We start from the raw sequence: 54,256 nt of genomic DNA on the forward strand, positions 1-54,256 counted from the left end.
CGCATTTCGGCGATCAGCTTTTCGGTGAACAGGTGCGGGAACTGCGCGATGAACAGGAAGCGGCTCTTGGACAGCAGCTTGCCGTTGTTGCCGGTGCGGTAGTCCGGATGCAGGAACAGCGAGCACAGTTCGGTGCTGCCGGTCAGGTCGTTCGACAGGTACAGCGTGTCCATGCGGGTGAACACATTCAGCTCGCGGCTGGAGTGCACCAGCGTGCCGATACGGTAGTTGTAGAACGGCTCGGTCAAACCCACCGAGCCTTTGATGGCGCACACGCCGGCCAGGCGGCCTGTGTCGGTGTCCTCCATCACGAACATGTAGTCGCGTTCTTCGGGCGGGATGGTTTCGGCGAACGAGGCGACGGCGATGTTCAGGCGGTCGCCCATCATCTTCATGTCCGGCTTGAGCGTGGTCATGCCGCTGCCCACTTGCGTGGCCATGACATACAGGGCGTCGAGATCGCCGGCTTGGATTGCGCGTACAACTAGCATAGGTGGTCTCTTATATTCTTACGCAGATGACGGTATCGCCTTCGGCGACGTTGAGCGCTTCCTGCACCTCTGCAGACAGCGCCACGCTGAGTTGCGATTCCAGCGACGGGCAGTGCGTGATCACGGCGCGGAAGTTGTGCTCCGAACCGGACGACACGGCGTAGCGCAGCTGCGGTTCGCGGCCACGGTCCGGCGTTTCCACCGAGGTGGAAACGCGGCGTTGCAGCGCGCCGGTGAAGGTGCGCAGCGAATTTTTATGGGCCTGCAGAATCGGACCGCCGTCGAAGATGTCGATGTAGTCGTCGGCTTCGAAGCCTTCGGCGGTCAGCAGGTTGAAGGCCAGTTCGCCCGATGGATGGATCTGGCCCATCGCCGCCTGCGCATCGCCCGGCAGCAGCGGCACGTAGACCGGATAATGCGGCATCAGCTCGACGATCAGGGTGCGGTTACGCGCGCCGCCGATGGTGCGCTCGGCGTCGAGGAAATCCATCTTGAAGAATTTGCGGCCCAGCGCATCCCAGAACGGCGAACCGCCTGCGCTGTCGGACACGCCGGCCAGCGGCACGAAGAAGCGGTCGGCGAAGCGGTGCGGCGCCAGTACGGCGAACATCAGGCGGGCACGGGACAGCAACGCCGCTTCCGGCGTACCGTGTTCGCGCTCGCCGACGTAGAACGACGACAGTTGCGAGTAGCCGGTCAGCTCGGAGCACAGGGTCAGCGCGTGCACGCTGTGGCTGATGTTGAGGTCACGCGAGACCTGCTGGATCACGTCGTTGCGGAACGAGAAGTAGGTGCCGTTGGAGCCGGCGGCGGCAAACATGGCGGCGGTGCCGACGATTTGCTTGTCCTGCGATTCCAGCACCAGCAGGTAGCCCTCTTCGCTCGGGATATCGACATGCGCGGCAAAGGACGCGATCGACAGTTCGATCATGGCGAGGATTTTCTCGCGCGTCTTGGGCAAGGTATGCACTCCCGGCATGGGCACTGCGGCCAGCGCTTCAAGGGCTGCAATATCCGCAAGTTCAACCGGACGGACTACATACATAAAAACTCCTTAGTGAACGCAGAAACGTCATTCCGGCGAAGGCCGGAATCTAATGCGGCATGCCCGAAGCCGGACACTCCGATTGGATTCCGGCCTGCGCCGGAATGACGGGGTGGTGTGCTTAGGCTGCTTTCAGCAGGCCATCCAGCGAGACGCGCAGGATGCGGTCGGCTTCGGCGATTTGCTCGTCCGAGACGATCAGCGCAGGCGCCAGGCGCACCACGTCCATGCCGGCGATCAGCACCATCATGCCGTTGGCTTCAGCGGCTTTCTGGATATCCTTCGAGCGGCCTTTCCATGCATCGGTGACCACCACGCCCAGCAGCAGGCCGGCGCCGCGCACTTGCGAGAACACTTGCGGATAATCGGCCACCACTTTTTCCAGCGTCGCGCGCAGCTTGTTGCCGGCTTCTTTCACACGCGCCAGGAAGGCTGGCTGGTTGATGGTTTCCAGCACGGTCAGCGCCACGGTGGCGGCCATCGGGTTGCCGCCGTAGGTGGTGCCGTGCGAGCCGACGTTCAGGGTCGCGGCCAGTTCGTGGGTGGTCAGCATGGCGGCGACCGGGAAGCCGTTGCCCAGCGCCTTGGCCGAGGTCAGGATGTCCGGGATGATGCCGTAGCTCATGTAGTGGAACAGCTCGCCGGTGCGGCCCATGCCGGACTGCACTTCGTCGAAGATCAGCAGGGCGCCGGTCTTGGTGCACAGGTCGCGCAGCTCTTGCAGGAAGGCCTTGTCGCCCGGCACCACGCCACCTTCGCCTTGCAGCGGCTCAACGATCACGGCGCAGACGTCGTCGCCGATGGCGGCACGGGCCGACTCGATATCGTTGTAGGTGATGTGGTCGATCGACGGTGGCAGCGGCTCGAAGCCTTCGGTGTATTTCGACTGGCCGCCCACCGACACGGTGAACAGGGTGCGGCCGTGGAACGACTGGTAGCACGAGATGATGCGCGATTTGTGCGCGCCGAACTTGGTGTGGGCGTGCTTGCGGGCCAGCTTCAGGGCCGCTTCGTTGGCTTCGGCGCCGGAGTTGCAGAAGAAGGCGCGGTCGGCGAAGGTGGCTTCGGTCAGTGCCAGCGCCAGGCGCAGCACCGGCTCGTTGGTGTAGCCGTTGCCCAGGTGCCACAGGGTGTTGGCCTGGCGGGTCAGCGCTTCAACCACGATCGGGTTGCAGTGGCCCAGTGCGGCCACGGCGATGCCGGAGGTGAAGTCCAGGTAGTGTTTGCCGTTCTGGTCCCACAGGTCCAGGCCGGAACCGCGCACCGGAACCATCGCTGCCGGCGCGTAGGTCGGCACCAGCACTTCGTCGAAAGTCTGACGAGTCACAGGACGGTTGAGAGCGGTCGTATCTACTTTGGCGTTCATGGCATTCCCTATCAATGGTGGGTACGGTGCGGCACAGCGCCGCGAGGACCCATTATAAAAAGCGGGATGCTAAAGTTCTTTTCAAATGGCGACAAGAATTTTTACTTTTGGCCGCAAAGTAAACTTGCCAGAACAGTCATACCTATTAGCAACAGACGGCTTGGACGGCTTGTCTTAGGCAAGCCGAGTCTTTATGCTGGATGAACGCGGCATAACCCCCAGGTGCTCTATGCAACAGGCTGTCAGGTCCCGGATTGTTCGATTGACATGCATGCTGTGGCTGGCGATGCTGGGCGGCCCCTTGCTGGCGGCGCCGGCGCCAGAGCCGCTGGCGCTGATGCTGACGGCACCGCAACGGGCCTGGCTGGCGGCGCATCCGGTGCTGCGGGTCGGCGTCGACACCGGGCGTGCGCCGATCGAATCGGTGGGCGAGGATGGCCAGCCGCGCGGCATTTCGCAGGAATTCCTGCAGCGCGTGGGCGCCATGCTGGGCGTGCGCTTCGAGCTGGTGCCGATCGCCGGCACGGCCAATATCCTGGGCCAGCTGGAGCAGCGGCAGGTCGACATGCTGTCGGCCATCTCCCAAACCGAGCGGCGGCGCCAGTTCATGCTGCTGAGCGAGCCCTTTCTCACCTCCCCGATCGTGATCTACACCGTGGTCGGCGCCCCGCCGATGCCGAGCATGAGCCAGCTGGCCGGCAAGCGGGTGGCGGCCAGCAGCCGCGCCGGCGTCACCGAGGCGCTGCCGCGCGACTGGCCGACCATCATCCCGGTGAAGTCGGAAAACTTCAAGATCGCCATCGACCAGCTGCGCCATGACGAGGTCAGCGCCGTGATCGCGCCGCTGCTGACCGGCACCCACCAGCTGGCCGCGCTGGACGCCAACGATATCCGCGTCACCGGCGAGACCGAGTACAGCTACCAGGTCGGCTTCGGCGTGCGCAGCGACTGGCCGGAGCTGGCGGCCATCCTCAACCAGGCGCTGGACGCCATTCCCAAGGCCGAGCGCGACAGCTTCCGGCAGAAATGGACCGTGGTGAGGCTCGAGCGCGAAATCGACTACCGCCCGGTGGTCGGGCTCATGGCGGGGATCGCGATCGCCATCATCTTCATCGTGCAGCTGCGGGTGATGGTCAAGCGCCGTACCGCCGAGCTGCAGCAGGAGGTACAGGTGCGGCGTGCGCGCGAGGCCGAGATCCAGCAGCTGAACGCGGCGCTGGAATTGCGCGTCGAGCAGCGCACCGCCCAACTGCGCCAGGCCAACGACGAGTTGCGCATGGCGGCCGACCAGCTGGTGCAGACCGAGAAAGTGGCCTCGCTGGGACGGCTGGTGGCCGGCATCGCGCACGAGCTCAACACGCCGCTGGGCAGCACCCTGACCGCCTCCAGCGCGCTGAAAGCGCATCTGACTAGCTTCGGCCAGGCGGCGCTCGAAGGCCGGCTGAAACGCTCGTCGGTGGACGACTTTGTGACCCAGAGCGAACTGGCGTGCGAGATCATCGAACGCAACGCCCACCGCGCGGCCGGGCTGATCGACAATTTCAAGGAGCTGGCGGTGGACCAGGCCAGCGCGCGGCGGCGCGTGTTCTGCCTGCGGCGCACGGTGGAGGAAGTCATCGCCAGCCACCACAACGCGTGGAAATCGACCGGGCACCGCATCGAGATCGAGATCGACGAAGCGCTGCAAATGGACAGCTTCCCCGGCCCGCTGGCCCAAGTGCTGTGCAACCTGCTGGAAAACACCCTGATCCACGGCTTCGCCAACAAGCGGAACGGATTGGTGCGGATCAGCGCGCAGCGGCAGGGAGAACAGGTCGAGATCCGCTACACCGACGACGGCGGCGGCATTCCAGCCGAGTATCGGAGCAAGATCTACGATCCCTTCTTCACCACCCGCATGGGCCAGGGCGGCTCCGGGCTGGGCCTGTACATCGTGCAGACGATGGTGACCGGCGTGCTGGGCGGGCAGATCGCGGTGGACAGCCGGCCGGGGCACGGCGTGACCTTCCACATCACGCTGCCGCAATCTGCGCCGCACCTGACCGATACCACGGTGGCCGGCGCCCACGGCCTGGCGCCGCTGCCGGCCGACTGATCAGGCAGGCGGCATCAGCTTGCGCTGGCGCTCTTCGCGCGGGGTGTTGCCGAACAGCGCGCCGAAGGCGGTGGAAAAGTGCGAGCCGGACGAGAAGCCGCACATCAGCCCTACCTGCACGATCGAGTGGTTGGTTTCCAGCAGCAGCTGGCGCGCCCTTTGCAGGCGCAGCTCGAGGTAGTAGCGCGACGGCAGGCTGCCCAGGTATTGCTTGAACAAACGCTCCAGCTGGCGCCGCGACAGGCCGACCAGATTGGCGATGTCGTCGGTGGACAGCGGCTCCTCGATATTGGTTTCCATCAGCGTCACCGCCTCCGACAGGCGCGGCTGCAGCGCGCCGAAGCGGGCCTGCAGCGCCACCCGCTGGCGCTCCTCGGGGCCGCGCACGCGCTCCACGCACAGGCTTTCCTTGATGCTGGCCTGCACGTTGGCGCCGAACAGGTGTTCGATCAGCGTCAGGGAAAAATCGATGGAGGCGGCGCCGCCGCAGCAGCTCAGGTGGCGGCCGTCGACTTCAAACAGGTGGGGCGTCAGGATGGCGCGGTCGGTGATGTCTTCGGTGTCGGCATACAGCGCCCACGGCAGGGCGATGCGCACGCCGGCCATCAAGCCGGCCTTGGCCAGCCACAGCACGCCGGCGCCGACCCCGCCCCAGTAGTCGGCCGAGCGGCAGCGCTCGATCACGGCGCGCGCCTGCTCCGGCGGCAGCGGATGCTGCTGCTCGTCGGCCACCAGCAGCGCCATATGCCAGCCCGGCTGGGCCAGCACCACTTGCGACGGGGTCATGGTTTCCAGTTGCAGCACGTCGCGCCCGAGCACGGCGGCGGCCAGCCGCAGCGGCTGCACCAGCCCGGCCCAGGTGATGGCGTCCGCCTCGCCGGCGTTGACCAGCAACAGGCGCAAGGGCCGCTGCTGGGCGAGGCTGGACAGGGTATCGAAAGACATGCAGGCTACTCCGGCGCCAGGGCGGTGGCGGGACGCTCAGTGCTCCATTGGCTCACTATCATACCGGAGATCAACAGTCCGGCGCCGAGCAAGCCGTTCCAGGCCAGCGTTTCACCCAGCCAGAAGTAGGCGAAGATGGCGGCGCAGCCGGGCTCGAAGGCGTAGATCACGGCCGCCTCGTTGGCGCTGCTGTGGCTCTGGCCCCAGGTTTGCAGCGAGATGATGGCGGCGGTGGCGATCACGCCCAGGTAGATCAGGTTGAGGCTGTACATCTGCAAGCCCTTGCTGACGTAGGCGATGTAGTCCGGCAGGTCCTGCGCGCGCTCGGCCCAGCCCAGCGGCACTTCGGTGATGAGCAGCCACAGCGCGGCGCACACGGCCACGGTAAGGATTTGCGAGGCGGTCAGCGCCATCAGCTTTTCCACCTTGCGGGTGGTGGTTTCCATCAGCTTGACGTAGATGCCGAAGAACAGCGCGCACAGCAGCGCCAGCGTATCGCCGCGTCCCCAGCTGAAGCTGCCTTCCCAGCACAGCGCGAACAGGCCGGCCAGCGACAGCAGCAGCGCCAGCAGGATGCGCCGTTCCAGCTTCGCACCCAGCGCCACGCCGAGCAGCGGCGGCACCAGCACGTTGAGGCCGGTGATGAAGGCGTTGCGGTTGGAGCTGGTCAGCGCCAGCCCCTCGATCTGGAACACGTAGCACAGGAACAACACCACGCCGGCCAGGATGCCCCAGCGCAGGTCGCGCCAGCGCACGCCCCACAGGAAAGGCAGCAGCAGCGCGCTGGCCAGCGCAAAGCGGCACAGCACGATCCAGCTGGCCGACAGGTAGCCGGTCATGTCTTTCATTGCAGGGAAGGTGGTGCCCCAGACCAGGGTGACGAGCAACAAGGCGGCAATACCGCGCAGATGTACAGGCATGGTTGTTTTTATGGTTAGTGTCCGCATAGTGTACCCGCCGGAAAGCGGGATGCGAAGCGGCTATAATCTCGTCCTATGGGTGAACGCTACTTGAAAAGCATCCGGCTGCTGGCCGAATGCATGCAAGGCTATGAACGGATCTCCGGCGAATACGTGCGCCGGAGCGGTTTGACGCACGCGCAGTTCGATATCATCGCCACGCTGGGCAACACGCCCGGCATGTCCTATAAAGAACTGGGCGACAAGACGCTGATCACCAAGGGCACATTGACCGGGGTGATTGAGCGGCTCGAGCAAAAAGGCCTGGTGGAACGCCAGCGCAACGATTGCGACAAGCGCTCGTTTTTCGTGAAATTGACGCCGGCCGGCGAACAGGTGTTCTGCACCGTGTTCCCGGAAGTCATCGCGCAAAGCGGCAAAATGTTCGCCGGTTACAGCGACGACGACTTCGCGCAGCTTGAAAAAACCCTGTCGGCGCTTAAAACTGTCATCATGGCCGGGCAAACGGCAACACCGTCCACCCAGGACTGCGATTAAAAAACCAAGGAAACAGATTTGAAAACCTCTCTGCTGGACGGCAAAAAGCCGGCCAAATTCGACAAACACATTATCGGCAACCTGCTGCTGGACGTAGCGCCGCCTGACGAAGTACGCGCGGAAGCGCTGATCGTCGGCGTGCGCAATGAAGACGGCGAAATCTACCGCCTGATCGGCGCCAGCACCCACCGCAGCTTCATGAACGCGGTGGAAGAACTGTTCGACCTCGACCTGGTCGACGAACTGGAAGACGTGGACGATCCGGTCGAGGGTTGCGACGCCATCTTCCGCGAAGAGTAAGCACTCGCTAACAAGGCGTTGTTGGGTTTTACCTACGCCGCAAAAAGTATTTTCAGAAAAAGTGCCGCATGGCAATCTTTTGAGTATAATTTTTTGCAATGGACAGACTCGACGCCTTCAAGACTATTGCTGCTCAAGCGAGCCGGGGCGAACTCACGTTCCCGGCCAACGTCAACGCCGCGCTGCGCCTGCAGCAGGCGCTGAACGATCCCGACTGTCACATTGAACAAGCCGCCAGGCTGATCCAGGCAGACCCGTTGCTGGCCGCGCGTAGCGTGGCCATCGCCAACTCAGTGGCCTACAACCGTTCCGGTACTGAAATCTCCAGCGTGCGCGCGGCCGTGCAGCGCCTCGGCATCCGCACCCTGCAATCGCTGGTGGCGGCAGTGATCGTGCGCCAGATCGGCAGCGAGGTCACCGAGCCTTCGCTGGCGGCCAAAATCAACCAGCTGTGGGAGCATACCGCCCACGTGGCCGCGCTGGCGCAGGTGATCGCGCGCCGCGTCACCCATGTCGATCCCGATACCGCGCTGTTTGCCGGCATCATGCACGAGGTGGCCGGCTTCTACATGCTGGCCAGCGCCGGCGAGTTCCCACGAGTGATGGACGGCGAGCCGGAGGACTGGGTCGAGCACGGCGAGCTGGAAATCGGCCGTGGCGTGATGACCCACCTGGGCGTGCCGGAAGCCGTGTTCAAGGCGATCGAATCGATGTGGGTGGGCTTGCGCGCGCTGCCGCCGGAAACCTTGGGCGACACGCTGCTGCTGGCCAATGATCTGGCGCCGGTGCACTCGCCGCTGCACCAGCGGCCGGGCGCCACCACGCTGCAAGGCGCGCGCACCATCGACTTCGTGGTGGGCGACGGCACGCTGCACGCCATCATGACCGAATCGGCGCTGGAGGTGCAGTCGCTGTACGCGGTGCTGATGCTGTAAAAAAAAGCCCGCTGGGCAGCGGGCTAAGTCCAAAACTAGGGATCTCCTCCAGAGGAGACAAGTCCAGAATACTGCTTCCTCCTCTGCCGCTCTGTGCGCCAGTTAACATATACGATGCAATTACCACACGGGCGTGGTCTGCTTCCATGCATCGAGTTGCGACACCCGTGCCAGCCATGCCATCAGCTTAGGATATTGGGTGACCGGAAGCTTGGCTTGCTCGATGTAGGTCAGCGCCGGGGCGATGGCGAGGTCGGCCAGCGTCAGGCTGTCGCCGACGATCCAGTCGCGGCCGGCCAGGTGCTGCTCCAACACACTGGCGAACTGCGCCACCAGCCGGCTGGCCCGGTCGATTTCGACCGGGTCCGGGCCGCCGTTGCCGCTCAGGCCTTTCCAGATGTGCTCGTAGACGATAGCTCCCACCGGCGGCGCGAAATGCTGCGCGGCCCACAGCATCCAGCGGTTGATGTCGGCACGCACGATGATGTTATCGGGATACAGCGTTTGCCCGTGGGTACGGTCAGCCAGGTACTGCATGATGGCGCAGGATTCCCACAGCGTGAACTCACCGTCCTGCAGCACCGGCACTTTGCTGTTGGGATTGAGCGTGACCAGGCGCCGACGGTCTTCCGGGCTCATCAGGTTGACTTCGGTCAGTTCCAGCGGCGTGCCCATGTGGACGGCGGCCAGCATCACGCGGCGCGAGCTGGAAGAGGCGGGATGGTAGTACAGGCGCATGGCAATCTCCGATGAATGAGTTGAGGTCTTCATCGTAGGCGCACACCGCGACAGTTTTTGTCAGGAGTCGTCGCGGATGTTGTGCTCCATGCGCCAGGTCTTGAGCAAGTCGTGGCGGCGCGCCGGGTAGCGCTGCTGCAGCGACTCCACCGCCGCAATGCGGTCGACGCGGAAGTGGCGGAACGCCATGCGCATCTCGCACCATGCGGCCAGCAGGCGCTTGCCGTCAAAGAATGCCAGCGCGAACGGCCACACGATGCGGTCCGACGGCGCGCCGTGCTCGTCGCGGTAGGACATGCGCAGGCGGTGCTGGTAGCGGATCGCCTCGCGCACCGGGCGCACGTGGATGTCGCTGGCGTCCTGCTGATCCTGGCCGATCGGCACCCACAAACTGGTTTCGGCCATGTCGTCGCGCAGGTCTTTCGGCGTGGCGGCGGCGATCTTGGCGAGCGCGTTGTTGGCGGCGGCCGCCAGCGCTTCATCGCCCTGCCGGCGCACCCAGCGCGCGCCCAGCACCAGCGCTTCCAGTTCGTCGGCGCCGAACATCAGCGGCGGCAGGAAGAAGCCGGCCTTCAGCATATAGCCGACACCGGCCTCGCCTTCCAGCGGCGCACCGAGGCCGGACAAGGTTTGAATGTCGCGGTAAATAGTGCGTTCGGACACGCCCAGCTGCTCGGCCAGCCGCGCCGCAGTAACGGGACGGCGGTAGCCGCGCATAGCGTCCATCAACATGAAAAGGCGGCCGGTACGGCTCATGGTGCGTATTTCACTCCAATAAGAAATTGCGCTGCGGCGCCTCCGGGATGGCGCCCTCGTTTGCGGTTTCGTCCTTCAGCGCGACGCCGGACAATCGGCGGCGCCGCGATTCGGACAACAAGTAGTGAAGCTTGAACGCTGCCGCCTCGTAGGTCAAGCCTGCCGTGCGAACGTTGGAGATGCAATTGCGGCAGGCGTCGGTGAGGCCGGGACGCGGTGCAAAGGTGAGGTAGAGTCCCATGCTGTCCGGCGAACTGAGGCCGGGGCGCTCGCCGATCAGCACCACCACGATTTGCGCGTGCAGCAGGTCGCCGATGTCGTCGCCAATGGCCACCCGGCCTTGCTCGACGATGGTGATGGGCGCGATGCGCCAGCCGTCCAGATGTGCCATCAGGGAGCGCAGGAACGGCGCGGCATGCTGTTCAATCGCCAGCGCCGACAAGCCGTCCGCAATCACGACGGCCAGATCGTAGCCGGCTTCCTTCGGCAGCGCGGCCAGCTTGGCGCGCGAGGCTTCATCTAGACGGCGGCCGAGGTCCGGACGCTGAAGATAGACATGGCGGTCCCGCGCCGCACTGTGCACGCTCACGCACGGCAGGCCGGCCGCTGCATTTAACGCCGTCTGCAACGCCTCATGGTCAAGCGCGAGGTGCACCGCATCGCGCGCCTGTGCGTGCGCCAGCTGAAACGCCTGTTGTTGATCCGTCGGCTGGCTCACGCCGCTGCGGCCGAGCGCAATCCGCGCCGCCGTAAAGCGCCGCAGCGATTGCCACGGATTGAGCGTCACCAGCTTATCCATGCAGCACCTTCTGGAAAGCGGCAGGCAAAGCATCCTGCAAGGTAAAGCGCGCATCGCCGCTGACAATGCCCATGCCCTGCAGCCACGCCTCGAATTCCGGCGCCGGCTTCAGGCCCAAGGCACGCCGCACATACAACGCATCGTGGAACGAGGTGGTCTGATAATTGAGCATGATATCGTCCGCGCCCGGCACGCCCATCACAAAAGTGCAGCCGGCCGTGCCGAGCATCGTCAGCAGCACATCCATATCGTCCTGGTCCGCCTCCGCGTGATTGGTGTAGCAGACGTCGCAGCCCATCGGCAAGCCAAGCAGCTTGGCGCAGAAATGATCCTCCAATCCCGCGCGCAAAATCTGCTTGCCATCGTAAAGGTACTCCGGCCCGATAAAGCCGACCACCGAATTCACCAGCAGCGGCTCGAAGCGCCGCGCCACAGCGTAGGCGCGCGCCTCGCAGGTCTGCTGATCGACACCGTGGTGCGCATTGGCCGACAGCGCGCTGCCCTGCCCCGTTTCGAAATACATCACATTGCTGCCGACCGTGCCGCGCCCCAGCGACAACGCCGCCTGCCGCGCCTCTTCCAGCAACGACAAGGTAATGCCAAAGCCGGCATTCGCCGCCTGCGTCCCGGCGATCGATTGGAACACCAGGTCTACCGGCGCACCGCGCTCAATGGCGGCAATGGTATTCGTTACGTGCGTGAGCACGCAGGACTGGGTAGGAATCGCGTAGCGCGCAATCACCTCGTCCAACATGGAGAGCAGGCTGACCACCTGCGGCACATTGTCCGTCGCGGGGTTGATGCCGATCACCGCATCGCCGCTGCCATACAGCAGGCCATCCAGCATGCTGGCAGCAATGCCGCTTGCATCGTCGGTGGGATGATTGGGTTGTAAGCGCGTCGACATGCGCCCCGGCAGGCCGATGGTATTGCGGAAGCGCGTCACCACACTGCACTTGCGCGCCACCAGCACCAGATCCTGCACGCGCATGATCTTGGACACCGCCGCCGCCATCTCCGGTGTCAGGCCCGGCGCCAGCGCGCTGAGCGCAGCGGTATCGGCATCGTCGCCGAGCAGCCAGTTGCGGAAGTCGCCGACGTTCAGGTGCGCCACGCGGGCGAAGGCTGCCGCGTCGTGGGTATCGATAATCAGCCGCGTGACCTCATCGTCCTCATACGGCACCAGCGCCTCGCTGAGGAACACACGCAATGGCAGCTCCGCCAGCGCCATCTGCGCCGCCACGCGCTCCTCCGCGCTGGCTGCCGCCACGCCGGCCAGGTAATCGCCCGAGCGCGCAGGCGTGGCCTTCGCCATCAAGTCCTTGAGATCGCGGAATTGGTAACTCTTACTGCCGACCCGGTGCCAATAACTGCCCATCGCCGCCCTTTCGGTTACGTTGCGGCGCGGTCGCGCCCAGCCAATTGTAATAGATCAAGCGAGGCCTGACGACACCATGCCGCGCTGGGTGGCCAGCACGACCGCATGCGTTCTGGCGGTAGCACCGAGTTTGTTGAACAGCGATTTGACGTGCGTCTTCACTGTGCCGACGCCGATATCGAGCTCGATCGCGATCCGTTTATTGCAGCAGCCCTGGGCCAGCAATGCCAGCACCTGGCTTTCGCGCGACGTCAGGTTGTTGCTGGCGACGTGCTGCGTGGCACGCTCCAGCAGTTCCGGGTTGAAGTAGCGCTGGCTGCGGCCCAGCATTTGCACCGCCATCAGCAGCTCGTCCGCCGCACAGCGCTGCGGCAGATAGCCGTGTACGCCGGCCGAGATCGCGGTGCGAATATCCCATTCGCGTTCGCGCTGACTGATGACCATCAGCCGTGCGCCGCGATGCGTGGCATGTTTCAGACGCGCCAGGGCGTCCGCATAATCGGTGACGATCACATCGGCGCCAACCGGCGCCACCAGCCGCACCTGCGGACACGCTGCCAGCAGCGCAATCAGACCGGCCTTGAGTATCGACTCGCCGTGGCAGACGTGTACCAGAATAGGGGCTGACGGGATGGCGTCAGACGAATGACATGGTTCTTGCATGGATTAGTAACATCAGAGTGTTCAGTCGCCGGCCAGCCATCGCGTGGCATTGACGGCATAGCGCTGGATGTCGCGCAGTGCCGCCGGGTTGGTGCGCATGCCATCCGACGCTTCCGGCGGGCCGGTGCTCAGTAGTCCCAGATCACCGGCACCCAGCGGAAGGCGTCACCGTCGACGGCCACCCGGCTGACGGAAGGGAATGGCAAGTGGGACGCCACCAGCAGGCCGCCGCTCGCCGCCAGTTCCTGGAACAGGCCAACGCGAACGCGAGCCGACTCCTCCGGGTCGTGTTCAAAGCCGTTTTGCCATTCCGGATGCTCGAAGCCGACCGGGAACATGGCGTCGCCGGCGAACATCAGGCGTTCGCCATCGGACTCCAGGTCGACCACGCTGTGGCCCGGTGTGTGGCCGCCGGTGTGACGGACGACTACGCCGGGCGCGACTTCGTACTGGTCGTCGAAAACACGAATCCGGTCGCGGTACTCGTTGTAGAAGCTGGTGGCGGTCGAACGCAGCACGTCCGGCACCGGCTTCGGCATTACCGTGTGGGAGAAGTCGGGCGAAGTCCAGAACTTGACCTCGGCGTCGGCCACGTGGATGCGCACATCCGCACGCAAGCGGTGTTTCACATCGTCGACCAGCAGCCCACCCACGTGGTCCATGTGCATGTGGGTAACGATCACGTCGGTCACGGACTCCAGGCTGATGCCGGCGGCCTGCAGGCGCTGCGGGAACTGCCCGGCGCGCGGGAAGCCCGAGAACTGTCCACCCAGCCCGGCATCGACCAGGATGATCTTGTCGCCGCTACGCACCACCATCACGTTCAGCGGCCAGTCATAGGTCTCCTGCGGCAGGAAATGATCGTCCAGCCACGTCGCCAGATCGGCTGGAGCGACATTGGTGGCCATGATCGTGGTAGGCAACGGCAGCACGCCGTCGCTGATCACCAGTACGTCCAGCTGGCCGAGCCGCAGCGCGTAGCGCGACGGCACCAGCTCCTGCGGCGGATTGACCAAGCCCATGTCGGTGTGTGTGTCGCGCTTGATCGGGCTCTTTTTTGCTGGTGCTTGCATATTGCTGACCATTTGATTCATTTTTTTCTCCTATCGAATTGCAGGTGAGGTGTTCAGAGATCGGTAACGCGTTCCGGATCGGCCGATGCCAGCGCGGCGGCGCGTTCGGCCTTCGGCGGGTAGATCCAGACGGTGTTGATTTCCTGCTTGGTCTTCTTGGCGACCTCGCCGACCATCTCCACCTTGCGCTCCCAGCCGCGCGTGAACAATGCGCCGGCTTCGCCGAGGTCCAGGCAGGTGACGTAAGCCTTCTGGTGGTAAGGCTTGGTCGACACGCCGAGCAATTCGGCAGCCGCGTTGTTACCGGCAAACGCGCCCATGCGGGTGGCGTGCTGGCAGGACATCAAGGCGTAACGGCCTTCGTCGTCGCAGGCGGCGCGGGCGGCGTCGCCGGTGGCAAACACGCCTGGCACGCCCGGCACGCGCAGGTCGCGATCGACCAGCAGCCGGCCCGAGTTATCGCGCTCGGCGGCGAATTGTTCGGTCAGCGGCGCGGCGCGGATGCCGGCCGCCCAGATGACGGTTTCGGTGCCGATGTGTTCGCCGCTGGACAAGGTAATACCCGACCGGTCGAGCGAGGCGATGCCGGCCTCAAGGCGGGTTTCCACGCCGAGCTGACGCAGCGCGTCCTCAATGACGGGGCGCGAATCCGGCCCCATGTCGGGCGCGATCACCTTGTTGCGGTCGACGATGATGACGCGGGGCCTGGCATCGCTGCCGAGCACCGCGCGCAGCCGCGCCGGCATTTCCGTCGCCGCTTCGATGCCGGTGAAACCGCCGCCCACCACGACCACCGTGTTGCGCGCGTCCGAGGAGGGACGCTGGGCCAGACCATGCAGGTGCTTGTCGAGGGCGACCGCGTCGTCGAGCGAGTCGACGCTGAAGCCGTGTTCGGCGAGGCCGGGGATGTTCGGACGGAACAGCTTGCTCCCCGAGGCCACCACCAGGCGGTCGTAGGACAGCGACTTGCGCCCGCCTTCGGCCGTGGCGATGCCCACCGTGCGGGTGCCGGCATCGGCCGTCTCGGCGCTGCCTTGCACATACACTACGTCGATGGCATGGAACAGCTCCAGCAGCGATGCGGTCAGGGTCTCCGGATGCGGTTCGTAGAGCCGCGGGCGAACCACCAGCGTCGGCGCTGGCGACACCAGCGCGATTTCCAGCTCTTCCGGCGAGACGCCCTGGATATCGCGCAGACGGGCGGCGGACAGCGCCGCGTACATGCCGGCGAAGCCGGCGCCTATGATGACGAGTCGCATGTGACTTACTCCTTGGGTTGTGGACGTAGTCATACTGTAGCCATCCGCGCCCGCGCCCGATCCAGCGCGATTGCTCTGCTTGTCGCGCGATTGCTGCTAACGCGCGCGCCGCCGCCAATCGCTGGGCGTTTCTCCGGTGAGCTTGCGGAATCCGGCGGCAAAGGCGGTTTGCGAGGCATAGCCCAGCGCCGCTGCCACCGTCATGACGGTGGCGTCGGTGTCGCGCAGCATGTGCATGGCTTGCTCTAGCCGGTACTGGCGTAGCCAGGCGTGCGGCGCCAGCCCGGTGCTTTCCTTGAAGGCGCGGCAGAAGTGAAACCGCGACAGGCCAGCCTCCGCTGCCAGCGCCGCCAGCGACACGTCGGCATCGCTGTCCGAGCGCAGGCGGTCGATCGCGCGCTGCAGGGTCTTGGGCGCCAGCCCGCCCCTGACCGGTTGCACCATCGCCAGCGAGCCGGTGTGCGCAGCCAGCAGCCGCGTGGCCAGCAGGTCGATCAGCTGCTGCCGGAACAGCGTATCAAGTGCCTGATTGCCCTCCACGAAATCCGCCGCGCTCAAGAGCAAGCGGGATGTGATGGGATCGGGCTGAGCGGTGCGCTCCAACAGTTCGACCGGACTGGCAATCTCGGCCTCATCGGCAATGCGCGCAAGTGATGTGTGGGGAAGATAGAGCTGCACGACATCGACCGGTTTCGGAATATCCCATCGGGAACTGGAGCCTTCCGGAATAATGATGACCACCCCGGGGCGAAAGGTTCCAATCGCAGTCGATCTTCCCGTCCGCCGCTGCACGCGCTGCACCGTGCCGTTGTAAGCCATGATGACGTGGTGGGTCATGGGCTCGACGACGTCGTGCAAGGGATCATGTTTCCAGTGGGCGATACCGGCGCCGGCGTGGTCCAGCGTCATGCGGAATGGCTCGGTCCCCAGCACCCGCGCCATTTCTTCATCGGCGCGGCGCGAGATCGGTGATGTCGTCATGCTTCGGGCCTTTCAGTGCGATGGGAAGCACCCTGTGCACTTCCCATGCGCTAAAGACGGCGGACCCGACCGGTTTGTGACAGACTGCGCCTCGCGCAAAAAAAATCCCTCCCAGCCTGAACGCGCTCAAGATCGCGCTCAATGCGGGGAGGGATTTTTGGGGAGCCGCTGCGCTTAAACGACAGCGCCGTCGGTTTCGTCTTTTTCCTTGACCGGCTTGATCAGGTCTTCGCGCTTCACGCCCAGCCACATGGCCACGGCGGCGGCAACGAACACCGACGAGTAAATGCCGAAGCAGATACCAATGGTCAGCGCCATCGCGAAGAAGTGCAGCGTCGGGCCGCCCAGGAACAGCATCGACAGCACCATCATCTGCGTGCAGCCGTGGGTGATGATGGTACGCGAGATGGTGGAGGTGATCGCGTTGTCGATCACTTCGTGCACGCTCGCCTTGCGCTGCTTGCGGAAGTTTTCGCGGATACGGTCGAAGATAACCACCGACTCATTCACCGAGTAGCCCAGCACCGCCAGCACGCCGGCCAGCACGGTCAGCGAGAACTCCCACTGGAAGAACGCGAAGAAGCCCAGAATGATCACCACGTCGTGCAAGTTGGCGATAATCGCCGCCACCGCAAACTTCCACTCGAAGCGAATGGCCAGGTAGATCATCACGCCGATCACCACCATCACCAGTGCGTTCAGGCCGTTCTGGGTCAGCTCGTCGCCCACCTGCGGGCCGACGAATTCCACCTTCTGCAGCGCCACCAGCTCGGCATCGTTCGCGCCGGCGCACGATTGCTTGACCACGTGCTCGCCCTTGGCGGTCACGGTGTCGATCTGCTTCAGGCTGCCGGTTTCAGCTTTGCACAAGGCGTCGAACACCTGTACCGACGCAGCCTTCGGCGTAATGCCCTTCACCACCGGCAGACGCAGCATCACGTCATGCGCGGTGCCGAAGCCGGTCGCTTCCGGCTGCTCGTAGCCGATGGTTTCCAGCGTGTGGCGGATCCGCTCCAGGTTCGCCGGCTGCTGGTAGCGCAGCTCCATCACGGTGCCGCCGGTGAACTCCACCGACAAGTGCAGACCCCGGGGGATCAGGAAGAACACGGCCGCCACGAAGGTCAACGCCGAAATGACGTTGAACACCAGCGCGTGGCGCATGAACGGGATGTCTTTTTTAATGCGGAAAAATTCCATCTTCTGTGCCCCTGATTATTTCTGGCCCGGTACCCAGACGGTACCGATAGCGATCGATTGCAGTTTCTTCTTGCGGCCGTACCAGAGGTTGACCACGCCGCGCGAGACAAACACGGCGGAAAACATCGAGGTCAGGATACCCAGCGTGTGCACCACGGCGAAGCCGCGGATCGGACCGGAGCCGAACACCCACAGCGCCACACCGACGATCAGGGTGGTGACGTTGGAGTCGATAATCGTCGCCCAGGCGTGGCCGAAGCCGTCGTTGATGGCCGCCTGCGGCGACGCGCCACGGCGCAGCTCTTCACGGATACGCTCGTTAATCAGCACGTTCGAGTCAATCGCCATACCCAGCGCCAGCGCAATTGCGGCCATGCCCGGCAGGGTCAGGGTCGCCTGCATCAGCGACAGGATCGCCACCAGCAGCAGCAGGTTGACCGCCAGCGCAAACACGCTGAAGAAGCCGAAGATCATGTAGTAGGCAATCATGAACACCGCAATGGCAGCGAAACCGTACATGGTCGAATGCAGACCCTTGCTGATGTTCTCGGCGCCCAGTGCGGGACCGATGGTGCGCTCTTCAATCACTTCCATCGGCGCCGACAGCGCGCCCGAGCGCAGCAGCAGTGCCAGCTCAGCCGAGTTCTCGGCGTTGCCCATGCCGGTGATGTTGAAGCGGCTACCCAGTTCTTGCTGAATGGTCGCCACCGACAGCACTTCCGGTTTGCCCTTCTCGAACAGTACGATGGACATTTTCTTGCCCACGCGATTAGCGGTAGCATCGCGCATGCGGCGGCCGCCGTCGCCGTTCAGGTCGATGCTGACGGCAGGCTGCTGGTTCTGGTCAAGGCTGGCCACGGCGCTGGAGATGTAATCACCCGTCAGCACCACGTCCTTGGACAGCACAACCGGCACACCCTTGCCCACGGTGAACAGTTCGGAATTGAGCGGGATCGCCGCCGACATCTCGGTGCCCGGCGTCACGCTCTCGTCGACCATGCGGATTTCCAGGGTCGCGGTACGGCCGATCACGGCGCGCGCACGCGCCACGTCCTGCACGCCCGGCAGCTGCACCACGATGCGGTCCGGGCCTTGCTGCTGGATGACAGGCTCGGCCACGCCCAGTTCGTTCACGCGCTTGGACAGGGTCGAGATATTTTGCTTCACGCCGTCGTCGATGGTTTGCTTGAGCGCGGCCGGCTTCAGGCTGACCACGGTTTTCAGCTCGCTGCCTTCACCGGAGTCGGTGTACAGCAGGTCGCCCAGTTGGCCGGACAGCACGTCCTTGGCTTTCTGGCGGGTGGCGTCGTCGCGGAATTTGATTTCGATGGTGTCGCCCACGCGGTCGATGCCGGCGTGACGGATATTCTTGTCGCGCAGCGAGCTGCGGGCCGCCGACTGCAGGCCCTGGATGCGCTTGTTCAGCACCGCCTTGGTGTCGACCTGCATCAGGAAGTGCACGCCGCCGCGCAAGTCGAGGCCGAGGTACATCGGCAGCGCGTGCAGGCTTTGCATCCATTTTGGCGTGTCCGCCTGCAGGTTCAGCGCCACCAGGTAGGTTGGGTCGGCCGGGTCGGCGTTCAGGCCCTGCTCCAGCACCGACTTGGCGTGGAACTGGATGTCCGGGGTGGCAAAGCGCACCCGCACCGAGGCGTAGGTGCCGCTGCCGTCAAAGGCGACGCCGTTGTTGGCGATGCCGGCCTTGGTCAGCACGTCAGCCACCTTGGCGGTCATGTCGGACGTCATCTTGACGGTCGACTTGCCGCTGGTGACCTGCACTGCCGGCGATTCGCCGAAGTAGTTAGGCACCGTGTACAGCGCGCCCAGCAAAATGGCGACGGCAATAAGGATATATTTCCAGACTGGATAACGATTCATATAGCTCTAACGTTCCGTGTAGACGTCAAAAGGCCCGCATCGTGTGCGGGCCGGGGGAATTACAGGCTCTTCAGCGTGCCGTTCGGCAGCACCATCGTGATCGAGTTCTTTTGCACCACCAGTTCGGCGCCGCTCGAGATTTCCAGGGTCACGTACAGGTCTGAGATCTTGGTGATCTTGCCCAGTACGCCGCCGGCGGTCACGACTTCATTGCCCTTGGCCAGCGCTTCCATCATGGCCTTTTGCTCCTTGGCGCGTTTCTGCTGAGGACGGATCATCAGGAAGTACATGGCCACGAACATCAGGATCAGGAAACCATACTGGCCCAGGAAGCCGCCGCCGCCGAGGGCTGCTTCTACAGGATTGGATTGGGCATAAGCATTGGAAATAAAGAACACAGTGACTCCGATATCTATAGTTTAAAAAACAGCGCTGTATTCTAGCACTGGCCGCCCGGCGTTAGGACTTTTACACCCCTCGGCTGCGATCGGCGTGGAATTGCTGCACCCAGGCCGGGAAACGGTCGGCATCCAGGGCGTCGCGCATCTGCTGCATGATGTCCAGGTAGTAGTGCAGGTTGTGGATGGTATTCAGGCGCGCACCGAGGATTTCCTGGGTACGGTTCAGGTGGTGCAGGTAGGCGCGCGAGAAGTTCTTGCAGGCGTAGCACGAGCAGGTGCTGTCGTACGGTTCCTTGTCATCCTTGTAACGGGCGTTCTTGATCTTGATGTCGCCGAAGCGGGTGAAGATCCAGCCGTTGCGGGCATTCCGGGTCGGCATCACGCAGTCGAACATGTCAACGCCGTTGGACACGCCGGCTACCAGGTCTTCCGGCGTGCCGACGCCCATCAGGTAGTGCGGCTTGTTGGCCGGCAGTTTCGGGCCGATATGTTGCAAGATGCGCATCATGTCTTCCTTCGGCTCGCCGACCGACAGGCCGCCGATGGCCAGGCCCGGGAAGTCGATCTGCGACAGGCCTTCCAGCGATTCATCGCGCAGCTTTTCAAACATGCCGCCCTGGACGATGCCGAACAGCGCGTTCGGGTTCTCGCCACGGTGGAACTCGTCGTAGGAGCGTTGCGCCCAGCGCAGCGACATGCGCATCGACTTGGCCGCTTCGTCCAGCGTGGCCGGACGGTTGTCGATTTCGTAAGGGGTGCATTCGTCGAACTGCATCACGATGTCGGAATTGAGCACGCGCTGGATCTGCATCGAGATTTCCGGCGACAGGAACAGCTTGTCGCCATTGATCGGCGAGTTGAAGTGCACGCCCTCTTCCGTGATCTTGCGCATGGCGCCCAGCGAGAATACCTGGAAGCCGCCGGAGTCGGTCAGGATCGGCTTGTCCCAGCCCATGAAATCGTGCAGGCCGCCAAACTTGGCCATCACGTCGTTGCCCGGACGCAGCCATAGGTGGAAGGTGTTGCCGAGGATGATCTGGGCGCCGATTTCCTTCAGCTCCAGTGGCGACATCGCTTTGACCGAGCCGTAAGTGCCGACCGGCATGAAGATCGGCGTTTGCACCACGCCGTGGTTCAGCTTGACCTCGCCACGACGGGCGTTGGTTACGCCGGTGGTGTCGGTTTTATGTAATTTAAATTCCAGCATATTCAATCCTAATTGTTACCACCGTCGTTCCGGCGCAGGCCGGAACCCAATTGGATTCCGGCCTGCGCCGGAATGACGTGGCGGCGGTTAAGCTCTGTTTTGCGTCGTCAGCAGCATGGCGTCGCCGTAGCTGAAGAAGCGGTATTCTTGGGCGATCGCGTGGGCGTAGGCCTTGCGGATCTCTTCAAAACCGGCGAAGGCCGACACCAGCATCAGCAGGGTCGACTTAGGCAGGTGGAAATTCGTGATCAAACGGGTCACGGTCTTGAACTTGTAACCCGGCGTGATGAACAGCGCGGTATCGGCGCTGCCGGCTTCCAGCTGGCCGCTTTGCGAGGCCGATTCCAGTGCGCGCAGCGAAGTCGTCCCCACCGCCACCACATCGCGGCCGGCCGCACGGGCAGCGCGCACCGCATCCACAGTTTCCTGCGGCATGGTGTACCACTCGGTATGCATCTGGTGTTCGGACAGGTTTTCATTGCGCACCGGCTGGAAAGTGCCAGCACCCACGTGCAGCGTGACGTAGGCGAAGTTGACGCCCTTGGCTTTCAGCTTTTCCAGCAGCGCTTCGTCGAAGTGCAGACCGGCGGTCGGCGCGGCCACGGCGCCCGGCACTTTGTTGAACACCGTCTGGTAACGGTTCTCGTCGAATTCATCGGCATCGTGCTCGATGTACGGTGGCAGTGGCAGGCGGCCGTGGGCTTCGATCAGGTCGAACACGTCGGCGTCGAAATGCAGAGTGAAGAATTCGCCGGCGCGCTCGCCGACGGTGACGTCGAAAGCGTCGGCCAGGCGCATTTTGGTGCCGGCCAGCGGCGAGCGCGAAGCGCGCACCTGTGCCAGCACGGTGCGGTTATCCAGCACGCGCTCGACCAGCGCTTCCACCTTGCCGCCGCTCTCCTTGGTGCCGAAGAAGCGGGCCTTGAGCACGCGGGTATTGTTCATCACCAGCAGGTCGCCCGGCTGCAGCAGGCCGACGATATCGGCGAACTGGCGGTCGATAATCTGCTCGCCGTCCAGGTGCAGCAGACGGGAGGCGCTGCGATCTGGCAGCGGGAATTGCGCAATACGCTCTTGCGGCAAGTTAAAATCGAAATCGGAAAGCGAATACATGTGAGGACTCTGTTAACAAATTTGCGGTAGGCCTTACAATATTGGCGGCCAACCCTCTATTTTACGCCATATGCCTGTTTCACCGCCGAAAACTGCTAAAAAAACCGTCAGCGCCGAGGCCAAACTGGCCAAACTGGGCCTGCTCACGGACATGGACCTGGTGCTGCACCTGCCCATGCGCTACGAGGACGAAACGCAGGTCATCACCATCGAAGAGGCCCGGCTGCATGGTGGCGACACCTCCCAAGTTGAGGGCGTTGTCACAAAAAACGAGATCGCTTTCAAGCCGCGCCGCCAACTTCTGGTCCACATCAGCGACGGCACCGGCGATTTACAGCTGCGTTTCATGAATTTCTACGGCAGCCAGGTCAAGCAGCTGGCCGAGGGCACGCGGGTGCGCGCGCGCGGTGAATTGAAGCACGGCTTCTTAGGCGCGGAGATGGTGCACCCGGCCTACAAGGTGGTCAACGAGGGTGCGCCGCTGCCGACGTCTTTAACGCCGGTCTATCCGTCAGGCGAAGGCTTGTCGCAACCGGTGCTGCGCAAGGCCATCGGCGAGGCGATGAAGCGGGTCGACTGGACCGACACCTTACCGGCCTCCCTGCGCGCGGCGCTGCAGCTGTCCGATCTCGAACCGGCGGTGAAGCTGCTGCACTACCCACCGCAGAATGTGGACAACTACGCCTTGGCCGACCGCTCACATCCCGCGTGGACGCGCGTGAAATTCGACGAACTGCTGGCGCAGCAGCTGTCGCTGAAACGCGCCCAGCGCGCGCGCCGCGCCAAGGGTTCGCCGCCGCTGACCAAGGTCGGCGCCTTGTCGCGCGACCTGCAAGCAGTGCTGCCGTTCAAACTGACCGGCGCACAGCAGCGCGTGCTGGCCGAAATCAGCGCCGACCTGCGCCAGCCGTATCCGATGCAGCGTCTGCTGCAAGGTGACGTCGGCAGCGGCAAGACCGTGGTGTCCGCGCTGGCTGCCGCGCAAGCCATCGACAGCGGCTACCAGGCCGCGCTGATGGCGCCGACCGAAATCCTCGCCGAACAGCACTTCCGCAAGATCGCCGCGTGGATGGAGCCGCTCGGCGTGAAAGTCGCGTGGCTGACCGGCAGCCTGAAGAAAAAGGAAAAGCAGGCCGCCTACGACATGATCGAATCCGGCGAAGCGCGGCTGGTGGTGGGTACGCACGCGCTGCTGCAGGACGTGGTGACGTTTGAAAACCTCGGCCTTTCCATCGTCGACGAGCAGCATCGCTTCGGCGTCGGCCAGCGCCTGACCTTGCGCAACAAGGGCAACGAGGGCGCGGTGCCGCACCAGTTGATGATGTCGGCCACGCCGATCCCGCGCACGCTGGCCATGACCTACTACGCCGACCTCGAAGTCTCCGTGATCGACGAACTGCCGCCGGGCCGCAGCCCGATCGTCACACGCGCCATCGACCAGAACCGCCGCGACGAAGTGATCGAGCGCGTACACGCCGCCGCACAGGAAGGCCGCCAGATCTACTGGGTCTGTCCACTGATCGAAGAGTCTGAAGCGCTGCAACTGCAAACCGCCACCGAGACGCACGCGCTGTTGGCCGAGGCCCTGCCGGACCTGAACGTGGGCCTGGTCCACGGCCGCATGAAGCCCGCAGAGAAGCAGGTCGTGATGGACGCCTTCACCGCCAACGAGATGCAGGTGCTGGTCGCCACCACCGTGATCGAGGTCGGTGTGGACGTGCCGAATGCCTCGCTGATGGTGATCGAACATGCGGAGCGCTTCGGCCTGTCGCAGCTGCACCAGCTGCGCGGCCGCGTGGGCCGCGGCTCGGCGGCGTCGGTGTGCCTGCTGCTGTATCAAAGCCCCTTGGGCCACGTCGCCAAGCAGCGCCTGATGACCATGCGCGAAACCACCGACGGTTTTGAAATCGCCCGCCGCGACCTTGAGATACGCGGCCCCGGCGAATTCCTCGGCGCGCGCCAGTCAGGGCAAGCGATGCTGCGCTTCGCCGATCTTGAAACCGATGGCTGGCTGGTCGATCAGGCGCGCGACGTCGCCCACGATCTGCTGCACGCCAACACGCCGGAAAAAGCCGCCACGGTAGAAGCCCACCTCGCCCGCTGGCTGGGCGGCCGCGAGGAATTCCTCAAGGTTTAAAAACAGAGATAAATCCGGTTCGCCAGATCCACCACGAAGCCCGGCGTCAAATACGCGGCGAAGCCCAGCGCCAGCACAATGGCGACGGCGCCGCGCAGCAGCCAGGATTTCATCACGCAGCCTGCGTGCGCACCAGCGGGCGCTCGTTGATCGGCAGGTTGATCAGGCCGGACATCACGCCCAGCGCAATCGCAATGCCCCACACCACGTCGTAGCTGCCGGTGCTGGTGTACAGGTAGCCGCCCAGCCAGACGCCGAGGAAGCTGCCCAACTGATGCGAGAAGAACACAATCCCCGCCAGCATCGACATGTGCTTCACGCCGAACACGCCGGCGATGATGCCGTTGGTAAGCGGCACGGTCGACAGCCACAACACGCCCATCGCCGCCGCAAACAGGTACACCGAGGCCGGCATCAAAGGCGCCAGCAGGAACAGCGAAATCACCACGGAACGCGAGAAGTAAATCGTCGACAGCAGGTAGCGTTTCGGGAAGCGGCCACCCAGCTTGCCCGCATAGTACGAACCGAAGATGTTGAACAAGCCAATCAGCGCCAGCGCCAGCACCGCCACACTAGGATTGGCGATGCCCTGGTCCTTCAGGTACGCAGGCAAGTGCACACCGATGAACACCACCTGGAAACCGCAAACGAAATAGCCTGCGACCAGGAACAGGAAAGAGCGATTGCCCAGCGCCTCGCTGGCCGCCTCGCGGATGCTTTGCTGCGGACCATGCGCATGCTCCACCGCCGGCTCGCGAAGGTAGAGCGCCATCGGCACCATCAACAATACGATCAAGGCGCCAAGGATGTAGAAGGCGTTCTGCCAGCCGACGGCGGAAATCAGCTGCTGCTCGATCGGCATCATCATGAACTGGCCGAAGGAGCTGGCAGCGCCCGAAATGCCGAATGCCCATGAACGCTTTTCCGGCGGCGCCACACGGCCGATGATGCCGCTCACCGCGCCGAACGCGGTACATGCGAGGCCAAGGCCGACGAAGATGCCGGTGCCGAGAACGAACAAGGTAGGCTGTGTCACCACCGCCATCCACACCAGGCCGAGGGCATAGGAGATGGCGCCCACCAGCACCACGCGCATGGTGCCGAAGCGGTCCGCCGCCATGCCCGCGAACGGGCCGAAGGCGCCCCACATCAGGTTTTGCATGGCCTGCGCCAGCGAGTAGGTCTCGCGCGTCCAGCCATTGGCCTGGGAGATCGGCTGCATCCAGAAGCCGAAGCCGTGCCGCACGCCCATCGCCAGCGTCAGCACGACGCCGGTGGCGAGCAGCACGTTCTTGAGTGTGAGTGTGCGATCCGTGGTCAACATGGTTTCTCCCCCTGTTATTCAATTCGTATCAGAGGATTGTAACCAGTTCGCGCCAACCTTGCTTAGGCGTCGGCCGGATAGCGCAGGCCGATCTGCGCGCGGATCTCGTCCAGCGTGCCCATGATGGCCAGCGTCTCGGCATGCGGCATCACCGGGCTTTCGATCAGGCCCGCGCGGATGCAGCGGCCGACTTCCTGCGCTTCGTGGGTGTAGCCGTTGCCGCTCTTCGGCAGCGTGATGGTGCGCTCGCTGCGTGAGGCGCCATCCACCACCGTGACGGTGAAGCTGTCGGTGTTGTGGAAGCGGTCGTGCAGGCGCACGAAGCCCTTCTCGCCGGAGATGGTCAACTCGGTCGGCGTGCGCGAACGCAGGCTGCAAGCGCAGGACGACACGCCGCCACCTTCATGCGACAGGGTGAATGCGGTCTGCATGTCGACCCCGGTGGCGGTCATCTCCGCCTGCGCCTTCACGCCGGTGACGCCGCCGAGGAAGAACGACGACATCGAGAGCGGATAGATGCCCAGGTCCAGCAGCGCGCCGCCGCCCAGCTCCGGCGCGAACAGGCGATGCTCAGGACCGGCGTCCGAAGTGAAGCCGAAATCGGCGGCGACGTGCGCCGGCTTGCCGATCTCGCCGCTGTCGACGATGCGCTTGGCCTCGACCACGGCCGGCATGAAGCGGGTCCACATCGCCTCCATCACGAACAGGTTTTTTGCGCGGGCCAGGTTGATGATGTCCTCGGCCTGGCGGCGGTTCATGGTGAACGACTTCTCCACCAGCACCGCCTTGCCGCCGTTGAGGCACATCAGCGCGTTCTCGTGGTGCATCGGGTGCGGCGTGCCGATGTAGATCACGTCCACATTCGGATCGTCGGCCAGCGCCTGGTAGCTGCCGTGGAAACGCTCGGCGCCATATTGCTGGCCGAACGTGGTAGCGCTATCTACAGAGCGCGAAGCAACGGCCACCAGTTTTGCATCAGGCGTGTCCTGCAAAGCAGTGGCGAAGGCCTTGGCGATTTTGCCCGTGCCCAGAATACCCCAGCGAATTACCTGCGTCATGGCGTGAACTTTCTGCCGCGTGGCGGCGTGTTGGTTGAAAACGGAACGACTATTTTACTGCGCTTATTCGTTTTGCCCGGAACACGGTAGCATCGGCGTAGAACGCCTCGTCCTGCTCCGGCCACCAGCCCGGCACGCCCAGCGCCTGCATTGGCGTGAAGCCGGCGGTGCTCAGGCCATCATCGGCCAACTGCTGCGCGACGGTCGCGTCGATCCATGCGCGGCGCGCGGCGTGGTCCAGCGTGAAGAAACCGTCACCGGCCAGCACGATGCGCGTGTGGGCCGTGATGGCCTTGCGCGGGGCGACCAGCTTCTCCATCAGCGCGTGGCCGAACAGCCAGACCTGCGCGTCCAAGCCCCACTGCGCGCGACGCTCGACGAACGCTTCGTGCCAGCGGTGCTCGCGCAGCGCATCAACCAGCGCTTGGCCTGCCGCGTTATCGCGCGTTACCAACAGTGCGGCGTTTTCGTCAAAGATGGTGGCGCCGTCGCGGGCGGGACCGCGCGACTTGCCGACGCCATCGAGCGCAATCTGCGCCGCCTGCAAGGCGTTCAGCTGCACTTTGATACGCGGGAAGGCCAGCCACACAAGGCCGTTGAAGAAGTCATGCAGGTTGTCGCGCGTGGGCACGCAACCAGTGGCGCCGATGTGCTGCTCGTAGGCCGTGCCTTCCGGCAGATCCTCTTGCGGTACAAAGGAAATCGGCTGGCCGAGGTGATTGCGCAGGCCCAGTGCGGCGGCCTGCTTGCTGAAACTATCGCGGAAGTGCTCTTGTGCGGACAAGCGGCCGGCCGCGTCGCGTACCGATTCATACCACGGTTGCGACCAGTCGATTACGTCCAGCACTTCCGACACTACTTACACCATTTTCCAGTTGATGGTTTCGCCGGCGTTGAGCGGGATCACCTGCTGGTCTGCCAGCGGCAGCGCTTCCGGCAGCGTCCATTGTTCGCGCTTCAGCGTGATCTTGCCCTGGTTGACTGGCAGGTTGTAGAAGGCCGGGCCGTTCAGCGAAGCGAAGGCTTCCAGCTTGTCCAGCGCGCCGGCGCGTTCGAAGGCTTCGGCATACAGCTCCATCGCGTGCAGCGCGGTGTAGCAACCGGCGCAACCGCAGGCGGCTTCCTTGGCGCCCTGCGCGTGCGGCGCCGAGTCAGTGCCGAGGAAGAAGCGTTCGTCGCCGCTGGTGGCAGCGGTCACCAGCGCCAGGCGGTGTTCTTCGCGCTTCAGCACCGGCAGGCAGTAGTAGTGAGGACGAATGCCGCCCTTGAAGATATCGTTACGGTTGTACAGCAGGTGGTGCGCGGTGATGGTCGCGGCGATCGGACCTTCGGCTTCCGCCACGTACTGCGCGGCGTGCTTGGTGGTGATATGTTCAAACACGATGTTCAGCGCCGGGAAATCGCGGCGCAGCGGGCGCATCACGCGCTCGATGAACACGGCTTCGCGGTCGAACAGGTCGATATCCTGATCGGTGACTTCACCGTGGACCAGGAACGGCATGCCGACTTCCTGCATCTTTTCCAGCACCTTGTAGCAGTTGGACAGGTCGGTCACGCCGGCGTCCGAATTGGTGGTGGCGCCGGCCGGGTACAGCTTCACCGCGTGCACGATGCCGCTTTCCTGCGCGCGCACGATTTCGTCCGGCTGGGTGTTGTTGGTGAGGTAGAGCGTCATCAACGGCTCGAATTCCATCCCCTGCGGCAGCGCGGCCAGGATGCGTTCGCGGTAAGCGACAGCGGCGGCGGTGGTGGTGACCGGAGGTTTCAAATTCGGCATCACAATCGCGCGGGCGAACTGGCGGGCGCTGTGCGGCAGCACACTGGCCAGCGTCGCGCCATCGCGCAAATGCAGGTGCCAGTCGTCTGGGCGGGTGATGGTGATGCTGGATGGGGTTTGTTCGAGGTCGGACATGGCAGCGGGCTCTCAAAATGCGAATAGCCGATATTTTACCCGGTTCTCATTGCCCCGAGCGCTGGCGCGCCATCAGCTTGCCCGATTCGTTACCCTCTTCGCCACCCTTACCGTCGTATAGCAAATAATCGAAAACCTCGGCCACCTTGACCTTGACCACCTGGCCGCTGTGCAAAGTGGGGATCTGCGCAGGCTCACTGTTAAGCAGGCCGACAATCTCTTTTTCGCCCCACTGGGTGACCTCCACCCACATCCATTCCCGGCCTCCATCCGGTATGGCGAAAGGCGCCTTGACCAGGATGTATTCGCCAGGACGCAGGCCGGCATTGAATCGCTGGCCCAATGCCGGCAGTTTGGCTTTGGCCGCATTGCTTGCTGCCAGAATCGCATCCGTGTGCTTGACCATTTGCAGCGTATCGGTAAATCCGAACAGTGATGCAAACAAGGCGGTCTGCCGTGCATAGCGATCCGGCCCCGGATAAGCGTCAAAGCCGATCTCCATCAAACGGTTGTTCGGATCCCCATCCTCAGGCTGGCCTTTGTACAACGATAGCTGCGCCACCGCCTTCGCATTATCGGCCAGGGATGGCAACTGCGCGTTTCGAATGGATTTCAGATCAAGCGTCAGCGCGCCGTTCTTGCCGACTGCCGCGCCTTCCGCCAGGGCCTGCGCAAGCAGGTTGATGAGATTCCCCGCCTGATTATTCTGCGAGTGGGCGACATCATTGACCACCAGATCCGGCAGACCAAATTTGGCCATGCCGAGGGTAATCTCGCGCAGCAGCTTATCGCCTTGGTAAGCGTGAATGACGGTGTGTCGGGCGACGTTCGGAATATCGCCCTTCCAGCCTTCGACGCGACGCTTGCGCCATTCGGGGGCGGTGAAAATTTCACGCGTCTCCTCGTCCCAGATGAAACCACCGGTTTGCTCGGCCACTTGCAACAGCAAGCTACCGGCTGCGCGCAAACCGGTATAGGTCGGCGACGCTGGCACGCGGAACTCCAACACCAGCGCCAGCTGCGCCAGTTGCAACTCCTCCGCTTGGGCAGTACTCAAGCCACGTCCGAAATACTGGATCATCTTCAGGTCGGGCGGAGCGTAGGTCTTCTGGACGGTGTCGTCCAAAGTGGCAACCACCTGCGCCGCCGCTGGCTCCTGCGACAATTGCGTCACCAGCGCCAGAGTGCCGCCCTGTTGCGCCACCGAGGCTTTCAGCGCGGCCAACGGTTCCGCCGCCGGCGCTTTTGCATAGTAAATCGCATACACAAAACTGACCGGCCCCTTCAACGGCGCTCCCGCCTGGAACACCTCCACCGCCCAAGCCATCGGTGCAAAACACATCAGCAGCAGAAACAGGGAACGAATGGCAGGCATGGCGGTCTCAGGAAAATAAGTATCCCCGCATTATGCCGACTTCCTCAGTGAGTTAGCAAATAAGCAGCAAACATCGAGCAGGCGCCTCTCCTCGATACTGATAGCCGACAGGCGCCTTAGTCGCTTGCTGCAGCCGCTTACTCCGCCTTGGTCTGCGCCGCCCAGGCCTTGGTGTCGGCCAGGATTTTATCGAGGCGGGCGCGGTCGTAGACGGTGCCGTGGCTGATGACGGTGCGGATCTTGCGCGTGGCGCCGATGTCTTTCAGCGGATTCGCATCCAGCACCAGCACGTCGGCCGCCTTGCCCGCTTCCAGCGCGCCGTAGTGATCCAGCTTGCCGAGGAAGCGCGGGCCGTTGATCACCGCCGATTGCAGCGCCTGCACCGGCGTCAAGCCGTAGTTCACGTACAGCCCGATTTCATCATGCAGCGCCTGGCCCGGATAATCGTACGAATTCAGGAAGCCCGCATCGGTGCCGGCGATGATGCTGACGCCTTCCTGCTGCAGGATAGGCAGCAGCGAGGCCGATTTCTCGAATACCGCCTTGCGCTGCGCAATCGCCGCCGCGTCGTCCTGCGCCGCGCGCTTCACGCGCCAGTCGTAGGTGGCACGCAAGCCCTTGCCGATGTACTGCAAGGCCTCGTCATGGACGTGATCCTCCATGTCCAGATACGCCACCACGCGCGACACCGACAAGGTCGGCACCACCGCTGTGCCCTTGGACGCCATGTAGCGGAACGACGCGCGCGCCGTCGCCTCATCATACGAATCCAGGCTTTGTTTGGAGGCTTCCTTGCCGGTCAGCTTGCCGGCGGCGACCAGGTCGGTCAGCTCCTGCTCACGCGGCGTCGACGCGCGCAGCAGGTAGGATTGGTGCTCCACCGTGCCGAGGCCGGCATCGAACATGGTCTTCAGGGTCAGCTGCACCGGGATGTGGCCCGAGGTGCGCATGCCGCGCTCCTTGGCCTGGCGCAGCGCTTCCAGGTAAATCTCCGGCTTCAGGGTGTTCTCGGTGATCTTGACGAAGTCCACCTTCTGCGCCTGCAGCTTGTCCAGCGCGCGGCTCACTTCTTCCGGCGTGCCGACTTCGATGGTGCCCTTCCATAGCGGCTTGTAGCCTTCCAGCTTGGCGGCCGAGGTGAAGATGGTCGGGCCTTCCAGCTTGCGCTGATTGACCTCATCGCGCCATTGCAGCACGGTGTCCGGCAAGTCGCCCGAGCAATCGCGCACAGCGGTGATGCCGTAGGCCAGGTACAGCTGCAGCAAATGCTTGTTCTCTTCAATCAGGGCCGGGCCGCCGCCGAAGTGCACGTGGGTGTCCCACAGGCCCGGCATCACATACTTGCCCGGCAGGCTGATGGTCTTTTTGGCTGCGTAGTTGACCAGCTGCTTGTCGTCCACCACCGCCAGGATGGTGTCGCCCTTGAGCACCACCGACTTGCCCGTGACCGCCTTGCCGCCGGCAACGTCGATCAGGGTGGCCTTGGTCAGCACCAGGTCGGCCGCGATTTTATCCGCTGCATGAGCCGCGCTCAGCAGTCCCAGCGCCAGCATCGCGCCACTTAATTGCTTAAAGGAAATGTCCATCAGTGAATTATACGGGCAAGAAAGTCGCGTGCGCGCTCCGTTTGCGGCGCGTGGAAAAACTCATCCTTGCCGGTATCCTCCAGAATGCTGCCGTGGTCCATGAACACCACGCGGTTGGCCACCTTGCGCGCAAAACCCATCTCGTGGGTGACCACCATCATGGTCATGCCCTCCTGCGCCAGGCCGACCATCACATCCAGCACTTCGTTGATCATTTCCGGGTCCAGCGCCGAGGTTGGCTCGTCGAACAGCATGGCGATCGGGTCCATCGCCAGCGCGCGGGCGATCGCCACGCGCTGCTGCTGGCCGCCGGACAGCTGGGCCGGGAACTTGTCCTGGTGCGCCAGCAGGCCGACACGGTCGAGGTAATGCAGGCCGCGCTCGACGGCTTCGTCCTTGCTGCGGCCCAGCACCTTGATCTGCCCGAGCGTCAGGTTGTCGCGCACTGATAAATGCGGGAACAGCTCGAAATTCTGGAACACCATGCCGATACGTGCCCGCAGCGCCGGCAAATCCGTGCCCTTGGCGCCAACCGAGGTGCCATCCACGCTGATTTCCCCCTGCTGGAACGGTTCCAGTCCATTGACGGTCTTAATCAATGTGGACTTGCCGGAACCGGACGGTCCGCAAATCACCATGACATCACCTTTTTCGACCCGGGTGCTGCAATCTTTCAGCACCTGGAATTGCCCATACCACTTGCTGATATTTTTGATTTCGATCATAGGAAAATAGATTATTTTGCTGGCAGTTGCGCGCTTGACAGCGCCCTTGCCCACAAGGATACTGCGGAACTTGCCAATAGTTTCAGCAGCCGGCGCACCCAAAACCGGCTGTCGCCATAAGAATAATGCAGTGACTACCCAGCTCGCTGTAAAGGCTCAAAGAGACACTACCACAGGAAACCTCAGAATATGAACAAACAAAGCCGATTGACCACGTACATCCTGATCGGGCTGGCGCTAGGCATCATCACCGGTTATTTCGCCCACGACAACCTGGCCAATCCGACCGGCTTTGCCGACACGATGGCGCTGATTACCACGCTGTTCCTGCGCCTGATTAAAATGATTATCGCCCCGCTGGTGTTCTCCACGCTGGTGTGCGGCATCGCCAAGATGGGCGATGCGACCGCCGTCGGCCGCGTCGGCGTCAAGACGCTGGGCTGGTTCTTCATCGCTTCGGTGATGTCGCTGAGCCTGGGCCTGGTGCTGGTCAACATCTTCCGTCCGGGCGACGCGCTGCTGGGCCACATGGCCGCCACCGCCGCCAAGGCCGACCTGGCCACCTCCAGCCTGACGCTGAAAGACTTCGTCACCCACCTGGTGCCGTCGTCCATCGTCGATGGTATGGCCAAGAATGAAATCCTGCAGATCGTGATCTTCTCGCTGTTCTTCGGCTCGGCCGCTGCGGCCGTGGGTCCGAAAGCCAACGCGCTGGTCGAAGCACTGGACGGCGTGGCGCACGTGATGCTGAAAGTCACCGGCTACGTGATGAAGTTCGCACCGTTCGCCGTGTTTGCGGCGGTGGCGGGCACCATCGCCAAGAGCGGCCTCGGCGTGCTGTCGACCTATGGCGTATTCATGGCCGAGTTCTACTTCGGCATCGCGCTGCTGTGGGCGCTGCTGATCTTCATCGGCTTCCTGTTCCTGAAAGGCCGCGTATTCGCGCTGATGAAAGAGATGCGCAGCCCGGCGCTGCTGGCGTTCTCGACCGCGTCGAGCGAAGCGGCGTATCCGAAAACGCTGGAAGGCCTGGAGCGTTTCGGCGTGCGCAACCGCATCGCCTCGTTCGTGCTGCCGATCGGCTACTCGTTCAACCTTGATGGTTCGATGATGTACTGCACCTTCGCCACCGTGTTCATCGCGCAGGCGTACGGCATTGAAATGTCGCTGGGCCAGCAGATGACCATGATGGCGGTGCTGATGCTGACCTCGAAAGGCATGGCCGGCGTGCCGCGCGCCTCGCTGGTGGTGATCGCCGCGACGCTGGGCCAGTTCAACATTCCGGAAGCGGGCATGCTGCTGCTGCTGGGCATCGACCACTTCCTCGACATGGCGCGCTCCGCGACCAACGTCATCGGCAACGGCATCGCCACCGCCGTGGTGGCGAAGTGGGAAGGCGAGATGGATCCGCCGAAGCAAGCCGAAGCGGCGTAAGCCTCAAGCAACAAAGCCACCGTCCGGTGGCTTTTTTTTCGTCACAACCAAGTCCGCTTCCCCTCCGGCTTGGCCCCCATCTCGCGCAGCCTGCGCCGCAGGCGGGCGTTGTCAAAGAGTGTTCCGATCAAGGTCAGCAAAACGATAATATTGAGCGCATCGCTACCGAAGAATCTGAAAAATAGCGCCGCGCCGCCCGCGCACAGCAGGCCAGTAATCAGTAACGCCAGGTTATCTTTCATTTTTTCCCCCGCTTGTAAATCTCAGGGTGATGCATCAGGACTGCCGCTAACCAAGGACGATGCAAGCGATTCTGCCGAGCATTAAATAACACGTCGGCAATCGAAGTACCTCCAGCTAACGTCCGTCCCGTGGCGACGGCTATGCTGCCTATCACCGCGCCGACATAGTACGAAGCGCTCATTGCCCAAATCGTTGCCAATTTTTCGCCGCGTATTCCGGCCCCGATCATCTCCCGAACGGTAATCTTTTTCCCAAATTTCTCCACCAACCCTACCAGTGTCATGGCGGATCCGACCGCCAGCTGAACATTGCCATATAGGCTTTCTGGCGCTGGTAGTCCTAACGCATCCATATTCTCTTTGAAGTATTTGTAAAAGTCCGACATAAGTCCTCCGATGTAAAAGGTGTCATCGGAGGGTAGCTCTCAAAGGCATCATGCGCTTTGCGGCGGGTCATGGCAAGCAAGCGGGGCGGTTGGAGGGAATTGTTAGCCAACTTGGTGGTTTTCGTAATTGCGACACCGCAATGCGTGATGCACCATCTGGGGATAATTCTACCGAGATGGAGACGATATGACTGCTACCCGGCGCGCTGCGCTTAAGACTCTGCTCGCCGGCGCCGCCGTCGCGCCGCAATTGGCGCTCGCCGCGCCGGAACCGAAATGGGGGCGCGGCGTCGAGGGCCAGCGCAAAGCCGATCTGGGCAACGGCACTTACCTCAATCCCATCCTTGCCGGCGACCATCCCGATCCCACCATCCTCAAGGACGGCGACGATTACTACATGACGTTTTCGTCCTTCCTCTCCTACCCCGGCGTCATCATCTGGCACTCGCAAGACCTTGTGAACTGGCAGCCTATCGGCCCGGCCCTCACCAAGCCGCTCGGCAGCATCTGGGCGATGGACCTGATCAAACACAAGGGCCGCTACTACATCTACATCCCCGCCGGCGACAGCATCCACGTCATCTGGGCCGATAACATCAAAGGCCCGTGGAGCGATCCGATCGACCTCAAAATCCAGGGCGCCATCGATCCCGGTCACGCGGTCGGCGAAGACGGCAAACGCTACCTGTTCGTCAACGGCGTGCGCCGCATCGGCCTCACCGATGACGGCCTCGCCACCGTCGGCAAGCTGGAAAAAGTCTACGAACCGTGGCGCTACCCTGCCGACTGGGTGGTCGAGATGTTCGCCCCCGAAGGCCCCAAGCTGCTCAAGCGCGGCGAATGGTTCTACCTCGTGATGGCCGTCGGCGGCACCTCCGGCCCAGCGACCAGCCACATGGTGATCGCCGCCCGCTCGCGCTCCATCCACGGCCCGTGGGAAAACCATCCGCAGAACCCACTGGTGCGCACCAAAAGCGCCGATGAAAAATGGTGGTCGCGCGGTCACGCCACGCTGGTCGAAGGCCCTGCCGGCGATTGGTGGATGGTCTATCACGGCTACGAAAACGGCTACCGCACGCTGGGCCGCCAATGCCTGCTCGAACCAATCGAGTGGACCAGGGACGGCTGGTTCAAAGCCAAAGGCGGCGATCTGTCCGCACCACTGCCGATGCCGAAAAAAGGCAAGGCAGTCCAGCACAACTTCGCCAAGTCCGACGAGTTCAAGACGCTGAAATTCGGCGTGCAATGGAGCTTCTTCAATCCGGGACCGGACGAGATGAAGCGCGTGCAGCACACGCCAGGCGCGCTGGCCATCAAAGGCAAAGGCACCTCGCCGGCCGACTCCTCGCCGCTGACCTTCATCACCGGCGACCGCGCCTACGAAGCCACCATCACGCTCGATATCGGCGCCGATGCGGAAGGCGGCCTGCTACTGCACTACAACGAACGCGCCTACGTCGGCATCGGCTTCACGCCGACGCAGATGAAAACCTTCGCGCACTCGCAGGAGCAAAGCTGGATGAGGGAGAAGATGGACGTCTCCACCGTCCACATACGCGTGAAGAACGATCAGCACAACGTGACGTTCCATTACTCGCTGGACGGGAAGAACTGGGTGCAGCATTCGTGGCAGCTGGAAGTCTCCGGCCTGCACCACAATGTGTTTGGTGGTTTCCTCAGCCTGCAACCCGGCGTGTACTGCGCGGGTGCAGGCGTGGTGACGCTGCGCGATTTCAAATATCGCGCATTGGCTTAACGCTTAGTTCTGCTCGGCGTAGGTCTTCACCAGCTCGTGCAGGAACACGCGGCCTTCCATCAGCGACTGCACGCCGATGTACTCGTTCAGGCCGTGGATGTTGCCCAGGTCCGGCGTCAGGAAAATCCCGCTGATGCCGTAGGTCGGGATGCCGGCCGCATTGAGGAACTGGCCGTCGGTGGCGCCGGACTGCAGGATCGGCATCACCGGCACGCCAGGCCACATCTTCGCGGTCAGCTTTTCAACCGGCTCCATGATGGCGCGGGTCAGCGGAGGCGGCGCCGAGTTCTCGCCACGGATTTCCAGCGTCTCCACCTTCACCGCAGGATCGTTGATCGCATTGACCAGCGCCTGGCGCACCGTCTCCTGCGTCACACCGGGGAAGATGCGGCAGTTGACGTTGGCGCGCGCGCGCTGCGGCAGTGCGTTGGTGGCGTGGCCGGCATCCAGCATGGTCGCCACACAGGTGGTGTGCAGCATGGCGGCCCAGCTGGCGTCTGCACTCGACACCGTGGCCACCGCTTTCGCATCCTGCGGATTCTGCACCACGGTCTTCATCGCATCGGCGATCTCTTTGTGCCCCGCTTCCAACTGGATCTTGGCCATCGCGTTCAGGTAGCCCTTGCTGCCGTCGGTCAGCTGGATCGGGAACTCGTAGCCCTGCACTTTCGACAGCGCACCGGCCAGATGATAAATGGCGTTGTCCTTCATCGGGCGCGAGCTGTGGCCGCCGCGATTCGTCACTTCGAGACGATAGTTCTGCGACACCTTCTCGCCCGCCTGCACCGTCATCGTGATGCGCTTGCCGGCAGCGTTCAGTTCACCGCCGGCGCCTTCGTTCAGCGCATAGCCGGCGTCGATCAGTTCACGGCGATTCTTGGTCAGCCATTCCGCGCCGTTGAAGGCGCCGGAGGTCTCTTCGCCGCAGGTCAGCGCCATTTTCAGCGTGTGGCGCGGCTTGTAGCCTTCCTGCTTGAAGCGGATCAGCGAATCAGCCCAGATGGCCGCTTGCGCCTTGTCGTCCACCACGCCGCGTGCGTAGAACTTACCGTCTTCTTCGATCAGCGTGAATGGATCGCGGGTCCAGTCTTCGCGCTTGGCTTCCACCACGTCGATGTGGGCCAGCAGCAGGATGGCTTTCGCCTTCGGATCACGGCCCGGCAGCACGGCCACCAGACCGCCCTCTTTCGGATGCGCAGGATCGGCAAACAGGTGCAGGTCCGACTCCGGGAAGCCCGCAGTCTTCAGGCGCGCCGCGATGCGCTCAGCGGCCAGCGTGCAGCTGCCGGAGGACAGCGTGGTATTGGTTTCGAGCAGCTCTTTGTAGAGGGCGCGGAACTGCTGTTCGGTAGGATCGGCAGCGTAAGCACTTTGTACGCATGCCAGCATGGCGGTTACTGCACCCAACACAAAACGAGACTTCATGGTCGATCCCTTAAATTAAACTATGTTCAGAACGTCTTCTTCGTCAGACTTGGCTTGCTGACGCTCCCACATTTGAGCATAGAGTCCGTCTGCTGCCAATAGCGATTGATGCGTTCCGCGCTCCACGATGCGGCCATGATCGAGCACGATAATCTGCTGCGCATCGGCCACCGTGGACAAGCGGTGCGCAATCACCATCGTGGTGCGCGTACGGGAGATCTCCTTCAACTGCGCCTGGATCGCCTGCTCGGCTTTCGAATCCAGCGCCGACGTGGCTTCATCGAAAATCAGGATGGCAGGATTCTTCAACAGCGTGCGCGCAATCGCCACGCGCTGCTTCTCGCCGCCGGACAGTTTGAGGCCGCGCTCACCGACCATCGTCTTGTAGCCATCCGGCAGGCTCTCGATGAAATCGTGGATCGATGCGGCGCGCGCTGCGGCCACGATTTCGTCGTGCGTTGCACCCGGCTTGCCGTAAGCGATGTTGTATTCGATGGTGTCGTTGAACAGCACCGTATCCTGCGGCACGATGCCGATGGCGTGGCGCACCGAATCCTGCGTCAGCGAGCGCAGGTCCTGGCCGTCGATGGTGATGCCACCCGCGTTCACTTCGTAGAAGCGGAACAGGAGGCGCGATAAGGTCGACTTGCCGGAACCGCTGTGGCCGACCACCGCCGTGGTGGTGCCCGGCGCGATGGTGAAGTCGACATCGAACAGAATCTGCCGCTTCGGATCGTAGCTGAAGTCCACGTGGTTGAAGCGCACCTGCGCGCCATGCGTGACCAGCGGACGCGCCTCGGGCGCATCGGCGATTTCCTTGTTCTGGTCCAGCAGCGAGAACAGCTTCTCCATGTCGGCCAGGCTTTGCTTGATCTCGCGGTAGATCACACCGAGGAAGTTCAGCGGAATATACAGCTGGATCATGAAGGCGTTGACCAGCACCAGATCGCCCAGTGTCATTTTGCCCTCGATGACGCCGACGGTGGCGCGCCACAAAATCAGCGTGACGGCAATCGCGATAATCATCGACTGGCCAGTGTTCAGCAGCGACAGGGACGTCTGCGATTTGACGGCCGCACTTTCGTAGTGCTGCAAGCCTTCGTCGTAGCGCTTGGCCTCGTACTCCTCGTTGCCGAAGTACTTCACCGTTTCGTAGTTGATGAGCGAGTCGATGGCCTTGGTGTTGGCCTTGGAATCCAGCTCGTTCATGGTGCGGCGGAAGTGCGTGCGCCAGTTGGTGATGATGATGGTGAAGCTGATGTACGACACCAGCGCCACAAAGGTAATCAGCGAGAACCAGATGTCGTAATGCGTGACGAGGTAGCCCAGCACCAGCGTGATCTCTACCAGTGTCGGCAGGATATTAAACAGCGTGTACGAAATCAGCGAGCCGACCGCGCGCGTGCCGCGTTCGATATCGCGCGTCATGCCGCCGGTCTGGCGGTTCAGGTGGAAGCGCAGCGACAGCGCATGCAGATGACGGAACACTTGCAGCGCAATGGTGCGCACGGCGCGCTGCGTCACGCGCGCGAACAGGAATTCGCGCAGCTCGGTGAACAGCGTGGTCGATACACGCAATATGCCGTAGGCCACCAGTGCGCCCAGCGGCAGCACCAGCAGCGCTTGCGGATGCGATGGCGTGATGGTCAGCGAGTCGATCAGCTTTTTCATCACCACCGGCACGCCAACGTTGGCCAGCTTGGCGCCGACCAGGCAGCCCAGCGCCAGCAGCACGCGCCATTTGTAGACCCACAAATACGGGATCAGGGTTTTGATGGTGGCAGTATCGCTGCGGGTGGAAGCGGTTTTGCTGGCGGGGGCTGGCTGGGAGTCGGCGTAACGGCGCATGGCGGATCTTGGCTTTTTATGGTTCAATCCCGTTAATTGTAGCCCCAGAAGAGAAATCACGATGACCACGCCTCAAATCCCCACCGTCAACACCATCAATCGCGGCCTGCCAGCCGGGAAGATGCCGGAACTGCGCATGATGCCTTCGCCATCCGACGCCAATGTCTACGGCGATGTATTCGGCGGCTGGATCATGGCGCAGGTGGACATCGCCGGTTCGCTGCCGGCCACGCGCCGCGCCAATGGCCGCGTGGCCACCATCGCGGTGAACTCGTTCGTGTTCAAGAACCCGGTGTTCGTGGGCGACCTGCTGTCGTTCTATGCTGATATTGTCAAGGTTGGCAATACGTCCATTACCGTGCAGGTGGAAGTGTACGCAGAGCGCAACCGCCTGCAGGCCGACACCGTGAAGGTGACCGAGGCCACGCTGACCTACGTCGCCACCGATTCCGACCGCAAGCCGCGCAAAGTGCCGTCGATCGAGACGCTGATTAATTCGTAAGCCCGCGCTGCGCATGGACGCGCAACGCCGCCTCTTCCTCGCCGCAGCGCTGGCCAGCACCAGCAAGATCGCCAGCGCCGCCGGCACCGCCTACCCGTTCAGCCTTGGCGTCGCCAGCGGTTCGCCACTGCCGGACGCCGTCATCATCTGGACGCGCATCCTGCACGATCCGCTCAACGCCGCCGCCACACCGCCGCTGGCCTTCAGCGTACGCTGGGAAATGGCCGAGGATGAGCAGTTCCGCCGCACCGTCGCCCAAGGCACGGCCGAGGCACCGCCCGAACTCGCGCACAGCGTGCACGTCGACGTCACCGGCCTGCGGCCCGACCGCTGGTATTGGTACCGCTTCATGCTGGGCGACGCGATCAGTCCCACCGGCCGCACGCGCACCGCGCCCGCCAGCGCCAGCATGCCGAAACAACTCAAGCTGGCCGTGGCCTCCTGCCAGCATTGGGAATTCGGCACCTATGCCGCGCACCGCCACATCGCGGCCGCTGCACCCGATCTGGTGGCCTTCCTGGGCGATTACATCTACGAGTGGGGCCCGTACCAGCTCCAGCATCCAACAACCGCGCTACGGACCGCTGAGAGCTTCACGCTGGCCGACTACCGCGCGCGCTACGCCCAGTACAAAACCGACCGCGACCTGCAAGCCGCGCACGAAGCCGCGCCGTGGATCGTCACCTGGGATGACCACGAAGTCGCCAATGACTACGGCAGCGACCGCGACGAACGCCTCGACCCGCGCTTCATGCAAAGACGGGCTGCCGCCTATCAAGCCTTCTACGAACACATGCCGCTGCGCCTCACGCCGCGCGACTTCGCCAACCTGCGCATCTACCAGCGTTACGACTGGGGCCAGCTGGCGCGCCTCCACGTGCTGGATGACCGCCAGTACCGCGCTCACCACGCCTGCACGCAACAAGGACGCGGCGGTTCCAGCTCAGTCCTGCTGCGCGACTGCGCGGCACTGAAGGACCGCAGCCGCAGCATGCTCGGCAAGGAACAGGAGCAATGGCTGGCGCAAGGTCTGTCCTCGTCCACCGCGCGTTGGAACATCCTGGCCCAGCAAACCCTGATGGCGCAAAACAGCCAGTTGCCCATCAAGCGCGAAGACGACGGCCGCTTCTGGACCGACGGCTGGGACGGCTACCCGATGGCGCGCCAGCAGCTGATGGACACGCTCTTCACCAGCCGCGCCCGCAATCCACTGGTGCTTGGCGGCGACGTGCACAGCTTCTTCGCCTGCGAGCTCACGCGCAATCCTGCACGTCCGCGCTCGCCAGCCAATCCCATCATAGCGACCGAATTCTGCGGCACCTCGATCACCTCGCCCTCACGTCCGCAATCTCGTACCGAGCAGTATGTATCGATGAACCACGGCATCAAGTATGGCCGCAGTGACAAGCGCGGCTACATGCTGCTCACCATCACGCCCGCCAACACCACCGCCCACTTTCTTGCACTGGACAACGTGCACGACAGCGCCAGCGTCATAGAGCGCGCCGCCGGCTTCGTGGTGCGCAGCGGACAAGCAGGCCTGCACCGCGCTTGAATCGCGGCGACCAGGTTCTATACTGGCATGCAGGGGGTGCCGTATGTTGAAAGTATCGGAGGTCGAAATTGCGCACGAGCTTGATCGTTACTTGCATCAAGCACTGACGCAAACCGTGGTAGTGGAAAAGGCCGACCACGCATCAGTGGTCGTGCTGTCGCTAGCCGAATTTGAACGGCTACAGGATGTGGACGATCAGCATTTTGCTGACGCCGCCCGCAAAGCGAATGTGGAAGGCTATCTCGATCACGAGCACGAGGTACGCACCCGTTTGGCTACCGCCATGCGAGCCCGCAGGCTCGCATGTATCCGAAAATAGTACGTCATTCCGGCGAAGGCCGGAATCTAATTCATTGGGTCCCGGCCTTCGCCGGGACGACGGGTCAGGCGGCGACTTTCTCGTCGCGCAACTGGCGACGCAGGATTTTGCCGACGTTGGTCTTCGGCAGTTCATCGCGGAATTCGATGTACTTGGGCTTCTTGTAAGCGGTCAGCTCGTGCTTGCAGAAGTCCAGCACCTGCTCGGCCGTCAGCGCCGGATCCTTGCGCACGATGAACAGCTTCACCGCCTCGCCCGAGTTCTTGTCCGGTACGCCGATACATGCCACTTCCAGCACGCCCGGATGGGCCGCCACCACGCCCTCCACTTCGTTCGGATAGACGTTGAAGCCGGACACGATGATCATGTCCTTCTTGCGGTCGACGATGCGGGTGAAGCCGTTCTCGTCCATGATGCCGACGTCGCCGGTCTTGAAGAAGCCGTCGGCCGTAATCGACTTGGTGGTTTCTTCCGGACGGTTCCAGTAGCCAGCCATCACCTGCGGACCACGGATCGCGATCTCGCCAGTCGAACCCAGCGGCAGCGGATTGCCGTCGTCGTCCAGGATCGCCACTTCGGTCGATGGGATCGGCAGGCCGATGGTGCCGGTGAATTCCTTGATATCGATGCGGTTGGCAGTCGCCACCGGCGAGGTCTCCGACAGGCCGTAGCCTTCGATGATCGGGGTGCCGGTCACTTTCAGCCAGCGTTCGGCCACGCTCTTCTGCACCGCCATGCCGCCGCCGTTGCACAGCTTGTAGGACGAGAAGTCCAGCTTGGCGAAGTCAGGATTGTTGAGCAGCGCGTTGTACAGCGTGTTCACCGCCGGCAGCACGGTGACCTTGTACTTGGCCAGTTCCTTCACGAAGCCAGGGATGTCGCGCGGATTCGGGATCAGCAGGCTCAGGCCGCCGGTACGCATGCTCATGAAGGCGCTGATGGTCAGCGAGTAGATGTGGTACAGCGGCAGCGCGCTGACAAACACCATCTGTTCACCGCCGCCCTTCATTTGCAGCCACGCTTCGTTTTGCAGCACGTTGGAGATCACGTTACGGTGCAGCAGGATCGCGCCTTTCGAGACGCCGGTGGTGCCGCCGGTGTATTGCAGGAAGGCGATATCGTCGTGGCCCAGCTTGGCCGGTTGCAGCGTCATGCCGGAACCTTCGGCCAGCACTTTCTTGAACGAGATGGCACCTGGCAGCGAGTACGCCGGCACCATCTTCTTCACATTGCGCACCACGAAGTTGACCAGCGCGCCTTTCAGGCCGCCCAGCAGGTCGCCCATCGAGGCCACGATCACGTGCTTGACCGGGGTCTGCGCCAGCACTTGCTGTACCGTGGTGGCAAAGTTTTCCAGCACGATGATGACTTCGGCGCCCGAGTCCACCAGCTGGTGCTGCAGTTCACGCGGGGTGTACAGCGGGTTGACGTTAACCACCGTGTAGCCGGCGCGCAGCACGGCAGCCATCGCCACCGGATATTGCAGCACGTTCGGCATCATGATGGCGACGCGTGCGCCCGGTTGCAGGCCTTTGCCTTGCAGCCAGGCGCCCATTTTTTGCGACAGTTGATCCAGCTCGCCGTAGGTCAGGAACTTGTCCATGCACACGAAAGCGTTGCGGTCAGCGTACTTGCGGAACGACTCTTCCAGCAAATGGGTGACCGAGCGGTATTGGGTGTTATCAATCTCCGCCGGTACGCCTTCGGGGTACGACTTCAGCCAAATCTTTTCCATCTTCATGCAGCCTTCTTCTTGTCGCCGGTAGGTTCGTCGCGCAGCACGCGGCGCAGAATTTTCCCGACATTGGTTTTTGGTAGCTCCTCGCGGAACTCAATGTATTTCGGCTTTTTATAGCCGGTAAACTGTTCTTTGCAGTAGGCCATCAGGGCTTCTTGCGTCAGGTTCGGATCCTTGCGCACCACGAATACCTTGACCGCCTCGCCCGAGTGCTCGTCCGGCACGCCGATCACGGCGCACTCCAGCACGCCCGGATGCGCGGCGATCACGCCTTCCAGCTCGTTCGGATAGACGTTGAAGCCGGATACCAGAATCATGTCCTTCTTGCGGTCGACGATCTTCACGAAGCCGTTTTCATCCATCACGCCGACGTCGCCCGATTTGAAGAAGCCGTCCGGTGTCATCACCTTGGCCGTTTCATCCGGACGGTTCCAGTAGCCGGCCATCACCTGCGGGCCGCGAATCGCGATCTCGCCGGCCTGGCCCAGCGGGACTTCCTTGCCATCGTCATCGAGGATGGCGATATCGGTCGACGGCACCGGCAGGCCGATGGTCGCGGTGAAGTGCTTGCCCTCGGCGCGGTTGCAAGTGGCCACCGGCGAGGTCTCGGACAAGCCGTAGCCTTCGATAATGGCCACACCGGTGGTCGCCAGCCAGCGGTCGTTGACGGCCTGCTGCACCGCCATGCCGCCGCCGTTGCAAATCATCAGCGACGAGAAATCCAGCTTGGCAAAGTCCGGATGGTTCAGCAGCGCGTTGTACAGTGTGTTAACTGCCGGCAGCATGTTGAACTTGTACTTGCCCAGCTCCTTGATGAAACCGCCGATGTCGCGCGGATTCGGAATCAGGATGTTCAGCGCGCCCATGCGCGTGCCCCACATGGCGCACGCCGTCAGCGCGAAGATGTGGTACAGCGGCAGTGCGCAGACGATGGTCATCTGCTCGGTCGAACCAGCCAGCGCCGGCGCCGACCAGGTTTCGGTCTGCAGCAGGTTGGCCACGATATTCTTGTGCGTCAGCGTCGCGCCTTTCGACACGCCGGTGGTGCCGCCGGTGTATTGCAGGAAGGCCGGATCGTTGTACTGGCGCTCGACCGGTGTCAGCTTCATGCCGCCGCCCTGCGATAGCGCATCCTTGAAGCGCACCGCGTTCGGCAGCGAAAACGCCGGCACCATTTTCTTCACGCTGCGCACCACGAAGTTCACCAGCATGCCTTTGAGGCCGCCGAGCATCTCGCCCATGCTGGCCACCACGATATGCTTGACCTGGGTCTTGCCCAGCACCTGTTCCAGCGTGGTGGCAAAGTTTTCCAGCACGATGATGGCTTCGGCGCCCGAGTCGTTCAACTGGTGCTCCAGCTCGCGCGGCGTGTACAGCGGGTTGACGTTGACCACCGTGTAGCCGGCGCGCAGGATGGCCGCGATCGCGATTGGGTACTGCAGCACGTTCGGCATCATGATGGCCACGCGCGCGCCCGGCTTCAGGCCGCGGCTTTGCAGCCAGGCGCCGAGACGCTTGGAATACGCGTCGACTTCGGCATAGGTAAGGTACTTGTCCATGCAGACATACGCGTTGCGGCTGGCATACTTCTGGAACGACTCTTCCAGCAGTTGAACCAGTGAACGGTACTGACTCGTATCAACCTCGGTCTGCATGCCGGGCGGGTACGACTTCAACCAGATTTTCTCCATCCTGTGCCTCTTGTCTCGAATATTATTTATCGTTGTAAGGCCGGCGCACAGAGCCGGTCTGGGAGCTTGCTGATGGTGCGATGCTATCGGGCAGAACGCCCGTACGCAAGCGCATTTAACCATAATTAGAACGGAGGTTCTAACGGCTTTTTATGCTGCATAGCAGCATCAATGCTGGCCTTCACCGTCTGGTTGCGCTCCCTTGCCGCTTTCGGCGTTGAGCATTGGTGCGCGGCCCAAGAGCTCCAACTGTTGTCGGCGTTGACCTACGTCAAGAGTTGCGATTTTTTGCACCGCACCATAAAATCGCACGAACGTTCGTTCCTGCTTTAGCAGCGCCCGGAAGGCCGGCAAATAATCGTGGTAAGTTCCCACAGCACTGAGGTGAGCATTGGTTAAAGGCTCGGCAAACCAGCGGTCGTAACCGGCGTAGCCACCCCAGCTTTCCTTGAGTTTGACGTAGTCGGATTTGAGGTGGGCGAAAATGCGCGCTTTCTCGGCGCGCTTGTGGCGGGTGCTGGTCCGGCCCGCGTACAGATCGGCCAGCATTTTGCGGTGCCGCACCAACAGCGCCAGAAAATCCTGGCGCCGCATGTTGTAGCGCGTGTAGGCCTCGCGCATGGGATCGGTGCCGTACAGCTCCAGCCAGCGCGCCACGCCGGCCTCCTCCACCGCCGTGGCGAAGCCCTCGTTGAATTGGGAATCGCCCTGCACGTACGCCACCTGGTGCGCCAGCTCGTGGAACACCATGCGCGCCAGCTCGGCGTCGGAGTAGTTGATGAAGGTCGACAGCAGCGGATCTGTGAACCAGCCGAGGGTGGAATACGCCGGCACGCCGCCGACCTGCACGTCGTTGCGCTCCTTGCGCAATTCGTCGGCGTAGGCCAGCGCATCCTCCTTGCTGTAGTAGCCGCGATAACTGACGCAGCCCGCGATCGGGAAGCACCACTGAATGGGACGCAGCGACAGCTCCGGCGTCGCCACCACGTTCCACAGCACGAAGGGCCGCGACAGGGCGGCGTAGTTCTTGTAGCTGGCGTTATCGGGCAGGCCCAGTTCCTTGACCGCGAACTTGCGGATCAACAGCGCCTTTTCCAGGCGCGCCTTGAGCTGGGGATCGGTGGTGGGGTCGCCCAGCCAGTCTTCGATCGGACGGGCGTCCGACCACAGTGAATACTGACCTTGCGCGGCCTGCATGTAGTACTTGAACTGCGCGCAACCGGCCAGCATGGCCGACACGCACGCCACCGCCAACCAGAACTTGGTGCGGAGGATATGGCGTGCAATGTTGCGCATACATCACCTCATGCGGCGAGCCTTTCGACCTGTACCAGTGTATCGTAAAACGTCGGCGCGCGGCCCATATCAGTCAACTGTTGGCTGGTAACCTCATTGGCGTTTTTGCCATCTTTTGCGAGCTTCTTCCACCACACCGACAGGCCCACCACCAAACCGGCGCGCGCCTTGTCCGTCACGCGCGCCTTGGCGATGAAGGAGCCGCGATCATTGAAGATGCGTACCATGTCGCCATCGGCGATGCCGCGCGACGCGCTGTCGTCCGGATGGATGTCCAGATGCGGCTCGCCTTCGGTCGAACGCAGGCTTTTCACGTTGACGAAGGTGGAGTTGAGGAAGTTGCGCGCCGGCGGCGAAATCATCGCCAGCGGATAGCGCTTCGCCAGCTCCGGATTGCTGGCCGCCGATTCATATGGCGCGATGTAGGCCGGCAGCGGATCGAGGCCGTCCTTCTCCATCTGCGCCGAATAGAACTCGCACTTGCCGGACGGCGTAGGGAAGCCGCCCTGCGCGAACGGCGCGTCCGGCATGTTCAGTTTTTGCCAGCCCTTCTGCTTCAAGGCGTCCCAGTCGAAGCCGATGGCGCGCACGTCCTGTGCGTTGAAGGCTTGTGCCGCCAGTTCGTCGTCGCTCTCCTTGAAGCAGTCGTCGTCGAAGCCCATCTTCGCCGCCAGCAGGCGGAAGATTTCAGTGTTGGCCTTGGCCTCGCCCATCGGCGCGATGGCGGCGTTATTCGCCATCATGTACAGATGGCCGTAGGCGGTGTGGGCGTCGATGTGCTCCAGCTGCGTGGTGGCCGGCAGAACGATGTCGGCGTAGTCCGCAGTGTCGGTCTGGAAGTGCTCCAGCACCACCGTGAACAAGTCCTCGCGCAGGAAGCCGCGCATCACCTTGTCCGAATCCGGCGCAATCGCCAGCGGGTTGGAGTTGTAGACGATGACCGCTTCCACCTTAGGCCCGAACTCCGGCGATGCAGGCCGCAGCAGGTCGTCGCCGATGGTGGTCATGTTGATGGTGCGCGGGAGCTTCTTCAGCAAATCCGTGCGTTGCAGCTTCGGCTTGTTGGTCGGGAAGGAACCGCTGGACGATAGCTGGATGCCGCCGGCCGCATGGCGCCATGCGCCCACCAGCGCCGGCAGGCAGGCCATATTCCGCACCGCCATGCCGCCGCCGCGCACGCGCTGCACGCCATAGTTGGTGCGGATCGCCACCGGCTCGCCGGCCTTCGCCATGCCGCCGTACAGGCGCGCCAGGTCGACCACTTCATCGACCGTGATGCCGCAGGTTTGCGCCACGCGCTCCGGCGTCCATTCCGACACGCGCTGTTTCAGTTGCTCGAAGCCCAGCGTGTAATTCGCGATGTAATCGTGATCCAGCAAGTCTTCCTTGATCAGCACATGCATCAGGCCCAGCGCCAGCGCGGCGTCGGTGCCCGGCAGCAGCGCGATGTGCTGGTGGCACTTCTCCGCCGTCAGCGAGCGATATGGATCGATGGCAATCAGCTTCGCGCCATTGCGCTTGGCTTCCTGCGCGCGCATCCAGAAGTGCAGGTTGGAGGCGATCGGATTGCCGCCCCAGATAATCAGCAGCTTGGCGTTCTGGAACTGCTCCATGTCGGTGCCGATGGAGCCGCCGACTGTGTACTTGTAACCGGTGAAACCAGCCGTCGCGCAGATGGTGCGGTCCAGCAGCGAGGCGCCGATTTTATTGAAGAAGCGCGACGACATGGACTCGCCCTGGATCAGCCCCATCGTGCCGCAGTAGCTGTACGGCAGGATGGCTTCCGGCGCGCGCTCGGCGATCGGCTTGAGCCTGGCCGCGATGGTGTCCAGCGCTTCCTCCCAGCTGATGCGCTCAAACTTGCCCTCGCCCTTTTTGCCGACCCGCTTGAGCGGATGCAGCAGGCGGTCTTCGTGGTAGGTGCGCTCGGTGTAGCGCGACACCTTGGTGCACAGCACGCCGGCCGTGGTCGGGTGGTCGGGATCGCCCTTGACTGCGGTGGCGACGCCGTCTTCCACCGTCACCAGCAGCGCGCAGGTATCGGGGCAGTCGAGCGGGCAGGCTGCGCGGACTTGTGTGGTTGTCATGTCAGGAATCCAAAAAGCGTTTGCTCAAAGCAGTATCGTAAACCATTGCGCCCGCTCTGGCTTAAGTCATCGGACAAGGGCTACAATTAGAAAAGTAGAAAGAGTGGAGAAGTAGCATGAAACTGGTTGATCCCATCATTGCATTTCAATCCGAGCTACAGCGGATACGGCGCGACCTGCACGCCCATCCCGAGCTTTGCTACGAGGAGCAGCGCACCTCCGAGGTCGTAGCCGACAAACTGGCCGAATGGGGCATCCCCGTCATTCGCGGTTTGGGCATTACCGGCGTGGTCGGCATCATCAAGCACGGCAAGTCCGGCCGCTCGATCGGCCTGCGCGCCGACATGGACGCCCTGCCGATGCAGGAAGTGAATACCTTCCCGCACGCCTCGGTCCATCCGGGCAAGATGCACGCCTGCGGCCACGACGGCCATACCGCCATGCTGCTGGGCGCGGCCAAATACCTGGCCGAGCACCGTAACTTCGACGGCACCGTGTATCTCGTGTTCCAGCCGGCCGAAGAAGGCGGCGCCGGCGCCAAGCGCATGATCGAGGACGGCTTGTTCGAGCAATGCCCGATGGATGCCATCTACGGCATGCACAACTGGCCCGGCATCCCGGCCGGCCACATGAGCGTGTGCGAAGGCCCGCTGATGGCGTCCAGTAACGAGTTCTACGTCACCGTCAAAGGCAAGGGCGGCCATGCGGCCCAGCCGCACAAATGCATCGACCCGGTGATGGTCGCGGTGCAGATCGCGCAAAGCTGGCAGACCATCATCAGCCGCCGCACCAGCCCGCTCGATACGGCGGTGCTGTCGCTGACGCAAATCCAGGCCGGCACCGCCACCAACGTCATTCCCGACGAAGCGAAAATGGCCGGCACCGTGCGCACCCTGTCGTGGGACGTGCTGGATATGCTGGAAAAACAAATGGAACAGGTCGCGGTGAATACCGCCGCCGCGTTCGGCGCGGAAGTGGAATTCAAGTTCCGCCGCAACTACCCGCCGCTGATCAACCATCCGGAAGCAACGCGCTTCGCGGTCGAAGTGATGAAGTCCGTGGTCGGCGCCGACAAGGTGGACGACAAGACCGAGCCGTCGATGGCGGCGGAAGACTTCGCCTACTTCCTGCAGGCCAAGCCGGGCTGCTACATCTTCATCGGCAACGGCGAGGGCGACCACCGCAGCGGCGGCCACGGTCTCGGTCCGTGCGTGCTGCACAACGGCAGCTACGACTTCAACGACAACCTGCTGCCGGTCGGCGCCAGCTTCTGGGTCAAGCTGGTGGAAGCCAGTCTGCCGGTTTCAGCCTGACTTCAGCCTAACTGATCCGGGGCGGCGCCCACGCGCTGCCCCGGGTTCAACTGCTCCAGCCCGATCAGCGCGGCCGAGTGATCGGCTTGCGGAATGGTCTTGGCCAAGGTCATGTAGCGCGCCGTCACCAGCTCGCTGATCGGCAACACCACGCCGGCCGCTTCCGCCGCCGCCAGGATGTTGCGCTGGTCCTTGAGCTGCGTCGTCACCTTGCCGCCAGCGACGAAATTCCGGTCCAGCATGCGCTGGCCGTGCACCTCCAGAATCTTCGACTCGGCAAAGCCGCCGCGTATGGCCGCCCGCATCGCCGCCGGATCGGCGCCCGCCGCCTGCGCCAGCAGCATGGCTTCCGCGACAATATTGATGGTTGCACCAACGATCAGCTGGTTGCACAGCTTGGCCACCTGCCCGCTGCCGGCCGGGCCGACCAGCGTGGCGCGCCCCATTGCCGACAGCACGGGTTCGGCCTCGGCAAAGTCTTCCGCCGTCCCGCCGGCCATGATGGCCAGCGCGCCCGCCGCCGCGCCGCCCACGCCGCCGGACACCGGCGCATCAATAAAGCGGCAGCCTTGGGCCGCCAGCTGCGCGTGGAAGGCCTGCGCTTCCGCCTGCTGGGTCGAGCTCATGTCGATCCACAAGGTCTGGGGCGCCAGCGCGGGCAAGGCCGCTTGCAGCACCGTCGCCACCGTCGGGCCAGCCTCCAGCATGGAGATCACGACACTGGCGCCGCGCACCGCCTCGGCCAGATCGGCAACCGGCCTGGCGCCCGCCTCGGCCAGCGCCTGCGCCTTGGCATGCGTACGATTCCATACCGTAACCTGATGGCCCGCCGCCAATAAGCGGCGTACCATCGGATCTCCCATCAAGCCGATGCCTAAAAAGCTAATATACGTAGACAATTGCGCTCCTGAATTATTTTCTGAACCCCGGTACAATCACAGGCTAGCCGTATAAATTTTAGATACAGCACACTCAATGCAAAAGGATACTATGTTCAACAAAAAAATGATCGCGCTGGCTGCCGCCCTGGTTGTAGCCCAAGGCGCTTATGCCGATGACAAACTGGTCGATTCCGTCTCGGTCGACGTCGGCGCTGGCGAGCACGTACAGATGGTGCGCTTCAACGCCGCCAAGGATTGGGACAACAAATGGTTCCAGTCGAACGGCACCCACCTGGGTGGCTACTGGGAACTGAGCACCGGCGTGTGGCAGGAAAACCGCTACAAGAACGTGGTCGGCGCTGAGCAGAAACTGTGGGATATCGGCTTCACCCCAGTGTTCCGCTTCCAGAACGACAACAAAAAGGGCCTGTACTACGAGGGCGGCATCGGCGTGCACATGTTCTCGAAGCTGTATAACAACAGCGACAACCGCCTGTCGACCCACTTCCAGTTCGGCGACCACATCGCCACCGGTTACGTGTTCGACAACAACTGGGAAGTGGCGCTGAAGCTGCAGCACTTCTCGAACGGCGGCTACAAGAAACCGAACTCGGGCGTGAACTTCGTCGAACTCAAAGCGGCGTACCACTTCTAAGTAAAAAAAGCCCCGTAAGGGGCTTTTTTTTATGACACATTCGATTCGGCCACAATCTTCCAGCTCTTGCCTTCCCTGGCCCAGTACTGCTTCTTGCGCACCGCGTGGCGGAACTTGCCGATCACGATCTGCTGCGTGAAGTTGCTGACGATGACCTCTTCCTGGCTAGGCTGGCGGAAGAAACTCGGATCGCTGACCGTCACCGTAATCTTCTTCGCGCCCGGCAGATAGCGGTTCTTGTCCAGCCAGGCATTGATATCCTCATCCGCCGCCGACTTGAAGCGCGCCGAATACAGCGACTTCAGGCTGGCGTCATCGCGGTTCTCCACATCACGGCGCCAGGTCTCCACCAGCGAGGCCGCCTGACGCAGATCCTTGTCCAGCTGCTCCTTGCTGACGAACTCCACCTGATCGCCAATCAAAATCGGCGTCTTGCCGATTTCCACCGTACGGGTCAGGAAATTCAGGTCGTCATTGCTGACCACCACGCAGCCGTCGGTCGACAACGGCGGACGGCTGAAGGTCTCCGGCGGCGTACCGTGCACCCAGATGCCGGAACCGCTGCGGCCATTCACCTTGTCCCAGTCATTCGGATAATCGAGCGGCAGCGCGCCCTTGCCATACATATCCGGCAGCTTCACGCCCGGCAGGCGGCCGATCAGGTAATACACGCCCACCGGCGTGCGCATATCGCCTTCCTTGAGCTTGTTGATACCCAGCTTGCCCTGGCTGACGTAGAAGTCTTGCAGCAGGCGCAGGCCGTCGTTGGTGTTCTCGTACAGGTAGAGGCGGGAATGCTTGGCATCGACGATCAGCGCGTGGCGCTGGTCCTTGCGCATCTGCAGCAGCGCGCGCGGCAGCAGGGTCGGCGCCGGGCGCTCGGCCTGCAAGCGCACCGCCGCTTCACGCCGCAGGTCGGCCAGCTTGGCTTCCGAACCGGCCGGCGCCGCCGCGCCGAGATTGCTCACGGCGCGGGTATGCATCAACAGGATGTCGCCACGGATCAGGTGGCCGAGACGGAAGTTCGGATAGGCCTCCACCAGCGCGTCGGCCTTGCGTTGCGCCGCGCCGAGGTCGTGCGTGGCCAACTCCTTGTAGATATCGTTGAGCAGCTCTTCCGGATTGGCTTTACGGGCAACCTGCGCCCGCGCCGGCTTTTTTGCGGCGTAGCTGAGCTCTCCTCCCATCAGACTGAGAAGAACTACGCCGAGAATGCTTCCCGCGCGCCATTTACGCAAAAATGAGTGTGACATCAGTTACCCGAGACTTCCTGCTTGATCTGCCATTTTCCACCATTTTTGACCATCACGAGCGTCTTGCGGCTGCGCGCCGACAAACGATCTGATTCATAGGTCTGGCGGAAAGTGACGCGGGCCGTGTTGCCATCGATCTTCACCTCGGGCGCAGCGATTTCCACGCGGATGCGGCCCTTGCCTTCGATGCGGGCGCGGCGCTCGTCAGCCCAGACCTTGCGGCTCACGCCTTTAGGTGGTTCGAACTGCTGGCTATAGTAACCCAGATAGGAATCGACGTTCTGCGCGGCCCAGGCTTTGGCCCAGCCGTTGACCTGCGCCACCACCGCATCGCGTTCCGAAGTATCCGGCTTGGCGGCAACTTTTTCCGGTTCAGGTTTAGCGGCCGGCTTAGGTGGCTCGACTTTGGCTGGCGGCGGTGCAACCACCGGCGCAGGTGCTGGCGTCGGTGCAACCGCCACTTTCACCGGAGCTGGTGCCGGGGCCGGGGCCGGAGCAGCTTTCACTGGACTTGGAACCGGCGCAGGTACGGGCGCAGCAGCAATCTTGACCGGCGGCTGGGCCACCGGAGCAGGCGTTGGTGCTGGTGTTGGCGCGGGAGCAGGCGCCGCAGCAACCTTGACAGGTGCTGGCGCCGGCACAGGAGCCGGCAACGGCTTGGCCGCCGCTGGCGCTGGAACCGGTGCCACCGTGGCCGCAACTTTAGGCGCGGCGGCCGGCGGCGGCGTTACCGACAATGCTGGAATCCGCTGCGGCGCATTGGCCTGTGCGGCATTCTGTGGTGGCAGTTGCGAAATCAGCGGCGGCTGGGTGCTGGCGGCTGGACGCGCTGGCGCCGGTGCTGGTGCCGAAGCTTGCGCCACCATCGTCTCCGCGCCGACGATCTTGCCGCCGGTACTGGTCGAGAAAGTGCGCAGCATGGTCAGCTTGGACTTGGCCGGCACGGCCGTGGAAGAGCCCAGCGCCAGTGCCTTGTCATACGCCTGGCTGGCCATCTTGCCGTAGATATCGCCCAGATTCTCGTAAGCAGTCTGGTAACTCGGATTGGTGCGGATCGCCTTTTCCAGCGCCACGCGCGCCTTGTCGTACTGACCGTTGGCGGCATACAGCACAGCCAGGTTGTTATACGGCTCAGGCAGGTCCTTGTAATCCTCGGTGAGCTTGGTGAAGACCGCGATGGCTTCGTCCGATTTGTTTTGCTCGGTCAACAGCACGCCCTTCATGAACCGCATCTGCGGATCGGCCGGGTGCTTGCTCAGGTATTCATTGGTCTTGTTGAGTGCTTCAGCGACTTTACCGGCCTTGGCCAGTTTGCTGACATCGGCGTAATCGTCGGCGTGGGCAGGAGCCCAGGCCACCAGTGCCAATGCGCAGTACAGCATGGTTTGGGCTGTCTTATTTTTCATTGAGGTTTGAAGCAAGCGCGAAAGGACACATGGTACACCTTTCATTTCCGCATATCAAAACTGTGCGCAATCCCGTTGCGCCAAAGCAAAAAGGCCCGCACAGATAAACTGAGCGGGCCTTCTTGGCGGAATAACTAGCTTGACGATAACCTACTTTCACACTGGTTGCAGCACTATCATCGGCGTAGAGTCGTTTCACGGTCCTGTTCGGGATGGGAAGGGGTGGGACCGACTTACTATGGTCATCAAGCTTTGACTTGTATGCTGCGCAGCCG

The 54,256-nt window shown here is 62.9% G+C and carries 48 protein-coding genes and 1 rRNA gene (1 of these 49 running past the window's edge); 12 read left to right on the top strand and 37 right to left on the bottom strand.

Annotation, left to right across the window (positions count from 1 at the left end; translation table 11 throughout):
- The 3 genes from astA to astC all read right to left on the bottom strand — a co-directional run.
- Positions 1–491 carry the 5' end (the start) of an arginine N-succinyltransferase gene (astA, locus tag BMZ70_RS17795; RefSeq protein ID WP_092277202.1) on the bottom strand. It extends 565 nt beyond the left edge of the window, so only the first 491 of its 1,056 coding nucleotides appear in the window; its start codon is at positions 489–491; the stop codon falls past the left edge of the window.
- Between the two features lie 10 nt (positions 492–501).
- Positions 502–1,536 (bottom strand): arginine N-succinyltransferase, encoded by a 1,035-nt coding sequence (locus BMZ70_RS17800; RefSeq protein WP_092277205.1) that lies wholly within the window; start codon positions 1,534–1,536, stop codon positions 502–504.
- Positions 1,537–1,657: 121 nt separating this feature from the next.
- Positions 1,658–2,902 carry an acetylornithine/succinylornithine family transaminase gene (gene astC / locus BMZ70_RS17805; RefSeq protein ID WP_092277208.1) on the bottom strand — a complete coding sequence of 415 codons (1,245 nt, stop codon included), beginning with the start codon at positions 2,900–2,902 and terminating at the stop codon, positions 1,658–1,660.
- Between the two features lie 271 nt (positions 2,903–3,173).
- On the opposite strand from astC, the gene BMZ70_RS17810 reads away from it, so the two are divergent.
- Positions 3,174–4,997, top strand: coding sequence for an ATP-binding protein (locus BMZ70_RS17810; protein WP_229205491.1), 1,824 nt, complete (start codon positions 3,174–3,176; stop codon positions 4,995–4,997).
- Here the strand turns inward: BMZ70_RS17810 and BMZ70_RS17815 are convergent, their stop codons facing one another.
- Positions 4,998–5,942 carry a GlxA family transcriptional regulator gene (locus BMZ70_RS17815; protein ID WP_092277214.1) on the bottom strand — a complete coding sequence of 315 codons (945 nt, stop codon included), beginning with the start codon at positions 5,940–5,942 and terminating at the stop codon, positions 4,998–5,000. It lies immediately after the preceding gene.
- Positions 5,943–5,947: 5 nt separating this feature from the next.
- Entirely contained in the window at positions 5,948–6,862 is a 915-nt protein-coding gene (locus tag BMZ70_RS17820; protein WP_092277217.1) for a DMT family transporter, read from the bottom strand.
- A gap of 75 nt (positions 6,863–6,937) precedes the next feature.
- Between BMZ70_RS17820 and BMZ70_RS17825 the strand changes: the two genes are divergently transcribed.
- The 3 genes from BMZ70_RS17825 to BMZ70_RS17835 all read left to right on the top strand — a co-directional run bounded on the left by BMZ70_RS17825 (position 6,938) and on the right by BMZ70_RS17835 (position 8,634).
- Entirely contained in the window at positions 6,938–7,399 is a 462-nt protein-coding gene (locus BMZ70_RS17825; RefSeq protein WP_092277220.1) for a MarR family winged helix-turn-helix transcriptional regulator, read from the top strand.
- Between the two features lie 18 nt (positions 7,400–7,417).
- On the top strand, positions 7,418–7,699 hold the full coding sequence (locus BMZ70_RS17830) for a hypothetical protein (RefSeq protein WP_092277223.1): 282 nt from the start codon (positions 7,418–7,420) through the stop codon (positions 7,697–7,699).
- 98 nt (positions 7,700–7,797) lie between these two features.
- A complete protein-coding gene (locus tag BMZ70_RS17835; protein ID WP_092277226.1) occupies positions 7,798–8,634 on the top strand; it encodes an HDOD domain-containing protein in 837 nt (278 codons plus the stop codon).
- 120 nt (positions 8,635–8,754) lie between these two features.
- On the opposite strand, the gene BMZ70_RS17840 is transcribed toward BMZ70_RS17835, so the two are convergent.
- The 13 genes from BMZ70_RS17840 to queA form a co-directional block, all read right to left on the bottom strand.
- The gene (locus BMZ70_RS17840) at positions 8,755–9,372 is read right to left on the bottom strand and encodes a glutathione S-transferase family protein (protein ID WP_092277229.1); all 618 of its coding nucleotides are present in this window, start codon (positions 9,370–9,372) and stop codon (positions 8,755–8,757) included.
- A gap of 60 nt (positions 9,373–9,432) precedes the next feature.
- Positions 9,433–10,128: a helix-turn-helix transcriptional regulator gene (locus tag BMZ70_RS17845; protein WP_165403452.1), complete on the bottom strand. Its 696-nt coding sequence runs from the start codon at positions 10,126–10,128 to the stop codon at positions 9,433–9,435.
- A gap of 10 nt (positions 10,129–10,138) precedes the next feature.
- Complete coding sequence (gene eutC / locus BMZ70_RS17850) at positions 10,139–10,927, bottom strand: ethanolamine ammonia-lyase subunit EutC (RefSeq protein ID WP_092277232.1); 789 nt, start codon at positions 10,925–10,927, stop codon at positions 10,139–10,141.
- On the bottom strand, positions 10,920–12,305 hold the full coding sequence (locus BMZ70_RS17855) for an ethanolamine ammonia-lyase subunit EutB (RefSeq protein WP_092277235.1): 1,386 nt from the start codon (positions 12,303–12,305) through the stop codon (positions 10,920–10,922). Before BMZ70_RS17855 ends, eutC begins: the two co-directional genes overlap by 8 nt.
- 54 nt (positions 12,306–12,359) lie before the next feature.
- Positions 12,360–12,968, bottom strand: a complete 609-nt coding sequence (locus BMZ70_RS17860; RefSeq protein WP_092277238.1) for a response regulator transcription factor — start codon at positions 12,966–12,968, stop codon at positions 12,360–12,362.
- A 128-nt stretch (positions 12,969–13,096) separates the two neighbouring features.
- A complete protein-coding gene (locus BMZ70_RS17865) occupies positions 13,097–13,990 on the bottom strand; it encodes an MBL fold metallo-hydrolase (RefSeq protein ID WP_207231535.1) in 894 nt (297 codons plus the stop codon).
- A gap of 104 nt (positions 13,991–14,094) precedes the next feature.
- On the bottom strand, positions 14,095–15,300 hold the full coding sequence (locus BMZ70_RS17870) for an NAD(P)/FAD-dependent oxidoreductase (protein ID WP_092277244.1): 1,206 nt from the start codon (positions 15,298–15,300) through the stop codon (positions 14,095–14,097).
- 96 nt (positions 15,301–15,396) lie between these two features.
- Positions 15,397–16,281, bottom strand: coding sequence for a helix-turn-helix transcriptional regulator (locus BMZ70_RS17875; RefSeq protein ID WP_092277247.1), 885 nt, complete (start codon positions 16,279–16,281; stop codon positions 15,397–15,399).
- Between the two features lie 174 nt (positions 16,282–16,455).
- Complete coding sequence (secF, locus tag BMZ70_RS17880; RefSeq protein ID WP_092277250.1) at positions 16,456–17,478, bottom strand: protein translocase subunit SecF; 1,023 nt, start codon at positions 17,476–17,478, stop codon at positions 16,456–16,458.
- A 15-nt stretch (positions 17,479–17,493) separates the two neighbouring features.
- A complete protein-coding gene (secD, locus tag BMZ70_RS17885) occupies positions 17,494–19,356 on the bottom strand; it encodes a protein translocase subunit SecD (protein ID WP_092277253.1) in 1,863 nt (620 codons plus the stop codon).
- Between the two features lie 59 nt (positions 19,357–19,415).
- Positions 19,416–19,754, bottom strand: coding sequence for a preprotein translocase subunit YajC (yajC, locus tag BMZ70_RS17890; RefSeq protein WP_092277256.1), 339 nt, complete (start codon positions 19,752–19,754; stop codon positions 19,416–19,418).
- 70 nt (positions 19,755–19,824) lie between these two features.
- Positions 19,825–20,964 carry a tRNA guanosine(34) transglycosylase Tgt gene (tgt, locus tag BMZ70_RS17895; protein WP_092277259.1) on the bottom strand — a complete coding sequence of 380 codons (1,140 nt, stop codon included), beginning with the start codon at positions 20,962–20,964 and terminating at the stop codon, positions 19,825–19,827.
- 87 nt (positions 20,965–21,051) lie between these two features.
- Positions 21,052–22,077 (bottom strand): tRNA preQ1(34) S-adenosylmethionine ribosyltransferase-isomerase QueA, encoded by a 1,026-nt coding sequence (gene queA, locus BMZ70_RS17900; RefSeq protein ID WP_092277262.1) that lies wholly within the window; start codon positions 22,075–22,077, stop codon positions 21,052–21,054.
- A 70-nt stretch (positions 22,078–22,147) separates the two neighbouring features.
- Between queA and recG the strand changes: the two genes are divergently transcribed.
- Positions 22,148–24,214 carry an ATP-dependent DNA helicase RecG gene (recG, locus tag BMZ70_RS17905; protein ID WP_092277265.1) on the top strand — a complete coding sequence of 689 codons (2,067 nt, stop codon included), beginning with the start codon at positions 22,148–22,150 and terminating at the stop codon, positions 24,212–24,214.
- A gap of 112 nt (positions 24,215–24,326) precedes the next feature.
- On the opposite strand, the gene BMZ70_RS17910 is transcribed toward recG, so the two are convergent.
- From BMZ70_RS17910 to BMZ70_RS17940, 7 genes are all read right to left on the bottom strand, one after another.
- Positions 24,327–25,538: an MFS transporter gene (locus BMZ70_RS17910; RefSeq protein ID WP_092277268.1), complete on the bottom strand. Its 1,212-nt coding sequence runs from the start codon at positions 25,536–25,538 to the stop codon at positions 24,327–24,329.
- A 62-nt stretch (positions 25,539–25,600) separates the two neighbouring features.
- Positions 25,601–26,596 carry a Gfo/Idh/MocA family protein gene (locus tag BMZ70_RS17915; RefSeq protein WP_092277270.1) on the bottom strand — a complete coding sequence of 332 codons (996 nt, stop codon included), beginning with the start codon at positions 26,594–26,596 and terminating at the stop codon, positions 25,601–25,603.
- A 49-nt stretch (positions 26,597–26,645) separates the two neighbouring features.
- Positions 26,646–27,443: a DUF3025 domain-containing protein gene (locus tag BMZ70_RS17920; protein WP_092277962.1), complete on the bottom strand. Its 798-nt coding sequence runs from the start codon at positions 27,441–27,443 to the stop codon at positions 26,646–26,648.
- A gap of 12 nt (positions 27,444–27,455) precedes the next feature.
- Positions 27,456–28,508, bottom strand: a complete 1,053-nt coding sequence (gene pyrC, locus BMZ70_RS17925; RefSeq protein ID WP_092277273.1) for a dihydroorotase — start codon at positions 28,506–28,508, stop codon at positions 27,456–27,458.
- 46 nt (positions 28,509–28,554) lie between these two features.
- Entirely contained in the window at positions 28,555–29,883 is a 1,329-nt protein-coding gene (locus BMZ70_RS17930; RefSeq protein ID WP_092277276.1) for a DUF2314 domain-containing protein, read from the bottom strand.
- 137 nt (positions 29,884–30,020) lie between these two features.
- Complete coding sequence (locus BMZ70_RS17935; RefSeq protein ID WP_092277278.1) at positions 30,021–31,469, bottom strand: amidohydrolase family protein; 1,449 nt, start codon at positions 31,467–31,469, stop codon at positions 30,021–30,023.
- Positions 31,469–32,194 (bottom strand): amino acid ABC transporter ATP-binding protein, encoded by a 726-nt coding sequence (locus tag BMZ70_RS17940; RefSeq protein ID WP_092277964.1) that lies wholly within the window; start codon positions 32,192–32,194, stop codon positions 31,469–31,471. The genes BMZ70_RS17935 and BMZ70_RS17940 overlap by 1 nt, the downstream gene beginning before the upstream one ends.
- A gap of 189 nt (positions 32,195–32,383) precedes the next feature.
- Between BMZ70_RS17940 and BMZ70_RS17945 the strand changes: the two genes are divergently transcribed.
- A complete protein-coding gene (locus BMZ70_RS17945; protein ID WP_092277281.1) occupies positions 32,384–33,628 on the top strand; it encodes a dicarboxylate/amino acid:cation symporter in 1,245 nt (414 codons plus the stop codon).
- A gap of 41 nt (positions 33,629–33,669) precedes the next feature.
- On the opposite strand, the gene BMZ70_RS17950 is transcribed toward BMZ70_RS17945, so the two are convergent.
- Both BMZ70_RS17950 and BMZ70_RS17955 read right to left on the bottom strand, forming a co-directional pair.
- Positions 33,670–33,870, bottom strand: a complete 201-nt coding sequence (locus BMZ70_RS17950) for a hypothetical protein (protein ID WP_092277284.1) — start codon at positions 33,868–33,870, stop codon at positions 33,670–33,672.
- On the bottom strand, positions 33,867–34,256 hold the full coding sequence (locus tag BMZ70_RS17955; protein ID WP_092277287.1) for a hypothetical protein: 390 nt from the start codon (positions 34,254–34,256) through the stop codon (positions 33,867–33,869). Before BMZ70_RS17955 ends, BMZ70_RS17950 begins: the two co-directional genes overlap by 4 nt.
- 187 nt (positions 34,257–34,443) lie before the next feature.
- Between BMZ70_RS17955 and BMZ70_RS17960 the strand changes: the two genes are divergently transcribed.
- Positions 34,444–36,012, top strand: coding sequence for a family 43 glycosylhydrolase (locus BMZ70_RS17960; protein ID WP_092277290.1), 1,569 nt, complete (start codon positions 34,444–34,446; stop codon positions 36,010–36,012).
- Between the two features lie 3 nt (positions 36,013–36,015).
- Here BMZ70_RS17960 and BMZ70_RS17965 read toward each other — a convergent pair whose 3' ends face one another.
- The gene (locus BMZ70_RS17965) at positions 36,016–37,437 is read right to left on the bottom strand and encodes a M20/M25/M40 family metallo-hydrolase (RefSeq protein ID WP_092277293.1); all 1,422 of its coding nucleotides are present in this window, start codon (positions 37,435–37,437) and stop codon (positions 36,016–36,018) included.
- A 15-nt stretch (positions 37,438–37,452) separates the two neighbouring features.
- Positions 37,453–39,285 carry an ABCB family ABC transporter ATP-binding protein/permease gene (locus tag BMZ70_RS17970; protein WP_092277296.1) on the bottom strand — a complete coding sequence of 611 codons (1,833 nt, stop codon included), beginning with the start codon at positions 39,283–39,285 and terminating at the stop codon, positions 37,453–37,455.
- 61 nt (positions 39,286–39,346) lie between these two features.
- Here BMZ70_RS17970 and BMZ70_RS17975 point away from each other — a divergent pair, with 61 nt between their 5' ends.
- Genes BMZ70_RS17975 through BMZ70_RS17985 form a run of 3 tightly spaced genes read left to right on the top strand, consistent with a single transcriptional unit; the run spans position 39,347 to position 41,661 of the window.
- A complete protein-coding gene (locus BMZ70_RS17975; RefSeq protein WP_092277299.1) occupies positions 39,347–39,787 on the top strand; it encodes an acyl-CoA thioesterase in 441 nt (146 codons plus the stop codon).
- A gap of 13 nt (positions 39,788–39,800) precedes the next feature.
- A complete protein-coding gene (locus BMZ70_RS17980) occupies positions 39,801–41,342 on the top strand; it encodes an alkaline phosphatase D family protein (protein ID WP_092277302.1) in 1,542 nt (513 codons plus the stop codon).
- Between the two features lie 43 nt (positions 41,343–41,385).
- Positions 41,386–41,661 (top strand): hypothetical protein, encoded by a 276-nt coding sequence (locus BMZ70_RS17985; protein ID WP_092277305.1) that lies wholly within the window; start codon positions 41,386–41,388, stop codon positions 41,659–41,661.
- Positions 41,662–41,725: 64 nt separating this feature from the next.
- Here the strand turns inward: BMZ70_RS17985 and BMZ70_RS17990 are convergent, their stop codons facing one another.
- From BMZ70_RS17990 to BMZ70_RS18005, 4 genes are all read right to left on the bottom strand, one after another.
- On the bottom strand, positions 41,726–43,396 hold the full coding sequence (locus tag BMZ70_RS17990) for a long-chain-fatty-acid--CoA ligase (RefSeq protein WP_092277966.1): 1,671 nt from the start codon (positions 43,394–43,396) through the stop codon (positions 41,726–41,728).
- A gap of 2 nt (positions 43,397–43,398) precedes the next feature.
- Positions 43,399–45,090 (bottom strand): long-chain-fatty-acid--CoA ligase, encoded by a 1,692-nt coding sequence (locus BMZ70_RS17995; protein WP_092277308.1) that lies wholly within the window; start codon positions 45,088–45,090, stop codon positions 43,399–43,401.
- A 168-nt stretch (positions 45,091–45,258) separates the two neighbouring features.
- Entirely contained in the window at positions 45,259–46,386 is a 1,128-nt protein-coding gene (locus BMZ70_RS18000) for an aminopeptidase (protein ID WP_092277311.1), read from the bottom strand.
- 8 nt (positions 46,387–46,394) lie between these two features.
- Complete coding sequence (locus BMZ70_RS18005) at positions 46,395–48,473, bottom strand: molybdopterin-containing oxidoreductase family protein (protein WP_092277314.1); 2,079 nt, start codon at positions 48,471–48,473, stop codon at positions 46,395–46,397.
- A gap of 116 nt (positions 48,474–48,589) precedes the next feature.
- On the opposite strand from BMZ70_RS18005, the gene BMZ70_RS18010 reads away from it, so the two are divergent.
- Complete coding sequence (locus tag BMZ70_RS18010; protein ID WP_092277317.1) at positions 48,590–49,786, top strand: M20 aminoacylase family protein; 1,197 nt, start codon at positions 48,590–48,592, stop codon at positions 49,784–49,786.
- Between the two features lie 2 nt (positions 49,787–49,788).
- On the opposite strand, the gene BMZ70_RS18015 is transcribed toward BMZ70_RS18010, so the two are convergent.
- Positions 49,789–50,673, bottom strand: a complete 885-nt coding sequence (locus BMZ70_RS18015) for an NAD(P)-dependent oxidoreductase (RefSeq protein WP_255372221.1) — start codon at positions 50,671–50,673, stop codon at positions 49,789–49,791.
- 103 nt (positions 50,674–50,776) lie between these two features.
- Here BMZ70_RS18015 and BMZ70_RS18020 point away from each other — a divergent pair, with 103 nt between their 5' ends.
- Positions 50,777–51,322 carry an acyloxyacyl hydrolase gene (locus tag BMZ70_RS18020; RefSeq protein WP_092277323.1) on the top strand — a complete coding sequence of 182 codons (546 nt, stop codon included), beginning with the start codon at positions 50,777–50,779 and terminating at the stop codon, positions 51,320–51,322.
- Positions 51,323–51,351: 29 nt separating this feature from the next.
- On the opposite strand, the gene BMZ70_RS18025 is transcribed toward BMZ70_RS18020, so the two are convergent.
- The 3 genes from BMZ70_RS18025 to rrf all read right to left on the bottom strand — a co-directional run bounded on the left by BMZ70_RS18025 (position 51,352) and on the right by rrf (position 54,231).
- On the bottom strand, positions 51,352–52,509 hold the full coding sequence (locus BMZ70_RS18025; RefSeq protein WP_229205443.1) for a L,D-transpeptidase family protein: 1,158 nt from the start codon (positions 52,507–52,509) through the stop codon (positions 51,352–51,354).
- 65 nt (positions 52,510–52,574) lie between these two features.
- The gene (locus BMZ70_RS18030; protein ID WP_092277329.1) at positions 52,575–53,981 is read right to left on the bottom strand and encodes a L,D-transpeptidase Cds6 family protein; all 1,407 of its coding nucleotides are present in this window, start codon (positions 53,979–53,981) and stop codon (positions 52,575–52,577) included.
- Positions 53,982–54,118: 137 nt separating this feature from the next.
- Positions 54,119–54,231 (bottom strand): 5S ribosomal RNA (gene rrf / locus BMZ70_RS18035).
- Positions 54,232–54,256 lie beyond the last annotated feature (25 nt).

The organism is Duganella sp. CF402 (genome assembly GCF_900109645.1).
Classification (GTDB): Bacteria; Pseudomonadota; Gammaproteobacteria; order Burkholderiales; family Burkholderiaceae_D; genus Rugamonas.

Excerpts from the sequence above, each read along its gene's own strand:
- BMZ70_RS17800 (WP_092277205.1), bottom strand. The coding sequence starts at position 1,536 with ATGTATGTAGTCCGTCCGGTTGAACTTGCGGATATTGCAGCCCTTGAA.
- astC (WP_092277208.1), bottom strand. The coding sequence starts at position 2,902 with ATGAACGCCAAAGTAGATACGACCGCTCTCAACCGTCCTGTGACTCGT.
- BMZ70_RS17810 (WP_229205491.1), top strand. The coding sequence starts at position 3,174 with ATGCTGTGGCTGGCGATGCTGGGCGGCCCCTTGCTGGCGGCGCCGGCG.
- BMZ70_RS17815 (WP_092277214.1), bottom strand. The coding sequence starts at position 5,942 with ATGTCTTTCGATACCCTGTCCAGCCTCGCCCAGCAGCGGCCCTTGCGC.
- BMZ70_RS17820 (WP_092277217.1), bottom strand. The coding sequence starts at position 6,862 with ATGCCTGTACATCTGCGCGGTATTGCCGCCTTGTTGCTCGTCACCCTG.
- BMZ70_RS17825 (WP_092277220.1), top strand. The coding sequence starts at position 6,938 with ATGGGTGAACGCTACTTGAAAAGCATCCGGCTGCTGGCCGAATGCATG.
- BMZ70_RS17835 (WP_092277226.1), top strand. The coding sequence starts at position 7,798 with ATGGACAGACTCGACGCCTTCAAGACTATTGCTGCTCAAGCGAGCCGG.
- BMZ70_RS17840 (WP_092277229.1), bottom strand. The coding sequence starts at position 9,372 with ATGCGCCTGTACTACCATCCCGCCTCTTCCAGCTCGCGCCGCGTGATG.
- BMZ70_RS17845 (WP_165403452.1), bottom strand. The coding sequence starts at position 10,128 with ATGAGCCGTACCGGCCGCCTTTTCATGTTGATGGACGCTATGCGCGGC.
- eutC (WP_092277232.1), bottom strand. The coding sequence starts at position 10,927 with ATGGATAAGCTGGTGACGCTCAATCCGTGGCAATCGCTGCGGCGCTTT.
- BMZ70_RS17855 (WP_092277235.1), bottom strand. The coding sequence starts at position 12,305 with ATGGGCAGTTATTGGCACCGGGTCGGCAGTAAGAGTTACCAATTCCGC.
- BMZ70_RS17860 (WP_092277238.1), bottom strand. The coding sequence starts at position 12,968 with ATGCAAGAACCATGTCATTCGTCTGACGCCATCCCGTCAGCCCCTATT.
- BMZ70_RS17865 (WP_207231535.1), bottom strand. The coding sequence starts at position 13,990 with ATGGGCTTGGTCAATCCGCCGCAGGAGCTGGTGCCGTCGCGCTACGCG.
- BMZ70_RS17870 (WP_092277244.1), bottom strand. The coding sequence starts at position 15,300 with ATGCGACTCGTCATCATAGGCGCCGGCTTCGCCGGCATGTACGCGGCG.
- BMZ70_RS17875 (WP_092277247.1), bottom strand. The coding sequence starts at position 16,281 with ATGACGACATCACCGATCTCGCGCCGCGCCGATGAAGAAATGGCGCGG.
- secF (WP_092277250.1), bottom strand. The coding sequence starts at position 17,478 with ATGGAATTTTTCCGCATTAAAAAAGACATCCCGTTCATGCGCCACGCG.
- secD (WP_092277253.1), bottom strand. The coding sequence starts at position 19,356 with ATGAATCGTTATCCAGTCTGGAAATATATCCTTATTGCCGTCGCCATT.
- tgt (WP_092277259.1), bottom strand. The coding sequence starts at position 20,964 with ATGCTGGAATTTAAATTACATAAAACCGACACCACCGGCGTAACCAAC.
- queA (WP_092277262.1), bottom strand. The coding sequence starts at position 22,077 with ATGTATTCGCTTTCCGATTTCGATTTTAACTTGCCGCAAGAGCGTATT.
- recG (WP_092277265.1), top strand. The coding sequence starts at position 22,148 with ATGCCTGTTTCACCGCCGAAAACTGCTAAAAAAACCGTCAGCGCCGAG.
- BMZ70_RS17910 (WP_092277268.1), bottom strand. The coding sequence starts at position 25,538 with ATGTTGACCACGGATCGCACACTCACACTCAAGAACGTGCTGCTCGCC.
- BMZ70_RS17915 (WP_092277270.1), bottom strand. The coding sequence starts at position 26,596 with ATGACGCAGGTAATTCGCTGGGGTATTCTGGGCACGGGCAAAATCGCC.
- pyrC (WP_092277273.1), bottom strand. The coding sequence starts at position 28,508 with ATGTCCGACCTCGAACAAACCCCATCCAGCATCACCATCACCCGCCCA.
- BMZ70_RS17930 (WP_092277276.1), bottom strand. The coding sequence starts at position 29,883 with ATGCCTGCCATTCGTTCCCTGTTTCTGCTGCTGATGTGTTTTGCACCG.
- BMZ70_RS17935 (WP_092277278.1), bottom strand. The coding sequence starts at position 31,469 with ATGGACATTTCCTTTAAGCAATTAAGTGGCGCGATGCTGGCGCTGGGA.
- BMZ70_RS17940 (WP_092277964.1), bottom strand. The coding sequence starts at position 32,194 with ATGATCGAAATCAAAAATATCAGCAAGTGGTATGGGCAATTCCAGGTG.
- BMZ70_RS17945 (WP_092277281.1), top strand. The coding sequence starts at position 32,384 with ATGAACAAACAAAGCCGATTGACCACGTACATCCTGATCGGGCTGGCG.
- BMZ70_RS17950 (WP_092277284.1), bottom strand. The coding sequence starts at position 33,870 with ATGAAAGATAACCTGGCGTTACTGATTACTGGCCTGCTGTGCGCGGGC.
- BMZ70_RS17955 (WP_092277287.1), bottom strand. The coding sequence starts at position 34,256 with ATGTCGGACTTTTACAAATACTTCAAAGAGAATATGGATGCGTTAGGA.
- BMZ70_RS17960 (WP_092277290.1), top strand. The coding sequence starts at position 34,444 with ATGACTGCTACCCGGCGCGCTGCGCTTAAGACTCTGCTCGCCGGCGCC.
- BMZ70_RS17965 (WP_092277293.1), bottom strand. The coding sequence starts at position 37,437 with ATGAAGTCTCGTTTTGTGTTGGGTGCAGTAACCGCCATGCTGGCATGC.
- BMZ70_RS17970 (WP_092277296.1), bottom strand. The coding sequence starts at position 39,285 with ATGCGCCGTTACGCCGACTCCCAGCCAGCCCCCGCCAGCAAAACCGCT.
- BMZ70_RS17975 (WP_092277299.1), top strand. The coding sequence starts at position 39,347 with ATGACCACGCCTCAAATCCCCACCGTCAACACCATCAATCGCGGCCTG.
- BMZ70_RS17980 (WP_092277302.1), top strand. The coding sequence starts at position 39,801 with ATGGACGCGCAACGCCGCCTCTTCCTCGCCGCAGCGCTGGCCAGCACC.
- BMZ70_RS17985 (WP_092277305.1), top strand. The coding sequence starts at position 41,386 with ATGTTGAAAGTATCGGAGGTCGAAATTGCGCACGAGCTTGATCGTTAC.
- BMZ70_RS17990 (WP_092277966.1), bottom strand. The coding sequence starts at position 43,396 with ATGGAAAAGATTTGGCTGAAGTCGTACCCCGAAGGCGTACCGGCGGAG.
- BMZ70_RS17995 (WP_092277308.1), bottom strand. The coding sequence starts at position 45,090 with ATGGAGAAAATCTGGTTGAAGTCGTACCCGCCCGGCATGCAGACCGAG.
- BMZ70_RS18000 (WP_092277311.1), bottom strand. The coding sequence starts at position 46,386 with ATGCGCAACATTGCACGCCATATCCTCCGCACCAAGTTCTGGTTGGCG.
- BMZ70_RS18005 (WP_092277314.1), bottom strand. The coding sequence starts at position 48,473 with ATGACAACCACACAAGTCCGCGCAGCCTGCCCGCTCGACTGCCCCGAT.
- BMZ70_RS18010 (WP_092277317.1), top strand. The coding sequence starts at position 48,590 with ATGAAACTGGTTGATCCCATCATTGCATTTCAATCCGAGCTACAGCGG.
- BMZ70_RS18020 (WP_092277323.1), top strand. The coding sequence starts at position 50,777 with ATGTTCAACAAAAAAATGATCGCGCTGGCTGCCGCCCTGGTTGTAGCC.
- BMZ70_RS18025 (WP_229205443.1), bottom strand. The coding sequence starts at position 52,509 with ATGGGAGGAGAGCTCAGCTACGCCGCAAAAAAGCCGGCGCGGGCGCAG.
- BMZ70_RS18030 (WP_092277329.1), bottom strand. The coding sequence starts at position 53,981 with ATGAAAAATAAGACAGCCCAAACCATGCTGTACTGCGCATTGGCACTG.